The organism is Vibrio sp. THAF64, from assembly GCF_009363455.1.
Classification (GTDB): Bacteria; Pseudomonadota; Gammaproteobacteria; order Enterobacterales; family Vibrionaceae; genus Vibrio; species Vibrio coralliilyticus.
This window is the reverse complement of sequence record NZ_CP045356.1, coordinates 1,267,900-1,325,570: the sequence shown is the minus strand read 5'-3', so window position 1 is coordinate 1,325,570 and position 57,671 is coordinate 1,267,900. Positions and strand designations below refer to the sequence as shown.

Below are 57,671 nucleotides of genomic sequence, written 5' to 3'. Positions count from 1 at the left end.
TATGAGTCAGCGAGAAAGGATAGAATCATGAAAAAAGTACTAATACCTGTCACTAATCACGCCACACTAGGCAGCACAGAACAAGCAAATGGCACATACGCGCCAGAACTCACTCACGTGCTTAAAGAGTTAATCAACGCTGGTATTGAATACGATATTGCTTCGATCAAAGGTGGTAAAGCACCGTTATACGGGACAGATATCGAGGGAGATTACGTCAATGCGGAGATCTTGGCAGATGATGATTTCCTAAATCGTATCAACAACACGATTCCGGTATCTCAGCTAAACAGTGACGATTACGATGCCATTTTCTATCCGGGTGGTTTTGGCTTGCTGTCTGATCTTGCCGTCAATAAAGACTTTGCCACGATCGCCGCTAAACATTATGAAAATGGTGGTGTTGTAGCATCGGTATGTCATGGCCCTGCGGCGCTGCTTCCAATTACACTAAGCAATGGCGAGAAGCTATTGGCTTCTAAGTCGGTAACAGGCTTCACCCGAGAAGAAGAAATCGACTTCGGCACTATTAACGATATTCCATTCTTACTGGAAGAGTCACTGGCACGAAGTGCAGCACGCTTTAGCAAGGTTCAACCTTGGCAAGAGCTTGTCATTGTCGACGAACGTGTCATTACAGGCCAAAACCCAACCAGTGCACACGGTGTAGGCCAAAAGTTGGTGGAAATTCTAGCTTAATAGATTTGGCATCAAGGCATAAATTCCACAGCCTGCCTTGGTGCCAGCTCTTCTATGCATTTCTCTCGTCGTAAGCTTTGCGTGCACGTTCAATATCCTGCCTATGGTCATCAGCCCACGAGACTAATTGATAAAGAGGCTTAACTAGCTCTCGTCCCATCTCCGTCAGGCAGTATTCTACTTTTACCGGTACTTCGGGGTAGACCGTTCTATTCACATAGCCCTCTCGCTCTAAATCTCTCAATGTTTGAGTCAGCATCCGTTGAGATATGCCTTCAATCCTTGATTTTAAAGAGTTGAACCGATCTTCCCCATCCACCAACGCAAACAAAATCAAGAGCGACCACTTGTCACCGATTTGCGAAACCACATTGCGCACCGCGCAATCTTCATTGTTATGAAAAACACGTCTTTCAGCTTTAGCTTGTTCAGCCATTTTTTACCCCTTATCCAACCCTAAGCGCCGCATAGGTTACCAAAATGTGCCTAGCGAACGCGAAAGTGCCTTCTTGTTATGTAGGTTACTATTAATTACTATAATGATCAATATATACCTAAACAACAATAAGTACCTTGGAGAGAGCTATGCTAAAACTAATCACATCCACTATTCTTTTGCTATTAACTACAACGAGTTATGCGCAATCATCAGACAACTTAACGATTGACCTACAAAAGTTACAGAAACCAAATTGGACTGAGCAGGAGCTGGCCAACGCCGAATTGATTACCGATTTTGTGCAGAACTTAATGAATGACCATAACTTTGATTATGTTCTGGAACACTACAACGACAGTGCCTATACACAACACAATCGTAACTTGCCTGACAAAGTGACAGGTTTGGTTGGCTTCCTGAAAGAGTTCGTGGAGGATTACCCTGATTACACCTACGACGTAAAACATATCTATGTGGATGGTGACTACGTGATTTTCCATTCACATGCCACTTTGGATAAAGAAGACCGAGGGAACGACGAGAAAGGCATGAATATCATCGATACGTGGCGAATAGAAGATGGCAGAATCGTTGAACACTGGGATTCAATCCAAGCGCTCGACTTCTCGATGAGACTTTATTCTCTGCTTAGTGGTGGTGATATCCAGAATGCCAATGGAGTGTATTAAGCCCAAAATCGGTCAAAGGGGCGACTCTCGCCCCAACTCCACATCAACGTCAAAATTAACGCTACTATTACAAAAATTAGTGAGCACATTCGCTTAAATTTTAGCGCTATTGATACAGCAGTTAGTGACTATTTCCCCCAACTCAAACCCATCTCAATTTTTTGACTTTGCTCCACAACATTCAGATAAAAATAGCGATATCGGCCTTTTTTAAACGCCAGTTTTAAAAAACATGATCAACTTAACCTATTGTTTTTATTTAATTTATATGAACATTAAAACAAATACACCCATTTGCGTCATTGACAACAATCATTAAGCTTCACATCATGAAAATGATTACTATTTTCATTTTAATGAGACTGTAGGACGACAAACTCATGTCAATGCTCTCTAACATTTTCCATGCTAAATCATTCACCCCTTTGCCTAGTTTCAAAGAAATCCGCTCTCCGATAGGCATGTCGCAACGCCGCTTCATTCATCAACAGAGGGAACAAATTCAACAAATATTGGAAGGACGAGACCCGCGGTTACTGGTGATTGTCGGTCCATGCTCAATTCACGACCCAAATGCTGCGCTGGAGTACGCCAATAAGCTGGCCGCCATTCAACGAGAATTTGCTCCGACACTCAAAATAGTCATGCGAACCTACTTCGAAAAACCTCGAACCCGAGTAGGCTGGAAGGGGTTCGTTGTTGACCCAGATCTTGATGGACAACACAACATCGCGCAAGGTATCAAACTTACCCGTGAACTACTGGCATCCATTCTAGATCTCCAGCTTCCAACTGCGACTGAATTTCTCGACCCCAATTTTGCCCCTTATTTTGCCGATATGATTTGTTGGGGAGCGATTGGCGCAAGAACAACAGAATCCCAGCCTCATCGCCAGTTGGTATCGGGGCTGCGTTGCCCCGTAGGCTTTAAGAACAGCACCGACGGTAACATTGATATTGCAGTCGATGCGATTCACGCTTCTCGTATGCCACATTCTTTCATTCAGTGCGGTGATGATGGCACTCACGTCGTCGTACACTCTGAAGGCAACCAACATGGTCACTTGATTCTACGTGGAGGCCACTCACCTAACTACGCGCAATCACACATTCAAGCCGCGGCTTCCACGTTAAAACGTAACGACCTCGCAGCTAAGTTGGTGGTCGATTTTAGCCATGGCAACAGCCAAAAAGTTGCCCAAAACCAGCTCAAGGTCGCTGATGATATTGCTGAACAACTTCGAGCAGGCGATGACTATATCGCAGGAGTGATGTGCGAAAGTTTCCTGCAAAGCGGACAGCAATCGGTGCACCAAAGACCATTCAATTACGGTCAGTCAATCACTGACGAGTGTCTGAATTGGCAAGATACCGTTCACTTACTGCGTGTTTTACACCATGCGTGTCTTGACAGAATGAAGCTCCGCCAACCCGCCACAGCGTAATGCTCATCTGGGGTTAAACGACAAAACACGATCGATGAAGAGGGAAAGACTACTCAATTTCGGTGCAAAGAGGAAAGAAATGGCTTCCGATCCGAGTAGACAGAAACCGAGTGGCTCAACAGAATGGAGCTCTCGTTTATAAAACCAATAATACGAGCCAAAGAATAAAATAATAATATGAGACAACGCGTGGAAAATGAACACTTTATCGTGTGGCCCGCTTCTCAATACTCCAATGAAACATGTGTGCATTAGCTGACTAAGCCGTATTGAAGGGTACCAACTATGAACTGCGTTGACTCAAAATTTCAATCTAATTGCTCAGGTGCAGCCACACCGCGCGCAAACAGTGAAGCTTCACGCTCACCGATAAAACCAACCTGTCACTCATTCGGCGGATGTTTAGGATGTCAAATCCATACCTTATCGGGGTATGGAGGTTGCACAGCCTATGAAGCCCAACCCGTGGAACCAACCTGCTGCCTGCGCATATTAACTGTTGTGCGCGGTGAACGATTATTTTGGCACAATGGCCAGGATCAACCGCTTGAACTGGAACCGGGCAAGAGTGTTCTGATCTTATCCACCAACAAATTCAATGATGTATTTATAAGTGCAGAAGAAACCTTTGTTGAGATCGCCGATATCCGATTTGAGTGCCACTACTTAGGCAAGATTCATCACCAGATTCAAGAAGTGCTCAAGAATCGTATCCTTGAACCTTTAGCTGAAAATCGACCTTGGATCTTTGATACAAGCTTTGATATTCAACGCTTTCTCAGTCAACTCGATGTGAATGACACAAGCCATTCTTCAGATGCAACGACACACTTGTACACCGTGTCCCAAGCCTACCAGTGTTTGTCGAAGCTTCTGAATCAATTGGACATGATTCAACCGAACAAAAAGCCTGAAGAATGCGCGTGTTTATCCAGCCGGACTCTAAACAAAATCCGTAAAGCACACACTTTGATCGAGCATGAGCCAGGGAAAAACTGGAGTATCGCAGAACTGTGCAAAGAAGTGGGTACCAATGAAACGAGTTTCAAGCGAGGTTTTAAGTTACTTTTCAATACAACGTTCTCCAAGCGGCTGCAACAAACACGAATGGATATCGCGGCAACAGAACTCGAATTCACTGATCAACCGATCATAGATATTGTTTACAAAGTTGGCTATTCAAGCCCTTCTCATTTTACCAAACTGTTTAAACAACATTTTGGACAAAACCCTCTTCAATATCGTAAGTGCCGTCAGCGAGCCTGATATTACCGTTCTGTCTTTCCCTCTGGTAGCAAGTTGAGACCAGCCCCCGGTGCGCGCTGGGGGACTTTTTCCTAGAGCCTTTGGACTAATGCAAGAATAGACATAACGCCCACCCAATGATAATGTTTCTCATTATCAAAAAATAATTATTAATAAAACTATGGCTTACTACCGTCTTCCTTTCCACTTAGATCTCATGGAGGAGTCTATCCAAACCAATGGCAACATTGTGTTTAAGCACCCTAGCTGTGAGTTTTCTCTAAGGTGTAATCAGCTTAATGATGACATTGTACTGAGTGAGTTTCACGGCAACTTTTGCTCCCCAACTCAGCTAGATACACCAGATAAAACGGAATACGATTCCGTCACCATCATGCTCAATCTGGGCAATGCGGTTTACTATCATATAGACAGTTTGGCCACACCTCGTATCCTCCCCAGCCAAGCATTAGCCTTATGTTACTCCGATGCGAGAACAGGCATGTGCCGCTATCAACCTCAGGAGACACGACTCTTTGCAATACAGATGCCGAGAAAAGTCTTGATGGAATATCTGGATGTCATGCAAATCGGCAACCACATTCAAGATAAGCTTCGAAACAGGGAGCCATTTCTGCTAATGAAGCCCGCAACAGAGGTCTTCAGACGGTTTGCTGCTCGCCTATCTTTACCTTCTGCGCCAAATGACACATTGCACCACCATTTGTCCTACTCCTTCATGACGGATGCGACCCGATACCTGATTGCAGATGATGGAGTCCGACGTACGCGTATAGACAGCTGCAATGGTCTGGAAAAAGCCATTGATATTCTCGATAAAGAATACATGGTGCCAACAACTATCACACAGTTAGCTCACCGGATTGGCACTAACGAAACATCACTCAAGCAGTGGTTCCGTAAAGAGCTAAACACCACAGTACATCAATACATCGTTCAGCAACGCATGGCTAAAGCCGCCGAGTTATTAAGTATGAGTACTTTATCCATCTCACATGTTGCGCAAGAAGTGGGTTATGCCAATCATGGTCATTTTGCCGCAGCATTTAAAAAAGAGTTTGGCTGTGCGCCCTCAGCTTACCCTTCATCGCCAAAGTCCCCTCTCTACCGTGTCACCACACCATGTAAGTAACTCTTAACACAATACGGCAGACTGTTTGAATTCCAAAAATCCATTAAAAAGAGCTAAAAAAAATATCATTAAATACAAAAACTTAAATCAATAAGATCGAGAGAGGTAGCGTTCATCTGAAATCAATCTCGTTTGAATTTTACTTATTAATCATCGAAAACGCCCATTCGCGCGTTTTTTTCCCCTGATTGAGTTAGCGCCTCGGCGATGAGATTTGCACCATAGACGATAAAATCATAAATAGAAGGATTCCGTAAGATGTACAGGCACAGTTTTTCACTTTCTCCCCTCTCACTTGCAGTCTTGGCGGCAACGCTAAGTCCTGCTGTCGCCGCTCATGACCATACTCAGGAAGTTATGATCATCGAAGCCACTAAGCAGGACATTCCGTTAGAACGCGTCGACAACTCCGTACTAATCAAAACTGGTGAAGAGCTTGAAAAAGCGGGAATCCACGAAGTTAAAGATTTAGAGAAAGCATTTCCAGGCCTGATGATTCAGACACGAGGCAACCGTACGTATGCTAATACCACCATACGAGGCGTTAGCTCACCAGACTACTATTCACCAACAGTCAGTATCTACGTTGATGGTGTACTTCAAGACAGTGCATTCCTCACTCAACAGTTAATGAACGTAGAACAAGTTGAGCTACTCAGAGGCCCTCAAGGCACGCTCTACGGGGGCAATGCTCAAGGTGGTATCATCAATATCATTACGAAAAAGGCGACAGATGAGACTGTAGCTTCAGCAGGTGTGTCATATAGTAACCTAAGCAGGCAGATCGATGGCTCTGCGGCTGTCGCGATTAGCGAGACAACCTATGCTGATTTTGCCATTCGCTCATTAAAAGACGAAGGCAACATTCGTCATATTCCAAGCAACACTGATGATGCGAATGAAACCGAAGACTTTAGTGGTACTGCCCGATTCCATTACCTACCTGAACAATCGCCACTCTCCCTCACTTTTTCAGTATCTTCTGCGCACTTAGACAGCCATGAAGAGTGGTATTTGACTCAAGAGGAATATAATAACAAAGCCACCAGCCAAAACATTCCTGAACTTAAACGAGTCGTCAACAGCTACGCCTTAAACGTGGGTTACGATCTGGGGACAACCCAGTTAACCAGTATCACGGCGTACCAGAACCGCAACGTTGACCGCGAGTATATCGGTGGTAAGTGGGTTGAAGATCAAAACACGTTCAGCCAGGAGGTGCGCGCTAATACCCAATTCAGCGATGACCTTTCAACATTAGTTGGTGGCTACTACGAAAATCGACGCTTTGATGTTAATACTGGCGCTCAGAATGACATCAAGACCGATACCTATGCTCTATTTGGTCAAGCCAATTATGCTCTGACTGACAGCGTCGACCTCACTGGTGGGTTACGTGCATCAAGATTCTCTTCCGAGTCCGACTTTGGCGGTAACTCCGCCTGGATGATTGACAGTTACCAATCGGACAAGTCGGAAAATGTGGTCTCACCAAAAGCGGCAGTTGGCTGGCAAGTTGACGAAGATTCAAGAATATTTGCCTCATTAACCAGTGGTTACAGACCAGGCGGCTTTAGCCCAGTTCCACGAAGTTCAGGCGATAAAAATGGTTATGATGCAGAGAAGTCTCTAAATGGTGAATTAGGTTGGCGAACTATCTTACTCGATCACACCCTACACTTGAGTGGCGCTCTTTACTGGATCGACACTAATGATATTCAATTGTATACGGGCAACCCTGGCAGTCAGGTTCTCAGAAATATGGGAGATGCTCAAAGTAAAGGTATTGAACTCGATCTTGCTTACTACCCTACAGATGATCTGACTCTGACACTTGGTGCCACCTTCGGTCAGTCGACATTCGAATCTGGCAATGATGATATTGAAGGTAAAACTCTACCGTACGCACCAGATACAACCGCTGTGGCTGGGATCGAATACTACTTGCCTCAAACATGGGTGGACGGCGACATTTCGATCATGACCAACGCGCGTTACACGTCAAAAATCTACTTTGATGAAAACAACACTGTGGCACAAGACGGCTATACTCTGGTCGACTTAGCCATTCAGTATGCCATGAATGAAAACCTCTCTTTCCGCTTGTTCAGTAACAACTTGACCGACAAAGAGTACGTCACTTACGCCTATACCCAAAACAACACGCGCTACAGCAACTACGGCACAGTGCGAGAAGTTGGCGTGAACATGAAACTGGAGTGGTAAGGCCATGAGCACTTCTCAAACGACGCTGGGCCTCAAACCACTGTTAGCGGTTCTTGCTGGCGTATACACCATACAAAGCCTCGTTGGGATGTTTACACTGCAGGGTCTGCCTGCAGTGTTGCGCTCCGAGGGTATTTCAACTTCCCAAATCGGCTTGTTTTATTTAGCAATGCTCCCATGGGCGTTAAAATTCCTTTGGGCACCCTATGTTGAAGCAAGGCGAAAGCGCAATGGGCTGTTGAGTCATGGGCGACTCATCGGGCTTGCTCAGTTAGGAGTCGTGATCGTCCTCGCAGGGATGGCTTTAACTTCAGCGATACAACTCCCTGTCCTGTTATTCGCCGGCGTGTTTGCTCTGGCATTACTCTCCACGGTTGCGGATATAAGCACGGATGGTTTAGCTGTCGATCGATTGCCCCAAGAGAGCCGCCATTTAGGCAACTCAATGCAAGTCGGGGGGGCTTATATTGGTGCGTTGTTTGGTGGTGGACTTTTCATCTATATGATGGGCGCATACCAATGGCAAACTGCACTATATGTCTTGATGGCACTCATTCTCGTGATGTCGCTACCAACAAGTGCACTGTTTCGTAAAGACGTTTCTTCACCAGAACTTCACACTGAAGAGCGCCCTTCATTACGCCGAGCCTGGGACAGTTCCAGCGTTCGCTTTGGGTTACTGATGGTGGTGTTATGCCAGATAGGGACGCGAGGCGTACAGTCAATGATGATGCCTTACCTGTTTGATCAGGGACTGCAATTGACCGATCTGGGAGTGCTGGCCGCTGGTGGAGGAGCCGTCACTGGGCTGATTGGTGTGTTAGTCAGCGCCATCTTAATGAAACGCTTTTATGCCCGTACCATGCTATTGGCTTGCTTAGGTTTGGAAGCTTTAGTTTTTGTCGGCTTCTTCCTCGACACGATAGACCTAATCGCAGGTACTTTAGGTTTGCAGATCCTATACGTACTTAGCTCAGCAGTAGCCGCCGCTAAGTTTGTTGCCCTTTACACTCTCATGATGGAATGGGCATACGGCAAGCAAGCAGGTGTCGACTTTACACTTTTCCAGTCGACCGATATGGCGGTTGCCATTCTGATGGCGCTTGTGAGCGGCAGTGTCATCGCTCACTTGGGTTATACCGTGCACTATAGTATCGCGATTGTTGCAACTGTGATTGCTTTTGGGCTCGGCCTTCTTCGTATCTCTATACCAAGGTCATCTCCTCAACCCCAAACGACATAGTTCCATAGCCCATCTCAGATGGGCAAATTCCCCCTCTCAAATCAGCCACACGATGTCGTGTGGCTTAGGGAGGCTTTACCTAAATTTGATAAAAGTAAGATGCCAACATGTCCAATAACACTGATTTAATGACCCAGTTTGAACAGGCGCTCTGCGATACTTATGCACTCTCTCATTCCGCCCTCAATGACGAAGAAAATATGTTCGCATTGGGCGTAGATTCCATGTTTTTAATGCGTATGGTCAGTCAGTTTAGGCGAGCGGGCTGTAAAATTAGCCTCAAACAGCTCTACGCAAATCCTACACTGGGGGATATACGAGAGCTGCTTCGTTCACACTCAGGCAATAACATTGACCTGCACACGCAACCCGAAGTATCGCTTCCAACATTCCCCCGTATGCTCGATGGTCAACCCTTCCCGATGACACCGGTACAGCACGCCTATTATGTCGGTCGAGACCCCAACCAGCCTCTGGGAGGTAATGGCTGCCATCTTTATCAAGAGTTTAATGGACGCCTGCTTGACCCAGATCTTTTAGAGCACGCTCTAAACACCTTAGTAAAACGCCATCCGATGCTAAGCGTCGCATTTCAAAATGATGGCATGCAGCGCTGGCAAGCTCCAACAAGCTTATTGAAAGTTATTCGTCACGACTTGACGGATGCACCGGTTGAAAAAGTCGACAGCGTATTACTCGACTTGAGAGAGAAGCTTAGCCACCGTCCATTAGACGTACAAAATGGTCAGACGATTGAATTCCACTGTTCTTTATTGCCTCAAGATCAGTTCCGAGTGCATGTCAGCATCGATCTATTGGTCATGGACGCCGCGAGCTTTAGCTTGTTTTTCAACGAATTGTCGCAGCTACTACAGGGCATGTCGTTACCACCTCGCTCAGAGCACTATGATTTTTGCAGCTACCTGGCACAGGAGAAAGCTGAACTTACGACTTCACAACAAGCCGCCAAAGAATTCTGGTTCGAACAAATGGACTCGTTACCTACGGCACCAAAATTTCCTTTAGCTAATGAGCCTAACCAAATTGATAAGCCCCAGTTTCACCGACGTCGCCATACTCTAAATCAAGAGCAATGGGCGGTGTTTCAGGAACACGCTTCGGCACATCAAGTCACACCAACCATGGTACTGGCAACAGCTTATGCAGCAGTTCTCTCCCGATGGAGCGGTCAAACCGATCTCCTGCTTAATTTGACCTTATTTGATTGCCATCCATTCAACGAAGATGTCCAACACTTACTCGCAGACTTCACCAACATTCTCCTGCTGGATATGCACCTTGAAGACAAGAGCGTTATCGAGCTGACTCAGGCACATCAACAACGTTTCGCTGAAGTTTACGAGCACAGGCATCACTCTGGCGTCGAAGTTCTTCGAGAGCTTAAAAAGAATGGAACCCATCCGCACGGCGCACCTATCGTCTTTACCAGTAACCTGAACAACTCCCTGTTCGGTGACGATGACTCATCTCCTTTGGGCAAACCCGGTTGGGGCATCTCACAAACACCTCAGGTCTGGCTCGATTTTGTCGCCTTTAAGCACAAAGACTGCATCATGTTGCAATGGGATAGCGTGGACGCACTGTTTCCTTCAGGTTTTATGGATAGTCTGTTTGCGGCCTTCATAAAGTGTGTCGAACATTTGATTGCCAAAAACGCGAACTGGTCAGAGCCTTTCCCAGATCTCTTACCAGAGCAACAAAAACATCAAAGGCGGGCTCGTACTCCTCTAGCGACCCAACTGCCTGACGGACTTCTTCACCAACGCATTTTTGATGTCGCTTTCCGTCACCCAGATGCGATAGCAGTAGTGCACAATGGGGAAACGATTGGCTTTGAAGCACTGACCTTTCGTGCTAAATGCCTCGCCAACATATTAATCAAAGCAGGCTTGGAAAAAGATGAACGTGTCGCGATCAGTATGGAGAAAGGTCCCGGGCAAATCATTGCTGCACTTGCAGTTCTCCACGCTGGCGGTATCTATGTGCCTATTTCCCCTGACCAGCCTTTAAGTCGCCGACAAACAATACTAGACAGCGCAAACATCCGATTTGTATTGCGCTGTCAGAGTTCGTTCTCCCGCTATGACTGGACAGATGCCCATCATATAGAGTGGCAAACTGCTATTGATTCCCCTTTGTTATCTCCCCCTCATGAATGCACGCCTGATGACACCGCGTACATCATCTATACATCAGGGTCTACGGGAACACCTAAAGGTGTCGTGATCTCTCATGAATCGGCTCTGAACACTTGTATCGATATTAACCAACGACACCAAATCACCGCAAAAGATCGCGTATTGGCTTTATCTGCTCTGCACTTTGATCTGTCTGTATATGACATATTCGGTGTGCTTTCAGCGGGGGGAGCATTAGTCATTCCACTTGAGACACAACGCCGGGACCCTATGGCCTGGGAGGCTCTGGTTGATGAACACAATGTCACGCTCTGGAACACGGTGCCCGCTCTGTTTGACATGTTTTTGACTTACTGTGAAGGCATGAAGCTCAAAACTCCATCCCACATCAGAACCGTGATGCTCTCGGGGGATTGGATCGATTTATCCCTGCCGGCGCGCTACCGCAAGTTTCGCCCACAGGGAACGTTCAGTGCTATGGGCGGAGCAACAGAAGCAGCCATATGGTCAAACGAATATTTGGTCGATCAGGTTGATCCAAAGTGGCGCTCCATTCCTTATGGCTACCCATTAAGCAATCAAACTTATCGTGTTGTTGATACTGCAGGTCGTGATTGTCCTGACTGGGTCATGGGTGAACTGTGGATAGGTGGGGCAGGTGTCGCGCAAGGCTATTGGAATGACCCTGAACGCACCAAAGCACAGTTTATAGACACTCAGGATTCAGCAAGCGGCGAACGTCAGCGATGGTATCGAACCGGAGACATGGGATGCTACTGGCCTGACGGCACGCTTGAGTTTTTAGGACGCTTAGATACTCAAGTCAAGGTCGGTGGTTACAGGATAGAATTGGGCGATATTGACGCTGCGCTCAACCGCGTAGAAGGTGTTCGCCATGGCGTATGTTTAGCACTTAGTGCATCTGGCGGGAAAGATCGTCAATTAGAAGCGTTTGTTGTCGCCGAAGGCAAAGCACTTTGCGGTGTTTCAGACCCAGATCCCCGTCTTCCCGACAACTATCGCGATCTATTCCCTGCAAATGCCACTCCTGTTAACCAACTTGCAGCAAGTGAAGTTGCTCATTTCCTACAATATCATCTTTGCGCCAGTATCCCTGCAAGCGAAGCATCACGCTCAATCGAGTCTTGGTGTCATGCCTATGGAGTAACGGAAGTCTACCAGCCACTGTTCATGCAATGGTGGGCTTTACTATGTCAGCAAGGATTAGCGACCCAATCAGAAACCCATTACCAGTTGCACCCTCCAATCGGTGAGTGTCCAAACTGGTTTGAAACACCTTCAGAATTTACGCTCAATAGTGAATTGCTGAAAGCCATCATGACGGGACACAAACCCGCGCCTGCCCTGTTAGACAGCGTACTCTCTCCTGAAGCACTAATGACACAAAGTCCTGCGTTTCAGGCGCAAATCCGAGCGTTTGCTCAAAGCCTATCTGAGCTGTCATCTCAACTTGGCCGCCCTGTCGTTCTCGCAGAGTATGAGGCAAGAAGCGGACGAGTTGCGAGTGCACTATTGGATTTGTGCGGTCCTGATACCCTGCACTACCATGCAATGGATACTTCTTTGTCCTTAGTGCAATCAGCCCAATCAAGATTAGCGCACTTCTCTCACGCCAGCGTTCACCATTGGGATGACAAAGGCAGCCATGAATTGTTCGGCAAGTCCGACGTAGCTCTGATCAACAACGTTCTCCACCGACTAACGGAGCCACAAAAGGGGCTAGCCAACGCTCAAAAACTGTTGACGCCACAAGGCTTGATGCTGGTGCTTGAAACCTCCACTCTGGGAGAAGGTGCCCTTATCAGCGCCCTAGTCATGGAGCCAGCACTATCAACACTGCCTACTCAGACCGAACTGCTCACTTGGTTTGAAGGCACTTCTCTGCGTCTGGAGCATACGTTAGACCAATGGCCTTTGATGGGCTATGTCCTTCGCAATCACACCCGAGTGCTTGCTCCTGAAGATGGCATTCTAAAAGCAAAACTGGCTGAGCTTTTGCCTCCTTACATGCTCCCCAAACGTGTCCATTTCCTAACATCTCTTCCATTGAGCCCAAATGGGAAAGTTGATCGCAAACGCTTAGCACAAAACAGTAGCCCAACGGAAGAAGCGTCACCACTTGAATCACCGCTACAAACAGAGAGCGAACACGCTTTAGCCCAAGTCTGGCAGTCGCTCTTCCCCGAACAATCTTTTGACCGCCACAGCGACTTTTTCTTACTCGGTGGCGATAGCCTGATGGCAACCCGCTGCATTGGCGCGTTACAAAAACTTGGATACGTTGGCGATCTCACCGATCTGTTTACGTACACAACGTTAGAAAGCTTTGCAGCCAGATTAACTCAGGCTGAGGCTCCGGAAGAGTCAGCCAGACTCATACCAAATCCAGAAGATCGCTACAGACCGTTCCCAATGAACGAAGTCCAAGAAGCCTATTGGATTGGCAGACAAACCGGCTTTGCTTTAGGTAATACAAGCGCGCAGTTCTTCGTCGAGTTTCGTGTCTCCACGTTTGATGCACCAAGGTTTAATCAGGCGATGAACCAATTGATAGATCGCCACGATGCCCTGAGAACAGTTGTACGCAATCATCAACAGCAAGTCCTGATTCATGTTCCGGCTTTCTCGGTCCGATGCCATACCTTCGCAGATATCGACAGTCATGAAGCTGACCTGATTCGTACTGAATTGTCCCACCGAGTGAATGACCCTGCCTTGTGGCCACTGTTCACAGTAGAAGCCATTGTGTCACCAGAGCAATCCGATGCTCGAGTGTGCATAGGATTGGACAACATGATGTTGGACGGGTTGAGCATGCAGATTTTCTTCTCAGAGCTTGAAGCTTTGTATCTGAACCCAAGCATTAAGCTTCCGGCGCTCGAACTGACATTCCGAGATGTTCTTCAGTGGCAGAGAGATCACCGCTCACCTCAATCTGAAGAGCACGCTAAATCCTATTGGCAACAGCAACTTATGAATCTCCCTCCGGCACCCGCGCTTCCTTTGCGAGCCGATCCTGTGACATTAAGTCGCCCGAGATTCATACGTACAGCTGGGACTTTATCCTCAGATGAATGGCAAGCTCTCAAGACACAAGCAAGCCAACATCAGGTCACGCCGTCTGTCATTTTAATGGGGGCATACGCTGCAACCTTAGCAGCATGGGGACGCCAATCATCGTTAACCCTCAACCTGACTTTATTTGATCGCCCTGATGTACACCCACAGATTGAGAAGGTGCTAGGTGATTTCACTACATTGCTCCTATTGGCCTGGCACAAAGATTCTAGCTGGCTGAGTAGTCTCAAACGCCTACAGCAACAACTGGCTCAAGACTTAAAACACAGTAATGTGTCCGCCGTTTGGGTCATGCGAGAACTCGCTCGTCAACAGCAATTATCCAGTGCAAGCATGCCCGTCGTTTTCACCAGTGCGCTGGGCACCTCCGATGGCGACTTTATGTCGGATAAGGGCTGGCTAAAACCTGCTTGGGGCATCTCTCAGACGCCTCAAGTCTGGCTTGACCATCAAGTGTATGAATCCAAAGGGAAGCTGTGTCTGAACTGGGATGCGGTTGAAGCGCTATTGCCTAAACCATTGCTGGAGCAGATGTTTACTCAGTATGTGGCATTGTTAAAAACACTGGCCAGCCAGCCTCAGAGCTGGTCCCAATCCTTAGAAACTCTGCTGCCTGAACATTCACAACCGGTCACCTCGCCGATCCCACACGCGACAGGTCAACCTATCGCCTCCCAACCAGAGAGCAACCGAGGCAAACCAGAAAATGTGCAACGGATTCAGGCGGCCTTTCGTCAAATTGTCTCGGTACCGATTGGTGAACATGACAACTTTTTCGATGCAGGAGCAAGCTCATTGCAGTTAGTCCAACTGCACGGGTTACTCACCCAGCAAGGCGACACACTGTCGGTTACCGACCTGTTTACCTATCCATCACCAGCCTTACTTGCTGGCGCGTATCAGGCACCAACAGAGTGTACTGAACCTAATTCTGACCGCACTCAGCGTCAGCAGAGACAGACTAAACGCAAACTCACACGCCGACAACGCGTTAATTAAAGACTAGATCGAGATGAGCTCTATTGAGAGCTCATCTCGAAATTAGAGGATAACCATGGACAACAATCACTTATATGACAATTGTGACCCGATTGCGGTCATCGGAATGGCGTGTCGGTTCCCCAAAGCTCCAAACATAGACGCTTTTTGGCACAACCTGACTAATGGTCTTTCTGGTCAATCTTTCTTCAGTGCTCAAGAGTTACAAGCAGCGGGGGTCGATGCCAACGTTTGTCAGAGAGAGCACTTTGTTCCAAGCGGAGCCGTTATTGATAAACCCGAGTACTTCGATGCCGCTCTTTTCGGCTATTCGCCTGCTGAGGCAACCTCTATCGATCCACAGCAACGCCTTTTCTTACAAAATGTATGGCACGCGCTAGAACACGCAGGTTATGCCCCAACGCAAGCGCCATCAAGAACGGGCGTCTTCGGCGCAGTAAGAACCAGTACCTACCCTTCCTTTGAAGCATTCGATGTCACTCAGGTTGGGCAAGTAAAAGGGCTACAGGCGTTATTAGGCAATGACAAAGATTATCTCGCGACCCGAGTCGCACATAAATTCAACTTCACGGGCCCGGCTTTTACTGTTCAAACCGCCTGCTCCAGCTCATTGGTTGCAGCGCACCTTGCTTGTGAAAGTCTAAGGTCTGGTGAGTGCGATATGGCTATCGCGGGTGGCGTAGCTGTATCGTTCCCACAAATTTCAGGTTATGAATATCAGCCTGGCATGATTTTCTCGCCTGATGGCTTATGCCGCCCCTTTGATCAACAGGCCAACGGTACTTTTGGTGGACATGGCGTTGGCAGTGTCGTATTGAAGCGACTAGATGATGCCATTGAAGCCGGTGATAACATCCTCGCAGTTCTGCGTGGCAGTGCCATCAACAATGATGGCCAGGATAAAGTTGGCTTCACCGCCCCATCAGTGAATGGCCAATCTCAGGTTCTGGCAGATGCACTTCACCTCGCAGACGTCCAACCCGATGAAGTGGAGATGATTGAGACTCACGGAACCGGTACCAAACTCGGCGACCCTATCGAAGTCACCGCCATTAAAAATGCGTACTCACGCAGTTCTGGCGCGCCAGTATGCCACTTGGGTTCAGTCAAAAGTGGACTTGGACATTTAGATACCGCAGCGGGTATTGCCTCACTGATTAAAACAGTATTGTCGGTATCACGAAAAAAGATCCCAATGTCATTGAATATTGCCCAACCCAATCCTGAACTTCGCTTAGATGGTTCCGGCTTTGACTTGGCAACACAAACACTGGACTGGCGGAATTCCATCCGTACCGCCGCTGTCTCTTCATTTGGCATCGGAGGCACTAACTGTCATATGCTGGTGCAATCTTCGCCAGAGCAAAACAATACTTTTCAGCCACTCACAGCAGAGAACACAGATATTCCCCTGCTCCTATCTGCCAATTCTCCTAAGTCTCTTCGTGAAATCGCTCGTCGTTACTCCGAGCACTTGGAGCAACACCCTAATTCTGCCGACGTTGCTTACTCAACCTTGCGCTCTCGTTCATTAGATTTGCCGCATCGATTGGCCATCATTAATACCACTCAAGCAGAATCGGCACTCCGTGCATTTGCTGAATCCGGCGAAGCGTCCCATCAGGTGCGAACAGGCCATGTCCAGTCGCGCACTAAGCTGGCATGGACATTTACAGGGCAAGGCAGTCAGTTTGCAGGGATGGGTGAAACTTGGTACCAAACCAGTGAGGCTTTCCGACACAGTATCGATCTCAGCCAGTCCTACACAAAAGGCAAGCTTGAAGCACCTCTGACTGAGATCATGTTTGGCTCAGGCACACACCTGCTTTCTCGCACCGATGGCGCTCAGGTAGCAATTGTCGCCTTTGAGCTGGCGTTAGCGGCTCACTGGCAGTCGAGGGGAATCACTCCAGACGTTGTTTTAGGCCACTCTGTCGGTGAGATCTCAGCGTGCGTCATTGCGGGATATTTGAGCCACCAACAGGCAATTGAGCTGGTCATCGAACGCGGCCAGCGAATGCATCAATGTACTCAAAATCAAGACGGCGCCATGCTCGCGGCTTTCGCGCCATTTGGACAGCTGAACACCATCCCATCTCTGGCGGAACTGGATCGAGCGGCCCATAACGGTGCTGCACATTGGGTCTATTCGGGAGATATTGAGAAGGTTGAACAGGCGAGTAAAGAACTCGACGCTGCCGACATTCCATATCGTCAATTAGAGGTCCCTTGCGCTGCACATTCAAGGCATCTCGATTCGATGTTGTCGTCCTACGCCAACTTCACTGAACACCTGACTCCGACTCAAGGAAAAATTTCGCTGATTTCAGGCGTAACAGGCCAAGTTATCCGCTCAATGAGCGAACTTAACGCCGACTATTGGACACGTCATGTTCGAGAATCGGTTCAGTTTCAACCAGCCATCGAGCAGGCGCTTGCATTAGATTGTCATGCTTTTATGGAAATCGGCCCTAAGCCTCACCTTACGTCCATTGGCCGTCGTGAAACCTGGACTTCAGCGTCGTTCTGGCTCCACGCTGACGATAAGAATGTTTTGAGCGAACTCTTTACACTCGGCGTAGATGCCCCTTGGAAGGACGTCTTCGACAATGTCGGAAGACTATGTGAATTGCCTCTATATGTCTTTGACGAACAAAGATACTGGGTCGATTCTCACAAAGACAACAAACAGCAGCCATTAATCAGTCCAGAAACCGTCACGACATACCCTCTGGAACCGTTAACACTGCGCTGCGCAATCATAAAAGACTTCCTGAAAACCTGCACCAAACGCGACTCCTTCAGCCTTATCGAAATTATTCGAGGCGGAAGAATACTTCCTCGCCATCGACATCATATCAAGGCGCTATTAGATCTCTTGGTGACACAAGGGTACTACCACAAACAAGACAAGCAGTGGGTGCCGTCTGAATCCATACTGCCAAGTGCCAACGTTATTGCTCAACACTGGTTGTCCGACACAGGTAATCAGGACTTGGTCAGTGTCCAGCATTCCTGTACACACCTGTTAGCTTTAGGGCAAGCCCTACCAGAATTAATGCGCCAGCTCGACCATGCAGAAAGTCTGCGCAAGCAATTGGCACCATTGCTGGATGACGACAGTTCAGCGCCAGTCAGCCCATGCCATGATGCAGAGGTAACTTGGCAAAACACGCACTCAAGCCTCATCTATCAAGACTGGTCAACAGTGGCTGAACACTCTGATTTACGTGCGGCCATTCACCACCAATGTTCACAGTTCCTGCCAAGCGGTTTCAAAGATAGCGATCTATCGGTGTCGTCTAAATATGGGCTCAAAGATGTGTCGAGAGTCGCCATCAACCGACTAAGCAAAATGTGGGGACAAGATGTTTATGACTTGCGAGCACAAGCCCCTAAAGGGCACTGGGAATGGCTTGCCCGATTTGAGCCTCAGGCAAGCAAAAAAGATGACCCAGCGGAGCTGCTCCCTTCACCACACAATCGTTATCACTGGCAAGCTAGTCCTGTTGAAGCAAACCAACAGCTCAATCCGATCACCGCTGAACAAGTGGCATCGGCATTCAATCTACGAGGAACAATCCATAAGACGGCAACAGATCAGGGCATACTTGCCTTACCTTCGACGTCATTATCAGAAGCGGTCACACAGCTTGCTCAACTCTTAGGCAATAGCCCTGATAACTTGTGGATACTGACTTGTGGTGCAATGAAAGTCGCTACTAACGACATCACAGAGCCTAATGCAACTGCCTTGTTGTCTCTGATACGCGTTGCGCGTGCAGAATATCCCAACAAACGCTTTTTCGTTCTGGATACACCAGATAGTTGCGCGGAAGAAGTTGCACAAGCACTAGCTCATGCACCATTTTCTTCGGCTGGCGATCTTGCCTATCGAGATAATCAATATTGGGCCTATCAACTTGAGCATGCACCAACCAATGGCGACTCAATTCCGGCGTCTTGGTTCAATGCCGATGGCAGTCATCTCGTGACGGGTGCGATGGGGGGAATTGGCCGCTTAGTAATTCGTTGGCTGGCCTCTTCCGGAGTCAAGCATGTCATAGCGATTGGCCGCAACCAGCACTCAGACTGGTCAGAATTTTGTGCCCAAATGGCTAACTTCGGCTGTCACATCGAAACACATTTGGTCGATTTAACCGTGAGTGGAGAGCTGGCTAACCTTCTCAACCAGCTGACTGATAGGCGGGTTGTGGCAGGCGCCATTCATGCCGCTGGTAATCCTCATCATGGTCTGATCGACCAGTGGGATTCACTGACGGCAGAACAGGTAATCCGAGTAAAAACCGAGACCTTCGAAACACTTTATCATTGGTTAGAGGCTCGACAGGCGGGTTACCTGATCGGCTTTTCTTCAGTCGCCACTCTCGGCGCTCCGGCACAAGGGCTGTACGCTGTCGCCAATGCATTTCTTGACGGTTTTGCTCAGTCTCATCATGCCGATGGACACTGTCGTGTCATGAGTCTGGCTTGGGGGGCATGGGATCACATCGGCATGACCCGCGACGCTGCACTGGTCGCCAAGCTTAGCCAGGAAGGAATGCATACGCTGTCTCCAGCCGAGGGCCTTTGGCACCTAAGTCAAAGCTTATTAATGGGGAGCGAGCATGCCTTTGCCATGAATATAAGCTCAAATTCCGCTCAATTTGCCAAATATTTTACGATGGATTCACAAGGGACAACCGTTTCTGCTTGTGCAGCTTTAGCCGTTGAGACGGTAGCGACAAACTCGTGGCTTCAGGATCGGGTGCGATACCAATTAGGCTTGGCTGAAAATTACCTGCTGGAACCTCAACAGGACCTTATGCAGCTAGGTATGGACTCGTTACAATTCCTGGAGCTCAATGCTGCGATACAGAAGCAATTTAACGTTAAGCTAACGGCTGAAGAGGCGTATCAGGCAATGACTATCCAGGGGCTGGAAGCATTAATTGATACCAAAAGTCATGACGCAGTGCCTCAGCAGTCCCTGCCTTTTGTAATCGAACCGGATCAGCAGCATCTGCCGTTCCCACTGACTCCCATCCAGCATGCCTACTGGGTAGGCCGCGAGTCTTGGGTCCCTTATGGGGGGATCGCATGTAACGTCGTTTTTGAGTGGGATCTATCACACTCTCAGTTTGATATTCAGCGGCTAGAAACGGCGTGGAATGCGCTGATACAGCGCCACGATATGTTGAGAATGTCCGTCTTACCCACTGGTGAACAAGTCATCTTAAAAGACGTTCCCAATTACACATTCTCCACTCAGAACCTATCTCGTTTAGATGACAACGCCAAAACACAGGCATTAGCAGAAACTCGTCAGACAATGAGCCAGCAAGTCCGTCCTGCAACTCAGTGGCCTTTGTTTGATGTGCGTATCAGCAACCTTACTGAACACCAATATCGACTTCATATGAATCTTGATTTGCTTCAGTTTGATGTCCAGAGTTTCAAAATCATGATGGATGATCTAAATCGCGCTTACCACGGCGAAGATCTGCCTCCACTTTCCCTTTCTTTCCGGGACTATGTGGTTCATGAACAGGCGTTAAAAAGCCAGCCCGACTGGCAGACTTCCTGGAATTACTGGATGGAGCTGATTCCATCAATACCTAAAGCGCCTCAGCTACCACTAGGTAATGTGGCTGATTCGTACAAGCCCGAATTTGTGACTCGAAAAGGCAGCTTACCAAAAGCCCAGTGGTCGAATCTGAAATCACACTGGCAACAAGCCGGTATCACACCGTCTGCAGGCTTACTGACGTTATTCTCTCACATATTAGCCAAGTGGTCAGAATCCCTTGCTTTTACGCTGAATATGACCTTCTTCAACAGACAGCCGTTTCATCAGGATGTACAAGACTTAATTGGTGATTTCACATCTGTTCTATTGATGGATTTTGATTGGTCTCAAGATCTGAACCTGAAAGATCAATTTTCTCGCACTCAGGAAACGCTTTGGACCCGTCTGAGTCACAGCCAAGTCAATGGCGTTGAAGTGATGCGAGAGCTAGCAAAATACCGCAAAGCCGAAAAGCACATGACGGAGCAGGAAGCATCGCTCCCTATGACACCCGTCGTGTTTACTAGCATGTTGGGTATGTCGATGGACGGAATGGACATCGAAAAAGCAATGACACACTTGCTCGGCGATCCAGTTTATGTACTCAGCCAAACACCGCAAGTCTGGCTGGATCACCAAATCATGGAGGTTGATGGCGAACTAAAGTATCACTGGTACTGCATGGATGGCGTGATCGCATCAGATGTTCTGGATGAAATGTTCACGCTGTACGGTCAGTGGCTGTGTCAAATGGCAGAGGCGCCAACTGAATTCGAACGTACAAATCTAGTATCGAAATCAAAACCAGCATCGAAATCAGAACCAACATCATACGCAGCGACACTTCCTGAGATTAGCTCAGCGGTCGAAAATGAAGTGACCAGTGCTTGGTCATACTTAGAACATAAGGCACTCACCGGACTGTGGGCGACCCTGCATCAACATCAGTTGTTTAACAAGCGGAACCAACTGTTCAGCTACTCTGAGATCTTACAAACACTGCGCGCCGCACCAAAGCATCATAAGTTAGTTCAACTATGGCTGGATCAATTAGTAAGGGAAGGCTTACTCCATGTATACAATGGCCTCTATCAATGGCAAGGGGATGAGCCCGTTGTGCCAGAGTGTGAATTACCACAGAGCGACTGGTGTCAGCGTTTATCTCAATATCTCGACGAGTCCCTTCAAGCACACCACGAGTTATTGAGTGACCAAAAATCCGCACTGGAGATCTTATTCAAAGATAACCAGATCACTGATGCGCTATACAGAACTAATCCTTCTCTAAGGATACTCAACCAAAGCGCTGCCAATCTCATTTCGGCTCTGGGAGAGGAAAAAGGAGCGCCACTAAAAATCCTAGAAGTGGGGGCAGGTACAGCAGCAACGTCTACTGCTGTTCTTAGCAATGCAGCCCGATACATTGAGCACTATCGCTTCACTGACGTATCGCATGCTTTTTTGAACGAGGCGAGGCAGTCTTTAGCACAATACAACCAAGTTGATTTTGGATGGTTAGACATCAACCTCGATATCGAACCAGAAATGCAGGTAACAGGCGGTTACGACGTCATCATTGCAGTCAACGTTCTTCATGATGCAACGGACCTACCTGATACGCTTGAACGACTTAAAGGCATACTTGCGACCAATGGACATATACTGCTGATCGAAGCCACCGATCAATTCAGCCCGATGCAGCTCGCCACTGTTGGGTTTATCGAAGGGATCAACGCCTTTACCGATTTCCGTCAACATACAGGCAGCGCTATGCTCAACGCCAGTGACTGGCAGCGAGTACTTGGCGAGCAAGGTTTCATCACCGAATGTCGTTTCCCGGACTCTGAGCAATCAGTGTTGCGCCAACATTTGCTCTTAGCACGAACGACACAGAGTAAATCACCAGCGGAAAAACCTTCTGCTTACCCGTCCTACGATGAAAACGAAACACAAAAGGTGGTCGTAGAACCTCAGGCTACGCCAATACAAGATGTGCTCATGTCACGCATCGCTCAAATATGGACATTGTTACTCGGGCAGGAAGTGACTCCGCAGACAGACTTCTTCCAGTGCGGTGGCGACAGTTTAATGGCCACTAAGATGATTGTGGAAATCAACAAACAGGAGATCGCTCACGCTAGCTTGCAGCAGATATTTGAACAACCAACGCTCGAACAATTCGTTCAGGCGCTGGACAGCACGTTCGCTCCGCAAGCGAGCAATGAGCCACCCGAGCCTAACCCTGAAGAACAGAAGGTTCAGCAAATCTGGCAGGCACTCCTTAGCCAGGACATCACTTCGGAGACAGACTTTTTCCAGTGTGGTGGCGACAGTCTGATGGCGACCAAACTGGTCGTTCAACTGCAACAGGCGGGATTTGCAGCGGTGACGCTGCAGCATATCTTTGAGCAGCCAGTCTTCGCTCAATTCTGTGAGCATTTATTCAAGCCGGATGCTGAAGCAACGGTCAATGCACCGAAAGCTAATCGGGACTACCCATTGACTCCGTTGCAGAACGCGTATTGGCTGGGGGAGAGCAGCCTATTCTCTTTAGGTCAGGGAATTGCGCACTTTTACGCTGAGTTAGAAATTAAAGATCTGAACCGCTCAAAACTTGTCGACGCATGGAATACACTGATAAATCACCATGACCAGTTGCGTGGAGAAATCCATGAAGGGCATTACTGCATTCTTCAAGAAGTGCCCCATTATGAGCCTCACTATGTTGATCTGACACAGAGCGCTGAGTCGGACAAAGCACAATATTTAACCGAAGCACGATCTCGCATTGCCGCGCAAGGGGTAGCGACGGATTGCTGGCCTTTGTTCGACCTCAGCATTGTGAAAACAGATCAAGACACTCACCTGCTTCACCTTGTGGTTGATTTGGTCGTGGCAGACGGGAGAAGCCTCAACCTGCTATTCCAGCAGTGGCAACACTTATACGACAACCCATCAGTGGCTCTCGACAAACCCTTAATGACCATCGCTCAGTATCTGGAAAACAAAGCAGAACAAAGTACCAATGGTTCGAAACAAGCCGCTCGCCAATACTGGAACGATCGCTTGCCGACTATGCCGGATGCTCCTGCACTTCCCTTAGCGGATTCAAGAGGTGACAGTTTGGATCAACGCGTGCTGACGCACCGTGTATCTGCACAAAACTGGAACCTGCTTCAGCGTCAGGCGTTTGGTCACAATGTGTTACCTTCTATGGCAATGCTAACAACGTTCTGCCTCGTGTTGCGTCGTTGGAGTGATACAAACCACTTTTCGTTAAATGTCTTGCACAGCAATAGACCCGCTAACGAACCTGATTTAGCCAATTTGGTGGGGAATCTATCGACGACATCCATGCTGGAAGTAGACATCAGTGAGGAACCAGCCTTACTTGCTCTTATCCAGCAAGTTCAACAGCAAATGTCAGACGATCTTGCCCATGCCGAGTTTGACGGTCAGGACGTCTTAACCGAAAAGAACAGGCTCAATCGTAACTTCAGCGCTGGTATGCCAGTGGTCTTTAACGATACCGTATCGGTAGGCCAGCAGAGCTCTATGACTATGGGAACGCTTCGCGATTTCGGAGCGCAAACGCCGCATGTTTACTTAGATGCGATGTTAATTTCCTCACCTTGCGGCGGCATAGACATCAAATGGACCGTACAACACGATCACCTCAAGTCAGGCGTCTTCGAGGCTATGTTCCATGCCTATATCAAGGCTGTAGAATCGCTGACGAGCAGCAACTGGCATGATGTACTGACTCTGAGCTTATCCGACAATCAATGGGGGCATCAGCCAAACACTCAACCTAACCTCATCGAAGAGCCAAGCGGTTCAAGACCTCAGACCTTACTGGAAATGATCAAGCAGGGCACCGAGGCATATCCGGAAAGAATCGCAATTCAACAAGGTGAACTCTTCCTAACGTATCAAGACGTTTGGAATGCAGCGAGTGTACTCGCGGCAGACATTGCGGCCAAAGACGATGATGCACCTTTGGTCGCCATTGTGATGAACAAAAGTTGGGAACAAGTAGTTGCAGTGATAGGAATCTTGATGGCTGGTAAAGCTTACCTGCCTATAGACGCCGACTATCCTCAAGCAAGAATCCATGCATTGCTTAATCAGGGACAAGTCACAACCGTTGTTGCTCAACAGGCGTTAACAGACGCTCTGGAACCTTATCGTGTCCTCACCCCATCAATCAGCCACACGGAAAACAACACATTCAAACCTAAGGCGCTCAAACCATCTGATCTAGCCTATGTAATCTTTACGTCCGGCTCTACCGGGCAGCCCAAAGGCGTGATGATGGATCATCAAGCGGTGATCAATACGCTTGTGGACGTAGAAAATCGTCTCACTCTCAATAGTGACGACAAAGTACTGGCAATCTCCGCGCTCAATTTTGATCTGTCGGTGTTTGATCTGTTCTCAACCCTTCACTGCGGGGCTTGCCTTGTGATACCTGAGGTATCACCAGCCAAAGATCCTGATGCCCTAATTCAACTAGCCGAAAGCGCACAGGTCACAATCTGGAATAGTGTTCCGGCGTTTGCTCAGCTATTAGCCGATGGGCTGGCAGCGCAATCTTCAGTGCTTCCATCATTGCGTCATATTATGATGAGTGGTGACTGGATTCCTGTGTCCCTGCCTGAACAGCTGAATACCCTTGCACCCAACGCTAAGCTACTCAGTCTGGGCGGTGCGACAGAAGCAGCCATTTGGTCAATTGCCTATCCCATCGAAGGGAGTCACTCGGATCGCACTAGTATCCCTTATGGGCAGGCGCTAACTAATCAAGCCTTTTTCGTCCTAGACAGAGAACTCAAGCCCTGCCCTAACTGGGTTTCTGGTGAACTTTATATCGGTGGTGCTGGCTTATCACTTGGCTATTGGCAAGACGAAGCGAAAACGCAGGCCGCGTTCATCATCCATCCAGAATCCGGCGAAAGATTGTATAAAACCGGCGATCTGGGGCGCTACCAAGACGATGGCAACATCGAATTCTTAGGCCGGAACGATCATCAGGTCAAAATAAACGGTTACCGGATTGAACTTGGTGAGGTGGAACATACGTTGCGCCAGTGCCCGAATGGAGGGTTGAAAGATCGCCTGCAAAACGTAATCGTTCAGCCTGTCGCGATTGAAGGTGTAGGTGCGAGATTAGTTGCATATATCGTCAGTACACAGCACAAGTCTCAAGACGCGGCACATTTACTCGACTACACGAGAAATAATCTGCCCACTTATATGTGCCCGGTGCAAATAGTCTCGCTTGACGCTATTCCCCTGACATCTAATGGAAAAGTAGATCGTAAAGCTCTGCCGACTCCGGACGTTGAGATCAACGCGAATTCGCGCCCTCCAATGACGGAGACAGAAGAACAGATTGCAAAGATATGGCGTGACTGTCTGCAGCAACCTTCCATTCCAGCCAATCAAAGCTTCTTCGATCTGGGAGGAAATTCCCTAGCTGCTGTGCGGGTCATAAGTCGAATCAACACACAGTTAGCAAGCCAGCTTACCGCTGGGCACTTGCAGTCTCATGACACCATCGAGCGATTGGCGTCGCTGATCGATCATCAGACAACGGATGAGTGCTCTAAGCCTGTGTTACTCAACCCTGCCAATGAGGCACACCCAGCTCTGTTTATCGTACATCCGATTGGTGGACACCTACTCAGTTACCAGCCTCTAGCCCAGCGATTAGAGCACGTTTCGTTATACGGATTGGCTTACCCAAACACGGGATCCGAGCACGATGAGTTGGGCGTGAAACAACTCGCACAGCACTATCTAAACCAAATCCAAAAGATTCAACCACATGGACCCTATCGTCTGGCGGGCTGGTCATTTGGTGGCATCGTCGCTTATGAGATGGCGCATCAGTTGATAGAGAAAAAGCTGGAGGTTGAAGAGTGCATCTTAATCGACAGTTACAAGCCAACCCCTCGAAAAGAGGTGATGTCTGATGAAGAAGTACGTCGTCATTTTTATGCTGATGTTATAGGCCGTTTCCCGCAGCTTACACAGGCCGAGGCGCCAGATCTATCAACCGACGACACACTCTGTGCACATCTTTCTTCAGCGTTTGGCCATATCACAGCAATTGAGGATGTAACGACAGATAGCGTGCAGCGATTACTTGATGTTTATCGCCGAAATCTGTCCGCCATGTTGTCGTATGTCGTGCCTGAACTCACCTCTGTGAACACAACCCTGATTGCCGCAGGGCAGAATAACCATCTCGATTTCATGAGTTATCAAGATCCTGACATTGCGCGCTGCCCTCATCATGGCTGGAAAGATGTGTGTGACCTTACCGTTCATGAGCTGAATGGCGATCACTATACCTTGCTGCAAGAGCCTAACGTGAGTGAGTTGGCCAATACGCTTGCTTCTTTACTTCGCCGAACTCTCAAGCGCAATCAGAGTTCGCAATCTTCCACTACGGAAACCCTAGAAAATGAATAAAACAAAAAAAGTCATCATTGTTGGCGCCAAATTTGGAGAGCTTTACCTCAATGCATTTATTGATCCCCCCGAACATCTGCAACTGGCAGGTCTGCTTTCAACGGGCAGCCCACGTTCACAGAGCCTTGCTAAAGCGTTCGGCGTGCCTTTATATCAGAACGTTTCTGATTTGCCACAAGACATCGATATTGCCTGCGTAGTCGTTCGAGCCTCCGTTATCGGAGGCAGCGGTAACCTGATCGTAGAAGAACTGCTAGAACGTGGCATCAATGTCATTCAGGAACACCCAGTGTCAATTCAGGAGATGACGCGCCATCAACGTCAGGCTGCACAGCATCAGGCACACTATTGTGTCAATTCTTTCTATGCCGCCTCGGCGGCAGGACAAGCTTGGTTAGCCAGTGCCAATCATCTCAGACAAAGTACAGGCAAAAGCCCGAGCTACGGTAACATCACCACCAGCAGGCAGCTTTTGTACTCAACACTGGATTGGCTACTGCAAAGTTTTGGAGCTCAAGCAGAGGCGTTAACACCTGAATTACTGAGCAAACAACCTCAGTTTGATGTAATTAATTTGCGTTCAAAATCCGGTCACTATTTATTGCAGTTGCAAAACTATCTGGATCCCCGCGACCCTGACATGCATAGCCTGGCTATGCATCGAATGATGCTTGGCTGGGAGAATGGTTACCTTTCACTGGCAGACAGCTACGGCCCAGTCACCTGGACACCTGTACTCCATGCCAACAACCACCAAAACGATCATCTCAGCCTGTATCAGCGTGCAGGCACACCTGAAGGTGATTACCTTCAGGCTCCAGCGACCCAGATGCTCTACCAACAGAGTGCTTCACGACTCGATACATTCGAAACACTGGGGCCAAAGGGCGTAGAAAAAACGCTGAGCCTGTTCGCTCGTCAAATTGACGGGGAACCCGATATCACTTCGTTGACTTTCACTCATCAACAAAATGTCGCTCGCCTATGGGAAGAGATCTTAACCTTATGTGGACCTGTTAGAGAGTGCTACTTAAAGCCAGCCGATACCATTCACTTCGCATCGGGAGGTGAAGCATGACCACACCAGCCTTCAAAACCTTATGTCAGCGAGGAACGATTGTTGATGAATTATGGGTGCTCTGCCCCTTTGCTGGCGGCAGTCACAGCGCATTTAACAGTTGGGCCTCCTTGAAAGAAAACGACTTGCCCAATAATACGCAGGTCCTTCTGGCCACCTACCCTGGCCGCGATCAACGGATGAAAGAACGCGCCCTCTCTAGCATCGGTGCGATCGCCTGTGATGTGTTTGATGCACTAATGGCACGTATGGCTTCGACACCACAAAGCCAAACGCCACGTTTGCGTATTTGTGGACACAGTATGGGCGCACAGGTTGCCTTTGAAGTGTGCAAACATTTCGAAGACCATTACGGCTCATCGACACCAGTATCACAGCTGGTTTTATCAGGTTGTCATGCCCCTCATCTCGAAAGCAGGCGCAAACTGAGCCACCTTAACGACCAAGACTTTGTCGAACAGTTGATAGAAATTGGCAGCGGCAGTCCTGTGCTTAAACAACACCCTGAACTGCTGGCACTCTTTTTACCTATGCTCAGGGCAGATTTCTCAGCCACAGAAAACTATCTAACGACTCAGGGGAACGCACCTAAATTAGCGTACACCCCCTGCACTTTGTTGTTCGGTGAGCAAGATCCTGAGGCATGGTCTAGCGAAGTGACCGCTTGGCAAGACTGGCACACATACCCGGAAATGACTTCCGTATCGGGTCTTCCCGGTGATCATTTTTACATTACAGCTCAACCAACACAGTTTATTCAGAGCGTGATTACGCATGCTCATGATGCCCCTCACGCATCTCATTACGAATTTGGAGAACATCATTATGGCTAAGCCTGCTATTACTCAATATCACAACCACATCATTCCACATCAATGTAACCCTCTAGCCATAGCGACTGAGCTCAGTATCGCTGAGTTTTGCCATGATTATGTGGTGTATGAACACGACAAAGAATGGTCAATCGGTATCAATAAACTGATACAACTGACCGTCGATACACAAGGCAGGGTCACTGACTTTTCTGGTCACGTTCATCAGCCAGAACAAGACATGATTTGTGACACCATTCATCAGGCTACCCAAGCCTTACCTTGGAAAGATTGGCGTGTATTTGGCCGAGTCGATTTCGAGTTCAGCCACTTTGCCCATCATCTGGCTCAGAAAGAGGCAAATCGCACTCTGCTTGAGCTATTTGTTGCTCAACATGATATTCGGATTTCGAATGATCAACTCGCTGTACGCACAACCGATAACTCAATATTACCTGAGATTCATGAAGCGATAGCACGAGCATCCACGCCTCTATCCCTACCCAAGCCAATGGCACCACTCACTCAAGCTGACATTCTCAACCATCAGCAAATTCAGCACGACTATCAAACCATGGTCGCTTCAGCAGTCAGAGAAATCGTCGCGGACGACTATAAAAAAGTCATCTTGTCGCGCTCAGCCACCCTGCCAGCAGCGATTGATATTCGTCGCAGCTTTGTCTCTGGACGTCGTAACAACACGCCAGCCCGATCTTTCATGCTGAAACTAGGTGAGCTTGAAGCCTTTGGGTTTTCACCTGAAACCGTATTGGAGGTCGATAATCTTGGTCATTTAAGCACTCAGCCTTTAGCAGGTACTCGATTCCTGCCGACCAATCCCGCGGAAGCACAGAGACTGAAACGAGAGCTGACGACGGATCCAAAAGAAATTGCAGAACACGCCACATCGGTTAAATTGGCCGTTGAGGAACTTGAACAGGTTTGCGATCGAAGCACAGTTAATGTCGCTGAGTTTATGGACGTATCTGAACGCGGCACGGTTCAGCATCTTGCTTCACGTGTGACTGGGCAACTGGCACAAGGAAAATCAGCATGGCATGCATTTAAAGTCCTGTTTCCGGCGATCACAGCATCGGGAATCCCAAAACGAGAAGCCATTGATGCCATCGCACGCTTTGAACCTAATGCGCGTGGCTTGTACAGCGGCAGTGTCTTAATTGCCGATCAGGATGGGTTCTTTGACGCCGCGTTGGTGCTACGTGCAGCTTACAAACGTCACTCCGTATCTATGCTACAGGCCGGAGCTGGAGTCATCAGCCTATCCACCCCAGATAGAGAGTGGGAAGAAACGTGCGAAAAAATGGCTTGTGTCCTCGACCACCTGATTTTTGAGGCACCAGAGGAAGACCAGCCTTCTCCGACAGCTCAGCGTAATGAAGAGGTGAAAGCATGACACTTCTCAAGGAAATGGAGCCTGTTATCCCTCATCGCTATGAAAAAAAGCAAGAGTACGAACAAGCTGGCCTCTGGGAACAAGTACCGCTATGGCAATTATTGTGGTCTCACTGCGCAGATACACGCAACCAAGTCGCCGTCAGAGATGACAGTCGGTCTCTGACTTACGAGGAGTTAATCAGTGAGGCAGACCAAATCGCTCAAGGGTTAATATCTCAGGGCTGGGCAGTGGGTGATCGTATCGTGATGCAGCTGACCAACTCCTGTGAGTTCGCCGTCACGCTCTTCGGATTCCTGCGTGCGGGGCTCATTCCGGTCATGGCATTACCCGCACATGGCCTAGCTGAAATAGAGCACTTCATGCGTGTCTCAAATGCTCAGGGTTATGTTGGAGAAGGTCAGATTGGCGAGCAAATCATGGCGAATCTCAACAAACAGACGGCTCTCAAACTCTACTTAGTGAATCAATTCTCACCAACTTGTGCTTTGCCTCGCTCAGCCGCTACCAACTTCGTCCCTGCGAAAATTGATCCAGCAGAAACCGCTTTATTTTTGGTCTCCGGAGGCACAACCGGACTGCCTAAGTTGATTCCCAGAACTCATAACGACTACCTCTACAATATTCGCTGTTGTTGCAGCGCGAGTGAAGTGACAGAAAAAGAAATCTACTTAGCCGTTTTGCCTGCTGCTCATAATTTTACCCTAGGTTGCCCTGGGTTTTTAGGCACCTTGTCAGCAGGCGGTGAAGTTATTTTTACCCAGTTGGCTAGCCCTGATCACTGCTTTGAACTTATCCAACAGTACGGTGTGACAGCAACAGCTCTTGTTCCCGCTCTGGCACAACTATGGACCGAGGCGACCCAATGGGAAGAAGCTGATTTGACCAGTCTCAGGCGTATCCAGGTGGGAGGTTCTAAGCTTGCGTATAGCGACGCGATAGCAATGCAAAAAGTCTTTCCGGGAGTCTTGCAGCAAGTCTTTGGTATGGCGGAAGGCCTGATTGCCTGCACCCGTCTCAGCGACACACCCGAGGTTGTTGCCTCAATGCAAGGTAAGCCTGTCAGCCAGTGGGACGAGGTACGTGTTGTTGACGCTGACGGCAAGGACGTTGAACTGGGAGAGGAGGGCGAACTGTTAACCCGAGGCCCTTACACACTCCGTGGCTACTATCGTGCTCCTGAACACAATGCCCGCTCATTTACGGAAGATGGTTTCTATTGCAGCGGGGATAAAGTACGCATGAATGACCAGCAATACCTCTCTGTCACAGGCCGCATCAAAGATATCGTTAATCGAGCAGGTGAGTGCATTGCTGCTGACGAAATCGAAGAGCAATTGCTGGCTCACCCTAAAATCGCTCAGGTTGCGGTTGTTGCAGTCCCTGATCCGCATCTAGGTGAGCGAATAGGAGTGGCAGCGGTAGGACGCGATGCGTCTTTGACACTGCAAGATTTGAGACAATTCCTACTTCAACAGAATCTAGCGACATTCAAGATGCCCGATGAATTGTTGTTGGTTTCGACACTGCCAAAAACAGCAGTAGGAAAAATTGATAAAAAAGCTATCCTGGGTCCATCAGGCACTCCTTGGCATCTAGGCTAATTCCATAAAAAAGCCTCGCTTTACAGCGAGGCTTATGCTTTGAATTCCGGTGCGGCTAGGCGATTTGACCGGCTTGCCACAATTGTTGATAACCCCCTTTTTCAGCCATCAACGTGTCATGCGCTCCGTAATCGGTAATTTCACCATTATCTAAATAGTAAATCGTATCCGCGTCTTGAACGGTTTCTAACCGGTGAGCGACTGTAATAACGGTCTTTCCTTCAGATAACCGAGCAATCGACTCTAACACCTCGTTTTGCGTAGTCTCGTCGAGAGCCGAGGTAATCTCGTCCAATAAGAGAATCGGCGCATCATGCAGCAGCGCACGAGCAATTGAGACCCTCTGACGTTCTCCACCAGACAATTGGTTACCGTTTTCACCAATATGTGTATCAAGACCTTCAGGTAAACCCGCAACAAAGGCAGCCAGACCCGCAGCCTCAATAGCTTGTTGCAACTCCTCATTACTCGCTTCTGGTTTAGCAAGTAACAGGTTGTCACGCAAACTGCCACCGAGCAGTTGAACATCTTGCGTGACATATGAAATCAGCTTATACCAGTGATGTGTTCCGATCTCATCAATACTGCGTCCGCCAATATTCACCGTTCCCGAAGAGGGGATATGGAAAGCGGCTATGGCATCCAGAAGACTGGATTTCCCCGCACCACTTGGGCCAACAAAAGCGACACGATGTCCTTCAGGGATAGTGACATTTACGCCACTCAGTATCCTTTGCTCATCAATGGAAAGGTGCATGTTATCAATCACGATGTCATGATGAATCGGCGCAACCCCTTTCGCTGTTTGTTGTGGCAATTGAGCGAGCGCCAGTAGGCGGTCGGCAGCATTAAGCATGTATCGTAATAAAGCAGCGTATACTGTCATACGGGTTAAAGGGCGAATACAAATCACACTGGCCACAATCACGACTAAACATTCCGGCCATGTCAGCTGACTAGATTGTAGGAACATACTTGCGAGGCCAAGATTCAAAACCAGCGCAAGCTCCGTAATCAATGTGGCGATAAGAACACCCATTCCCCCAGCCCACTCCAGACCAAGACCCGCGGCTCGTTGTTGCTCTATCTTTTCACACAGTGGTTCCGCCAGACGCTCACTTTGAGCAAATCCACGAAGCATTGGCAGACAATCGACATATTCCAGAAGTCGACTGGAGACTTCAGTATTCATGCTGTGCTGGTGCTTTGCCCGTTGACTGAATGTCCTTTCTGCGAGAGCTAACGCACCCAGCGCCAGAACAAACGTTCCCAAAGTCACAGCACCCAATACAGGATGAATGAAGCTAATCACCAGTAGCATCGCGAATGGCGCGACCCACGCCGAAATGAAATCCGCTAACAGATGACTGAATATATCTTCAAACTGCTTCAAATCTGCAGTCAGAAGTTTCATTTTTTCACCTAAACGTTTCCCTTTTAGTGCTGCAAGCGGTTGTCTTCGAATATCAGTCAACAACTGGCTTCTCAGCCCATGGGTGATTTCATAGGCGCCGAGAAACGTCTGCTTGGCACTCTGACCAACCCACCATTGGCCCGCCACCACCATCAGTGATATGACTCCTATCGTCATCCAAGAAACCAACTCGGGGACCAAAAGCCAAGCAAATAATGCCCCAAACACCAACAGAGGTAATGCCTCAACCACAAGCTTTCCGGCAAGTCCAATCCAGAACTGCCGCGCACTGATACCACTATGACGTATCAAGATCTGAATATTAGTCATGACGACTCTCCTGCACTTCCCCTGCCTCCACTCGTAAACGGCGATTAACCTGCTGAACACGAGTCGCACGGTGACTGATAATTAACTGAATCTGTTCAGGGTGAAATTGACGAAGTCCTTCCAGAACCGTTTGTTCTGAGATTTGATCAAGATGCGCTGTCGCTTCATCTAAAATTAAAACGGGGGTTTTGGCTAACGCAGCCCTAACGATCGCTAATCGCTGCATTTCTCCACCACTGAATAAACGCTGGGCTTCTCCAATAGGTGAATCTAGGCCTTGCGGCAATTTCAGAACTAGTTCTTTCAGTCTCATGAGCAACAGCAGTGACCACAGCTCATCATCACTTAACGCCTCTCTAACCAGTGAAAGATTGTCACGTAATGAACCGGAGAAGAACACCACCTGTTGATCGACGGAAGCAACATAACGGCTGCGTGTTACATCATCCCAATCCTTCATTGATACGCCATTCACATGCCACTCACCGCCGTCCGCTGTCAGAGCCCCACTCAAGGTCATCAGCCAGGAACTCTTGCCTACTCCAGACTCCCCTTCGATCGTCACCCGTTCACCAGGATAAAACTCAACATTGACTTCGTTTAATAGCGGGTTGTCGGCGCGAGAAAGAGTCAACTGAGCGCAGGATAGGCTCTCAAGCGGTGCATCGTAACTTGGTACGACAGTCTGAGTAGTATGAAAGAAAGGTAACAGGCGATCGACAGCAACAAAAGATTGTTGGATCTGAGAAAAGACCTGAGTTAGATCCAGCCAAGGTTTTAAAATACCCGCACTGATACATACCACCATAACCAATTCTGCATGCGACAACTGTCCCATTTGCACAAATGCTATCGCCGCAGGTACAACCAACATGAGTGATGCCTGAGCCAGAGTGACAAAAGTCACCCACGCCCCAACCATCATGCGAGTATAGCCAGTCACAATTTTATTGTGTGAGCGAATTGTGCGGCTAAGTGCCAAATAAGAATCTGCATCTACTGAGAACAGTTTCATTACGCCAATACTACGCAAAAACTCCATCTGCGCTTGATGCATATTGGCAACGATCTGCATGTATTTTTCTTGGCGATGACGGAATCCACTCATCAACATGATCTGAACGCCCAGTGCCACAGGCAGTGGTAACAGGGCGATAAGCGCCAGACGCCAGTCTATGTAACCCATCAGAATGGTGAGCAATATTGGCATCAAAAGACCGTTAATCACGTCAGTGCCATGATGGGCAATGAGAGGCTCAAGACTTTGGCAGTCATCTGACAAACGCTTTTCGATATCTCCTCGTTTCTGACTTCGGAGTTGTTCGATCTTCATGGATGCTAAAGCACGAACAATGTGCTGACGTGTCTTTTGAATAATCTGATACGCTGCTAAATGCGCCAGCCAAACCGCAAAAGCGTACAACCCGTAACGCCACAGCAATGCAATAACGAATACAAGCAGATATAGAATTGGAGATTCTCCAGAAGCCATGGCTTCGAGAGAAAGAAACAAACATACCCAAGGCACGACTTCTACCAGACTGCACATGACGGCGCTGCCCAATGAAAAGGCGATTTGACGACGCTCACTCTGCAGCATGACTTTGAGTGCTTCGCCACGACTCATGTCCTTTGACAGTAACATACATACTCCCGACAAATGGAGAGTATTGTCCGGCAGTTTGTCTTGAGCCACTAACGTAATAAGGCGTTAAAATAACGACTTCCGTCCTTATTGCTGTACTACTCGACAAGAAAGAAATGACGAAGCATTACTTGTCTCAGAACTCTCACACTAAGGCGTATCTCTTTATTCACTGTTGGGGAAAGACCATCTGGCATCTGGAGAATTGGTAGGGTTCAAAATTCAACAGAGCAATCAACCGGTATTAAGTTGGCCGTTCCGCTAGCTCAATAGGTGTGCAGTCATTGCCTATGGTTGGTACATGAAAAACAATCTATAGCTCCGCCTTCCGACAACACAGACACCCCGATAATTCATGGACGTTACTTCACAAAAGTGTGACACCAAATTAGAGTTTTCATTCTGATAACTAAAGTTATTGAAATTTATGCAGACAAACTATCTATAAGATTTGTTGCTTATCATAAAAGCTATCTTTTATTGGGCATCAACAAACATTATTAAGCAGATTTGCATAGAGACGTTCAGAATGAAGAAAATAATCCTAATCGCGGTTTGTATCATGTTTGGCATTGCGGTGGCCGCCAGCATGATCTCAACCTACCTCATATCCAGCCAGAAAATCGATGAGATCATACTCCATAAATCACAAGTCCAAGCCGAATTCCTCGCTGGCAATGCAGGCTACATTCTTGAAAACTCACAACAACCTCTTAAAGACCTGCAAGCGTTAGTCAGCAAGCTGAAACAACGCTCTGATGTTAGCTATGCGATTGTTATCGATAGCAATGTCACCGCCGTTGCTCACAGTGACAAACAGAAGCTCAATAAAACTTATGAAGACAGCTACACCGTAGATGGAGCAACGAGAGGCGTGCAGCAATACTCGAAATGGTATGCAGATGTACAACAAGTATGGGTGTACGACATTATGGCGCCAATCTATGTTGACGGTAAGCTATACGGCACCTTTGACATTGGTATTCCTATTACCGAAGTCAGTCAGGCAACCAATGGTATTGTGGCGTATCAGTTGACATCTATGGTGGTGATCTTTGTGATTTGTGTGGCGCTGCTCTTCCTTCTGCTGGGCAAGTTGATGCAACCTCTTTCGGTACTGAAAAATGCTCTGCATGATATCTCTCAAGGGAACGGTGACTTGACGGTTCGCCTCCCTATTAAAGGAAATGACGAAGTCGCTCAGATTTCTTCTGCATTCAACGTCTTTGTCAGCAAAGTCCATGAGATCATTTCTCAAGTGGTCAGCACTGGCGCGGAACTTAACAACTCGGCGATCGCTCTTCGTCAACAATCTCAACAAGCACTGACAAGAGGACAAGAGCAAAACGAACAAACCATGCTGGTTGTGACATCAATGAACGAGATGATCGCGACGGTCAATGAAATCGCATCCAATGCCGCTGGCGCCGCAAATGCTGCGAGCACAGCAACAAATGAAGCCCAAGAGGGCCACAAAACCATCGAGAGCACGACCACTGCGATTACCAACTTAGAAACCGAGATGAACAGCACGTCGAATATCATCGTCAGCTTGGCCGAGAATACTCAGTCGATTGGTTCTATTCTCGATGTGATTAGAGGGATTTCTGAGCAAACCAACTTATTGGCTTTGAACGCTGCTATCGAAGCAGCTCGTGCCGGTGAAGCTGGTCGAGGGTTTGCTGTTGTTGCTGATGAAGTACGTAATCTAGCAACCAAAACCGCTCAGTCGACCGATGAGATTGATGCGATGATTAATCAACTGCAAACCGAAGCTCAAAGTGCAGTGAGCTCAATGAACAATAGTAAAACCTTGATTGTTCAGGGTACGTCACAAACTCAATTGGCACGACAATCACTGGAAGAAATCACAACCCAAGTGATGACCATTTTGGATATCAATACGCAAGTAGCAACCGCCACAGAGCAGCAATCTACCGTGGCCAATGAGATCAACATGAACATGGACACAGTGAGCAACTCAGTGAAACATGGCCTTAGTGCCAGCGAACAGCTTGAGCAATCCAGTCAGCAACTCGCAGAGCTTTCACAAGTGCTCGACAGCCATGTGGGTTCATTCAAAATCTAATCCGCCCTATACCGTCGACTCGATACGATCGAAAAAGCCAGTAACCACAGTTACTGGCTTTTTTATTTGCATGCCATCAAGCGGCTTAGCCGAAGTCCAACGTCATCAGTAACCTTGGTTGATCAGACACATTCGAAGGCGAGCGATGTACTAAGCCTGTCTCTTCATTGCCTTCCCATCGTCCACCCTTTAGCAGCGCGACATCGCCGCAAACAAGCTGCTGAATATCCGACTCCTGACGATATAAACCAGAGACTGAATCCGGCTGTCCGTTGGCGCCACGTCCTAGTTTTGTGCGATCGAGTACGTGGTTGGGTAACCATTGAGTCGCAACACCATGGTATGTGGTCACTAAACGACAAGGCACTTGGTCAACATGAAAACGTGGGCACATAGCGCCGCTTAGTGTCGCTAAGCGCAGGCCTGCCTGCTCTATGTCGAACAGATAGCAAAACATATCAACCAGCTCAGCCATGTTTTCTAATAGCTTTTTAGGCGCGGTGCCATCTGTCGCGTAATCTAGCGCTTCATAAGCCGATTCTGGCGATAGAGTCAGAGATTTGCTGAGATTCGGATTTGCAGCAACAAATTGGCTTACATCATCAACAAATGCCTGATCAAAGTGACGTCGCCAAATCGCAATGTTGACCTCGTCCTGATAGATGTCTCCCAACACAGTCGGTTGCTCCCCTAAACTGAAACTGGGCACCTCAATTGACGTATCTTGGGTACTGATGACCATCGGTTCAGCGACAACTGCATTCATTGCATGACCTCCTATGCGGCAAACGTATCGTATTCCTTTTACAACCTTGCCTGTTATCGATTGATAGCAGCAAGGATAACCATTGAAATGTTATAACATAACAAATAGAAAAACAAAAACAGCTTGCGGCCCAAGATTTACCGAGATGAATGTATAAGCTTTAAACAAAGGTGGCAGGCGCCGAGTGCAACTCATTGAGTTTGAAAGGCATTAGCATGAAAACCAATCGCTGGTCTTCAAGAAGAGAGATAGGTAAGCCCGCCAGATAAGATGCTCAACCTTCTCTCCAGAGAACGTTGAGCGAGTAAGCGCTGTAATAAATGAAACGCGAAGCGGGCTATAAGCGACTTAATTCGACTAGCGGAACGCCATGGCACCCTTGCCTACGCCTTCATAAGCGATGATCTGCAAGGATTGATTAGACTCTAGGCTTGGCTTTACTTGATCAGCGATGTAGCCAGCTAACAGTTCTACTGTAGTATCAGTTGGCAGAATTTCGGTTTCACTCTTCGCAATAGCTAACTCAAATTCGCCCTGTGGCGCAGTATAGCGGAACCCATAATGGCTCTCGTCTGAGATAAGTTGGGCATTTGAGCTCAAATTTAGCCTCGTTACAGATACCTGATCTTCAACAGAACCTAAATAGATATCTTCCCAACGTTTTGCGAACGCCGCTTCTTTCTCACTATCACGCTGACCATCCACCAATATTTCAACCGGAGAGCGGTGACCATGCGCAATGCGCTGGCAGTTACCATCGTGCTTTTTAAGGCCATGAGTGTAGTGATAAAACGCGCCGGTAATATTTTCGTGGCGAAGTGTGATTTCTAGTCCCGTCACGTTGCTTGGCAGGTTATCACGGAGGATGTGATAAACGTGCTCAGTCAGACTTTCGATAGTGATCTCTTCTGCATCAATTAAGCAGTACGCTTCATTCGGGCATTGAAGGTGGATGCTTTTGTTGTCACGCATGACATCCAGTGTGGCATAACCGGGCTTGCTTGTGTTGTGAACGACAGCAGCGCTTTTCATCGGCACCAGCAGACGGTGATCAACATGCAGATCGACGAGGTGTTTAATCTGCTTCTTTACCTTGCCAAAGTCTAACACCATGCTCATTTCATTGAGCTCACCCGACAAGGTCGCATCTAAAATCCAACTATCTCCCACGATGCCTCTGTGTTCACAAATGAATGAAGAATCGATAACGGTAAGATCTCTTACAAATAGGTTCAAGTTGAACTCCTTACTACTTTAATGAGATACGGGAGGCTGATTAACATTTCAGCAGGCACTTCGTCTCATTATTTGTGGTTGAATGAATTGGAGTGGCAGGATGTTACAACGGCTTTGCGAAGTCCACCTTTTTTGAATCTCTTTCACAAGAAAAGTGCAATCTCTATGCAATAGTCGCTAAAAGTCATGTAATTCTCTAGGCAGCCACACCTTAAGCGGGGTTAGACTCTACATTTTAGGCTATCAGAGGAAAACCCGCTTTATTCCTTCGCTGCACCTATTTCAGCCTCTAATGCTGTTCATGCCAGTCAAAAACAAACAAGCCTGAACGCTTATCCGCTCAGGCTTGTTTGGTGTATCTATGTTCTTCGGCTTGAATCTACCGATGCGATATCTACTTGTTGGTATGGAATATCTGCTCGGTTTCAAGAGAAGTCATTGCTCGGATTTGACGCCATAGGTAATAGAAAATACCGAACATCATCAACATGCTTGGAATCGCAATGGCTGGGTAGCTGTACAAAGTGAGCTTGCCCAGCTGTTCGTTAAATTCAGGCGTGCCAGCAGGGCTGGTGACAATCCAAGTTGCGAGGAAATAGTTCATCGCAGAAGAAAACGCAAAGGTACTGGCGAATAGATAGTTTGATGACATCAGGCATCGCTCAAATTCTTGAGATTTACCGTTTTCTTCAAGGCGTTTGGTGATCAAAGAAAGGTTTAACACCGTGTCGTTCAAGAGCATCTTCTGCATTAGCGGGTAACGAGTGAAAGTAGAACCCAATACCGCTAAGCCGATCAGGCCAGGGATCAATGCTTCTTTTAGAGCTAACCAACGCGTGTCAAGCTCCAACAGACCGATGCCGCCCGTCAGTAACACACTGACAAAACCAAGCGCGGAAATGAAGTTGAACTTCTTATTACGGATAAGATCCATACCGCCGTAACCAATAGGGAAAAGCAAAGCGACCACAAGCGCCATTGCCGTGCCTAGGTGCTCTTCACCACTAAACTTCATCAATATGAATGAAGGGATGAATACGTTAAAAAGGATCTCAAATAATGGATTCGACTTTTTCGCCGTCGTGTTGCTCATAATTTCCTACTAACTCTATTATGTCGGCTGCTATTTACTTTGGGGGAAGTGTTCATTGCTTAGCGCGAGATGTAAAGCGCTAAAATGTCGAGTTGTGTAACGACTTATTAAATACATAAGCAACCAATACATTGACTCAAATGATACGTAACCCCACTCACGTCAACTCTATCACAACGCTAAGCACAGGACTTCTCTTCATTTCGCAGCGTCAGCACTTCATAACCCGTACTGGTTACCAGAACTGTATGTTCAGATTGGGCAGACAACTTTTTATCACGGGTCACCACCGTCCAGCCATCTTTCTTTGTTTTTACTCTCGCTGTTCCCTGATTGATCATAGGTTCAATGGTGAAAACCATGCCCTCTTTTAGAGTCAGCCCGTGATTGGGGATTCCGTAGTGAAGTACTTGAGGCTCTTCATGCATTTCGCGACCAATGCCATGCCCACAATATTCCCTAACAATGCTGTAGCCATGAGATTCAGCATAACTTTGAATCGCATGACCGATATCCCCCAGAGTGGCTCCGGGCTTCACTTGTTTGATTCCCTGCCACATGGCGGTGCAAGTCACTTCAACAAGCTTTCTCGCTAACGGAGTGGCATCAGGCATCACGTACATCTTGCTTGAATCTGCAATAAAGCCGTTCTTTTCCAGTGTGATGTCCAGATTGATAATGTCTTTAGGTTTCAAAAACTGGGAAGCTTTCGGGACTCCATGACAAACCACTTCATTGATCGAAGAGTTCAACACGTATTGATAGTCATACTGCCCTTTGCTGGCAGGGCGGGCTTTCAACTCATTAACAATAAAGTCTTCCACCTTATTGTTAATGTCCATCGTCGATACGCCGGGTTGCACGTAGCTATCGAGCATATGGAACACCTCAGCAAGCAGGCGACCAGATTCACGCATTAACTCTGCTTCTGCCGCCGTTTTGATAATGACGCTGTTATTCAACCGTTTCCCCTTCCGCTGATGCCACATTGGCTGCTGAGACTTCTGCCGACTTCATCAGGTCAGAAATAATTTGATTAAACGACAGCTGAGGATGTAGCTCTGCCAACATACCCATTTTGATCCAAAACTCTGCCTGAGAGTTAATCGAACGGGACATCACGGAGCTGGCTTTTCTGATCTCTTCATGCAGCTCATCTGAAATTTTGACAATACCCAATATTATACGCCTTATATACGAAGTGTATATTTATTGTATATATAGCGCTTAATCCGTCAAGCCAATTTCTGATCAGGTGAACAGAGGATTTGGAGCCTTGAATAGCAAACCAAAATACTCCTACTTGGGATTAATGGTCTAACCAGATATTGATAGCGAATCACTCACTCCTTACTGGGTTTGATAATGCGCTATTGTTCATATTGTGTAGGAGTATTCGCACATAATGACTGGTTGACAAATGAGCAACAGCTGTGGTGCTCTAGGCAAGCAGACGCATCTAAAAAATACCGATTAAAGTAAAGTTCTAGACGGGGTATTGAAGAATATGATTACCGATTACGCAAAATATCTAAGCTCTGAGCTTCCAAATTACTGGGGCGAGATTAAAACTTCTTGGAAATCGCCAGAAAGTGGCAAATATATCTATCTAGAACTCACAAGTGGTCACCCTTTTCTTAAACACGTTGAAGACTTTGTTAACGAAAATATCTCTGCAAGAAAAGTTGTTTCGCCGACTGCTGAAAACGCTCGTATGCACTATGCCTATGAGATGAAAAACAACCCTCAAAATAGCGAAATGATCGTTTCGAGAATGACGCGGAGAATGAAAGAAGGTAAGGGCGATGTTAAACCTCCAGAGTCAGCAAATATCTCGATTCGTTCTTTGAAAATCATCTATAACAAAGAGTTGCTAGCGACATATAAAGCGTTTCTCAATACCAATTACTCACTTGGCGAAAACTCAGCTAATAAAATTGGTGCCACCAAATTCCAGTCTAAGTTTCAAAATGACACAGAATATACGGACTTCTGTGCACCGGTGCTTAATCGAAGAAATGGCGAGTTGATGCTCTTTCACGGCACCTCACCTTATATCGGTGATTTAATTGCAGGTGGAGGGTTCAGACCAGACCTAGGGAAGAAAAATGCGAAAACAGGTTGCTATGGGATGCTTGGTCAAGGTGCATATTTCTCAGACAATTTCTCGAAGATTATGACCTATTCGACCTGTCCACAGTGTGGTGACTATCGCTGTTTTTGCAGAGATAATACAGGCCGAAAATTCAGTAAAACAGCACTAATCTCCAGAGTTTGCCTTGGACACTCTAAACTGTTTCCTCACCTTATCCATAAAGCGATTCCATTCACATCTGCCAGGAATGATTTTAGAAAAGTGAGTTCAGATCACGCCAAAGAGCTGGGTTATGATTCGGTCATTTCCAGAGGTACCAACAACAACTTCTGGAATATATCCAGTGGCAACAATGAATTTATGATCACTGGTGCCAGCCAAGCTTATCCGGAGATTATCTTTGATTATGTAATTGGTGAAGATAACGTGTCTGACAACAATTACTTTATCAACCTCATTTCAGGTGCATTGGCGAAATACGATGGCGCAACTAAATTTCGACAAAGCAGCCAATCCAAACACGCTGTCAGAACACTGAAAAACTTAGTAACACGCAGAGAGTCCGATAAACTGGTAACTGCGGTAAATTACTATATGTCGGTCTCAATCAAAAATAGCGTATTAGCCAGTCAGTATGGCAATCCCCTCAAGCCAGGCTCACGCCTGCACAAAATGCTCCAGACTGCTATGGTAGAAAGTGGGGCCTATCAGGATTATTAAGCAATACTCTCAGACTGTGTGGCCTGACTACCTCAGGCCACAATCTGACTGACTCCTGTTCTGCATTTCTGCTTGAGATCGTCACAATTTCCTGTACTTTACCTGATATTCGCTTGAGTATTTTCCAAGCCCTTCGCTTTCTGCATTTTTAGGTAAACACAACATGTCGCTTTCAGATATCAAATTCGTCGCTGCCGATATGGACGGCACTCTGCTGGATGAAAACAGCCAGCTAAACCCTGAATTCTTCGAACTATACGAGCAGCTTGAACAGAAACAGATCATTTTTGCAGCGGCATCGGGGCGTCAGTATTACAGCCTGATGGAGACTTTCTCTCCAGTTAAAGATCGTATGATGTTTGTCGCTGAAAACGGCACGCTGGTCATGCACCAAGGCAAAGAGCTTTACAGCTGCACAATTGATGGCAGTGCCATTGAAGCCATCATTCAGCAAGCACGAACAATTAGTGGAACACACATTGTGCTTTGCGGTAAAAACTCAGCTTACATCGAAACGCAAGACCCTCGAGCGTTGGAAGAGTTTGCCAAGTATTACCACCGCTGCGAGTATGTTGAAGATCTACTCAGCGTTGAAGAAGAGTTCATTAAAATCGCCATTTGCCACTTCGATGGAACTGAAGAACTCGTGTTCCCTGCCATGAACGAGCACTTTGGTGACAATCATCAAGTGGTTGTGAGTGCTAAGATCTGGCTGGATGTGATGAATGCAGAGGCTTCAAAAGGCGCAGCCATTAAACATCTCCAACAAACGCTTGGCTTTAGTCATGAACAAACCATGAGCTTTGGCGACTACCTAAATGACTTAGAAATGCTCAAAGAGAGCTACCACTCCTACGCCATGGAGAATGCTCACGACACCATTAAGCAGACCGCTCGATTCCGCGCACCAAGTAATCGAGAGAATGGCGTCCTTAAAGTCATTAAGGACAAGCTGCTTTAAAGCGCATCAATTTAAAGCCCGTCACCGTCGTTTTCGGGCTTTTTCTCATCTTCGATTATCACTGCGGCTTTCTCTTTCTCCGACAGTTCTGCGAGTTGCTGCGTGATTTCTTCTTGCCTCTTGGAACAGCGTTCAACTGCCTCTGCGGTCACTTTAAGGGCTTTAGCCATCTGAGACACATTGTGTGTTGCACTGAATACCGTACTCTGAAGTGGTCTTAGCAATAGCCAGTACACTGCACCGATGGCAGCGATCAAGATGACACCGACTAAAGCGACGATCAACACGATCTTAAACTGCAAATCGTCGAAAAATCGCTGACTCTTTTCACTGACAACTTGTTGCGAGTGCTGAATAGCGGCAGGGAAGCTAGCAACGGAGTCTCTGGAGATGGAGACCAGTTGATTGAGGTTGGAAATAGTCTCACTCAACGTCTGCTTTTGTTGTTCGGTCAGATTATCACTGTGCGCAATACCATCGAGAGCACCCGCAATGCTATCCAACGATGCACGAGTTTGATCGATGGAATTCTCTATCCCGTCCAACTCCAGCGTCACATTAACGTCAATAAATGCACTGTCACTCTCAGGTGGTGGCTGTCCAAAAGCGCTCAGAGAGATTAAAGCAAGCCCCAGCATCATCCAGATTTTCATCGATTACTTCTCATTAAATTCATATTTCTTCTCCATAATTTAGCTTTGATTTCAGCGCGTTACTGAGACACATAACAAAAACGAGAGTTAACTCCTGAAACGAGCAGTAAAAATCAGCGCGATGCCCCCTAAAATCAGCAATGACGACATGACTGCATTTAGAGTGATCGTTTCACCAAGTAGTAAACTACCCGCAATAAACGCAATCACAGGTACCGCCAACTGAGAAACAGAAGCTTGAAGAACGGAGAGTTGCCTTAGAACCTGATACCAAAGAATGTAACCGAACCCTGATGCGAACACCCCAGACAGTAGCGCCCACATGGCTCCCTGCGCAGTGACAGACTCCAATGAGAGTAATGCGGGGCTGAGCATCAGAGCCATCAGGCTCGCCACCAAAAAACCATGAGTTATCGACTGAGCAGCATTGGCAGTATTACGGCCCAGCAATGTGAACCCAGCCCAACAAATACCTGAGATCAACATTAAAGCAGCGGAACCGAAATTGGGTGTCTCGGCAGACGGCAACATAAGCACAACAAACCCCGTCAGAGAAATACCAATGCCAATGCTCTCACCTATTTTAAGGCGGTTACCTGTCATCAAATGGAAAGCAATCAGTGCCATCTGAACCATTCCGAATAGAATCAACGCTCCCGTCCCTGTAGTGAGCTGGGTATACGCGAATGAAAAGCTTACCGCATAACCAAACAGTGCTCCCCCAGCCCACCAACTGGCTCTGTCGCTGACAAATTGGTAGTTCATCTGGCCTCTGAAAGCTAAGATAAGCCATAGCGTCACCGCCCCAGACACCAAACGAATCCAAGTAAATGAGCCAGGATCAATAGCGTGATTTGCGAGAGCAAACCGACAGAAAAATGAGTTAGCGGCAAACGCAGTGAGCGCAGCGACAAGAAGAATAGATTTATGCATAAATTTCCCTTTCAACCATAGGATTGTATGGCGAAAGCTGAGGTTCAGGATAGCTCGGTTGTTTCTGGTTAATACTCGAAAGCTATATCGATAGACAATTAAAAAGCCGCGATGATTATCGCGGCTTAGACTCATGGATGAGTTTAGTGAGACTGTTCACTGCTTAGTTGTGCAGAATGAATCTCTTGATACGCTTTCGCTTCATCCCGCCCCATATATTTACCTAATGTTCTGACTGGTACCGAAGTCAGGTCGACGACAATCAAGCCATCCAGCGCAAAGTTAAAGGCAGGGTCAACATTAAAGCAAACCAGTTTACCGTTCATTCCGAGGTATTGTCTCAGTAACACAGGTAACCCCATACCTTGCTCAAGGCGACTCAGCACTTTAGAGAGCAACGGTAAATCAGCCAATGAACTCAGCATGTCCGGACGCCAGAATTCCTGACCACTTTTCTCTAGTGGTGTTGTTGGCGATACAAGCTTTGCTTTCTCTTCATCGTAATAATGGACAGACATTACCGATGCAATCAGCTGTCTCGCGACCGGGCTGTAATCATTGCTGATACTGACCGGACCAAATAAATGTGTGTATTTCGGATGGCGCTCAACAAACTTGGCGATGCCTTTCCATAACAGGAGTAAGGAGTGCATATTGCGTTGGTATTGTTTCGACACCACGGAACGCCCAAGCTCAATCGACTGCCCCAAAGTATCAACAAACGCTTCGTCATAGTTGAACAGGCTGGTGGAATATAGCTGCTCTATCCCACCTTTAGCGATCAGTTCATCTACAAGACCTAAGCGATAAGCACCCACTAAATCTTGGTTCGCTCGGTTCCAGACAAACAACTGATGGTAGTGCGGGTCAAATCTGTCGATATCGCACGATAAACCGCTGCCTTCACCGACTTCACGGAAGCTCTCTTCACGCACACGGCCAATCTCCTGCATCATGTGCGGAATCACATCCGTTGGAGCGCAGTAAACATCAAAGTCACCTTGTTCGAGGAGCTTGTATTGTTCAATCTGCGACAACTCATTCTCCAATGTGGCAACACCTACAGGAGCAATGATTGGCTCGGCATCATCCGTCTGTAGTGCAGACATCTGTGGCTTTCCCATACTGCCCATTAAATACGTGTTCAGGCGGAAGTACTGGGTAATATCTTCTTCATCCTCAAAACCTTTGATTTCTGAGAATGGGATAGCATTGCCGATTGATACGGATATCGTCTGCCCTGATTTGTTGAGCAGTTCACGTCCAAGTAGCGCCGTTCTCAGCAAAGGGTGGATTCGTCCCGCTTGATAGAAGAGCTTGCTGTTCATACCATTGATAAAAACCGGCACCGTTGTCGCTTCGGCATGCTTCACAAACTTAGCGACGGACTTACTCCACGCTTTATCGGTGATTTTATTTTCATTCGCCTGCCAAGCAGAGACTTCGCCCGCAGGGAAGATAATCAACACCCCACCCTCTTTGAGGTGCTGATTGGCTTCTTTGATCGCTTTTCTGTTGGTCTGTCTGGCTTGTTCTCCACCAAATACGTTCACTCCAATGAACAGGTCATCCAGTTCAGGAATGCGTTTTAGCAGTTCATTCGCCAGCACTTTTACGTCCTTTCGCGCCTTAGAAATCAGAGACGCGAGAATTATCCCTTCAATGCCACCAAACGGATGGTTAGCAACAATCAGCACCGAACCTTCGGCGGGGATATTTTCCAGACTGCCATGGTCAACTTCATACTGGGTGCCAATTCGGTTGAGCGCTTCTTGCATAAACTCAAAGCTGTCTTCCGGCAAGATATCTTGCTTGTAGAGTGCGTCGAGCGTTGATAAACCCGTTGCCCACTCCACCATTGACTCACCAATACCAAACGGCGTTTTTCGCGGCAATCTGAAAGGACTATCCAACATATTAAGCTCCTTTTGCTAGCAAGTTATGCGTAAACGTTCCTTCCGTTTTCACATCACGGATGAACAGGAATACACCGCACGACCAAACAATACATGCCATACCGAATAGCAAACCACCATCGTCACCAACAATCTCACCCATAGCGTTGAACTCGGGCATAACAATGCCTAGTGGAGTGAATAGGTGGAAGAAAATCGCACCTGTCATGATACCTGCACTCATTGCCGCACCAACACCGTGTAAGCGAGTAAACAGCAGGATTGAGGCAATCAGCTCGGAAAAGCCAATTAAGTAACCACCGTAAACACCAAACCATTCAATCCCTGACCATTCCCCTAGCGTGCCAAAGATATGATCCGTCTCATAAGAGCCTGAGAACTTGAAGAACAACGATTGAATAAAAACAAAGGCAATAAACGCTGAAGGAATATGCTTAATCGGAGAAAATTTCATAGAGGGAAATCCTTGTTAGTTAACTAAAGTTGGCCAATTGATATCAGCTTGCTTGATGTGACCAGCACGGTCGTCATCCCACCAGCTTTTCACTTCTGCGTCATAGTTCAGGTAAAGCTTACCGTCGACGATCGCCCATTGTTTTGGATCCGCTGACGCAAAATCGTTTTTAGCTGAAATCGCCCACGCGCAGTAACCGCCATATTGAGGAGCGTAAGCTTCAGGGTCTGCTTTAAATTTGTCTAAATTTTCCTGAGAAGAGAAATACCAGTCAGCGCCCTCATATTCGACTTGCCACTTGCTGTCTCCTTTAACAGGTTTACCTTCGGTAAAATAGGCAACCGTGTCATAACCGCTCACTGCTTTGCTGCTGAATATTCCGGTGTAAATTTTATCTGCTGACCAAGATGGGAAACTGACTAACATGATTAAAAGGGCAAATAACTTCTTCATTTGAAGACTCCTTGTTCTACAACGTCGGCCTTCAAACAACTTTGTGTCGTTCGAAAATCAACATTGCGATGATTGTCGATTGATTGGTAATTCATCTCTTGTTTAGTAGAAGACACGACAACTGAGGTAAAACTTACAGTGCGAGCGTCATTTCTTTCCATAAGAGGAGAAAGGTGCGGATAGCTGTCATCAAACGTCTGATGAAAGCGTTTACCTATCTCTTCATCTGGCGTCGTCAACACTAATTCGTTAAACAAACTTAGGCGATATTGTCTCGCGTCTTCGTAGTGCAAAGCCGCCGAGACTATCGGCGCAAACGCATGTGAACGCGTAAGCTGCTCCCCATCCCAAGTCCATAACACGGTTTCATTCGCTGTTCTGCGTGTATCGAAAGAAACCACAGTGAAAGGTGCAAAGTGTGTGAGTTCCATTTCCAACAATCGAGCATCGACAGTCTGACTGGAACAACTGCTAGCAAGACGTTTAATGATCATACCCCGACTGGTTAGCGGACCTTTTGGTGTCTTCCCTTGGTAGAAGTTAAGCAAACACACAGTAACACCGTGCTCGTTGGCGGAAATCCAACTGCCTCCACCCACAGGGTCAATCGGCATCACACAGTGCACACCATCAATGACCAGACTTTGTGGCTCAAGCGCTGGCAGGCGAGAACGCTGCTCGTCGCGATTGAAATAAACTTCGTAGTGGTTATTGCCATGGTAAACCCAAGATAATGTACACATAGATTACTGCGCCCTTTGGTAAGTTGCCGTCGTTGGTGCGACGCCAAAATGGCTATCTGATGCCACGCCTCTTAACGATGCCACGACTTTCGCCATCGCAAAGTGATGAGTAGCGTGGAGCGCGGCGAAGGTAATTTCGCGGACAAAGGTCGAAGTGACTTCTTCAACATGCGTTTGAGAGAGCATCACTTCTGTTTCAACCTGAACAGGTTGATTCAGTTCATTGGCTGGTAAACCAAACAGCCATTCAATCAGCTCAGCTATCTCCTGCTTAGCGACATTAATATCTCGCTCGACGTTATGACCGCGGCGGCGAACGTTGTAATCAATTTTGTCACGGTCCAAACGAATAGCATGAAACAGGTCGAGCCAATGACGGTAGTGCTCACCAATCGAGCTGCTCACATGAGGTTGGGCGATAAAAGTATAATCTTCCGGTTGCAACGTTTCTAAAAACTCGTAGCCCTGATTGAGCGTCTCAATGCAGCCGACAACGGCCTGAGAAGTCTGAGATTTAGCAAGCATGGCTGAAAGCGTCGAAGTATTCTTCATAAACATTTTTCCTGCGCAGAGCTATTAATCGGTCATGGGATAAAGCTGAGTCAGCAATTTTTCTTCTCGCCACGCCCGTAGTAGCGCACCCAGAGAAGGCGTCTGATGGCCTTGCTGTTTGTGTTTAGAGCCAATTTGATAAAGCAAACGGTACTGCTTAAGCAGCGTACTGAAGATATGCGACAGTGATGTGTCGCTGTCCCAGATATGCGCGGCTTCACTACTCGCGCCATTGATTTCGAGAATGTCGAACGCTTCACCACGCATTAATGCATTGATATCTTTAAATTTCACATCCAGACGACCGTAGTTAAAGCCTTCAAAATCACCGAGAACTTCGTCCAGCTTTTGTTCGAGAGCCTCCGTGATGAATTGATTGCCATCGCGGAAGATACAACCACGCGAATGGCTGCCCGCAAATGCCAACTGAAACTCGTCCCCTTCCGGAATAACCACATCGAGATGTTCGCTATGACGAGGCAAATACAAATGCTGAAGTTTGCCTGCACGTGGACAGTGTTCAATCAACTGTTTGAGTGAAGAGCGTCCATCACCCGTCACACGTGGGGAGTATTTAAGAGTGATGGAAATAACCTTGCCTCGCTCCTCTCCCGGTTGTCTGACATAAAATATGCCCGCTTCAGCACTGTAGTCCGAGCGAACTTGCAACAGAAAGCGTCCTTGAGAAGGGAACTGAGCGATATAGTCTTTGAGTTGTTGGTCGCCATTCACCAACTTGACCCCAACCCCTCGGCAACCCAAATCAGGCTTTGCCACAAGAGGGTAAGTAATTCCTTGCTGTTTGAGTTGTTCTTTTGCTTGTGTAAACAATTGCGCTTCGTTGGTGTCAGATTTCTCCAACGTAATGAAAGGCAAAATCCACTGGCGCGTAATATCTCCAGCCGCGCTGAAAATGTCGTGTTTGGATTCTCCAACCATACCGCTAAGTTTGATCGCAGGGTTAGCAATCAGCGGCAGTGCCCAATCTCTGTGATACAGGCTTAATGCTGCACTTTGGATAACCACAGGCGCATAAACGAACCAAGCTGGTAAAAATTCAAATGGCGAGATGACTCTTTTCGGTTCATGGAGAACTGGCATTCCCGCATTGACCTTTCCTTGTGGAATCATTTCGACATTAGCGAGCTGTGTCATAAGAGCCTCTTAAGAATGTTTTTGTAATAATTTTATTGAGCATCCACATTAAGCATAGACCTGCCGGAATCAGCACCCAGCTTACGTGACTCTCTTTCAGCCAGGCCACACTGCCTAACTGGTAGAAGGAACCAAAAATCAAAGCAGTCCAAAGCCCTGTTGCACCAATCACCGCGACAAAAAATCGCATCATAGGCACATCAAGAAAACCACTTAGCGTGAAGCCCACCGTGCGTAGGCCAGGAATGAAACGAACAATAAACAGGGTGATAAACGCGCTCTGGTGAAGTTTCTTCTTCACTTGACGGACACGTTGATATTGGAAAATTCGATATCGTAGGAAGCGTACACGTTGTGCACTTTTCCCCATCAGATAGAGGCCAAGATCTCCTGTAGCAATCCCAACGAAGATAGCCGCTAGCGCCATACTCATTGGCATTAGCTCTTGTACTGCGAGCGTTGCCGCGGTCACGATGGCTAAGTCTTCCAGTAAATAAGAAAGCAGGATGATGCCAACAAACAGCATTGCGACTGATGTATGCCCAGCGTACAACCATGCCTGTATCTGATTTGCTAACTCCATCTCTAACCTCAGCAATACTTCTTCAAATGTTCAGCGCTACTCGCATAGGCCGGCTAACTATCCATGGCGTTTATTGCTACGCCATGGTTAACAAGATAGGGAAATCAATAAGAAAATTTCACATACATACAATTTAGTTGAAAAAAATCCGCTAAGGGGAAGAAACCACTGAGTTTTTTCGCGATACAGATCAAGACTCGATGGCACAATTCGCGAGTAAGCTGTCATTATCTGCCAGTGCGTGGCACGATCAGATTGCTTAATATTTCCTCAACGACATGATGCAACCTAGCAGAATGGCAGTCACAGTGAGGAAAAAGAGATGATCGAAACAGCATTAATCACAGGTGCTTCTGGCGGTATAGGCCTAGAGCTAGCGCGTATACACGCTGAAAAAGGTCGAGATATGATTTTAGTCGCGCGCTCTGAAGACAAACTTAACGAGCTTAAACAAGAGCTCGAAGCGAAACATCAGACGCAAGTGTATGTCATTGCTGAAGATCTGTCCGATCCTCTTTCCGCTGATCGTATTGCCGAGAAAGTTAAAGACTTAGGGCTTGAGATCGACATCCTCATCAACAACGCTGGCTTTGGTGGCCATGGTCTGTTCCATGAGCGAGAATTGAGTGCCGATCAAGCGATGATGCAAGTGAACATGATTACACTCACAAACCTTACTCATCATTTTTTACAAGATATGGTCGCACGCAAGCGCGGAAAAATTCTCAATGTTTCTTCCACCGCTTCCTTCATGCCGGGCCCGCTGCAAGCAGTCTATTACGCAACTAAAGCCTATGTTACTTCATTTACTCAAGCGATAGCCGAAGAAGTCTCTGAATACAATGTGACTGCCACTGCTTTATGCCCTGGTGCGGTTGATACCGGCTTTGTTAAAGCAGGAGATTTAGATGGGCTCGATGTGTGGAAGAATGCCAAATCCCCGCGTTCTGTCGCTGAATGTGGCTATAAGGCAATGGAAAAAGGTGAGTTGGTCGCTTTTAATGAAACAGGGTTGAAGCTTATGCTTAACTGGGTGGTTCCCCTACTACCACGTAAAACTGTGCTAAAAATGTCACGTCAATTTATGGAAAAAAACTGACACCATGAAAAGAGCCAACAAATTTATCATTGCGCCCAACTGGAAGTTACTGCTCAGTGATATGCAAATTGACCCTGCTGATGTTCTCAAATTCGCAGAGTTACCCGCCGACCTGTTTAACCGTGAGCACGCCAGTTTGGCGCCTCACGAATATTTCCAGCTTTGTCACGGAATGGAGCAAGCCGCCGGGGAGCGTGAAGTTCCATTGTTACTCGCGGAAAACTTTTCAGTGGAGTCATTTGATGCTCCTGTCTTTGCCGCGATATGTAGCCCGAATATGAATGTGGCACTCAGGCGTCTGAGCCAGTACAAGCCACTGATAGGGCCGATGGTTTTGACCGTCAATCAGGCAAAGAGCTTTACCGAATTGACCACCAGCTGTTACGGCCACCGTGGTCCACTGCCTCGTGCGTTAGGGCTGATGGAGTTAGTATTCTTTACGCAGCTCATACGCACAACCACCCGTGAGAACGTCAAACCCATTCGCTTGTCTCTGCCTGAACTGCCTGAGAAATTATCTCTGTACGAAGACTATTTCGGCTGTACGCTAAGCAAAGGAAAAAGCGTGAGTATTCGTTTTTCAGCGCAGGACGCCGCACGTCCCTTTCTGACTTCAAATTCAGCCATGTGGGAATTTTTTGAAACCAAACTCAACCAGAAATTAGCTGACTTAGATCAGTCCGCCTCAACCGCTGAGCGCGTGAAGGCGGTTCTCTTAGAAGCCTTGCCAAGTGGGGACAGTTCTATTGAAGGTGTTGCTGAAAAACTAGCGATGAGTAAGCGCACACTCCAGCGCAAGCTCAGCAGTGAAAAAGAGAGCTTCCAGGTATTGCTGCAAAATGTGCGTGCTGAGCTAGCCGACCATTACTTAGAAAAATCTCAGATGTCTCTAGGGGAAATCTCTTTTCTTCTCGGTTTTCAAGAGTCTAACTCCTTTATTCGTGCCTACAGTTCGTGGAAAGGTGTGTCACCGGGCTACTTTCGCGAGCAGTGTCATTAATTTGATAACGCGCTTTTCTCCAGCAGGAAGTCAATCAGGACTCGAACACGCTTAGCTTTTTGGGTGTTCTTATGAAAATAAACGTAGAGCCCAGAGTAAGGTGCCCAATACTCCTCAAGTACTGGTACTAGTTGTTTAGAGGCAAATAGATCTTCCACCATAGGATCGACAATTCTGCCAATACCTAAACCTTTTAGCGCGGCATCCAGCATTAACCCAGTATCATTAACAACTAGGGCATGAGGCATTTCCACCGTTAATCGTTCCCCCTGATTGCTAAGCTCTAAGGGTGCTAGCTGATTAGAAGAAATAAATCGATACTGGACGAGTTTATGTTGCTTGAGAGCTCCGGGTGTGTCAGGCATTCCGTACTGCTCAATGTACTCCGGAGAGGCAAACAAGGCTTCCCTCATCGCTGGCGTCAACTGCCTCGCGATCATGCCTTCTTCGACGCGATCACCAAAGCGAATACCCAGATCAAAACCTTCATTGAGAATATCAATTGCCGCATCAGAGATAGATATTTCCAACTGAATATTGGGGTAACGCTGGCAGAACTCCGCGTATATAGGCTGAAGTAGATATTGATAAACAAATCGTGGGGTTGTCAGCCTGACTTTGCCGGACGGCACTTTGCTAAGGTCACTGATACTCTCAAACGCCAAACTCAGATCTGACATCGAATCCGATGTACTCAGATGCAACAAGCGCCCTGCTTCCGTTAATTCAATACGTCGAGTTGTGCGAGTAAACAAAGGTAGCCCCAGTTGTTCCTCCAAGGCTTTCAATGCATTACTCACAGAAGGTGAAGCCATTTCAAGCTTCTGCGCCGCTTTTGTAATACTTCCTTCACGCACAATGGCATGAAAAACCGTTAACTGATTGAAGATAGTGCCATTCATCTCAAACCCTCCAATTATTAGCTCAAGACTAACAATTATTTAGATAAATACCATCTAATCATTACGAATCAATTCTCTTAGACTGATTTCCATACCAACAGCAATCACGTAATGAGTGAGGAAATCATGTTCAGAACCATCAAATATGTCGCTCTTCTGGCAAGTACTATCGCTTTTTCACATTCCGTGTTAGCGCAGTCAGGAGTCGAAAACATGTCAGCAATTCAAGACGCCAAAGCGATTAATAATGCCAAACTTTGGCCAAAGCCCGACAACCCAGTAGCAGCTGGCTCTGAAAACAGCGAAGCACTCAAAGTCGTGCAAGGTTTTTTCGCCGCTTACGCCAAAGGTGACCTTGAAGGAATAAAACAATATGTCTCTGAAGAGGTGGAATGGCACATTCCCGGTCGCCACTCCTCAGCAGGCACAAAACGCGGCATCACCGAATTTACCGAGTTCTTTGGCAAACTTGGGCAGGCAGGATTCAAAGCGGAAGTCATGATTCTTGCGGCAAATGATACCTATGTCATTGATGCTCACCGTGGGTTCAGTACAGCTGCCGACGAAAATATCGACCTGAACTGGATTCTTCTCTACCAAATTGAAGACGGTAAGATCAAACGCGTTCAAAATTTTTCAGGTGATTTATACACCTCTGACGCTTTCTTTAACGCATTTTTTGCTCAGTAACGGGAGAACCATCATGAGCCAAGTATTAGTCATTTCAGGTCATCCTGATCTTAACGCTTCTTATACCAACACCGTTATTTTGGAGCAGATCCAAAGCAATTTGAGTGATGTGGAAGTACGTCGCCTCGACAGTCTTTACCCAGACTATCGAATTGATGTAGCGGCTGAACAACAAGCGATGTTAGCAGCGGATATTATTGTGCTTCAGTTCCCATTCTATTGGTATGCGGTTCCCGCGTTAATGAAGAAGTGGATCGACGATGTCTTCAGTTTCAACTTCGCTTATGGGCCTGAGGGTGACAAGCTGAAAGGTAAAGATTTCATTTTATCCTTTACTGTAGGCGGTCCTGCTGAAAGCTATGATCCACTGGGCTACAACCATTTCACGGTTGAGCAGATGCTTCATCCTTTGCAGCAAACCGCTTATCTTGCTGGAATGAACTACCGTCAACCTATCTACACCCATCGCATGGTTTACATTCCAAACGTATATAACGAGTTGGAGGATGTTCAAGCGCGCGCAAAAAATCATGCAGAGCGTCTGTGTTCGCAAATTTCGGAACTACTGACTTCACCAACAACACGAATTAATAAATTCATCACCGAATGGTTTGCAAGATTTGACGTATTACCAGAGGACAGCGATTTCTTTACGCGCCATCTTGCACGAGACCTCACCCTTTCAATGCCTGAAGGACAATTCCTTGGTCATGAGGGATTTCGTGATTGGTATCGAATTGCATTTGAAACATTTAAACCCAACTGCCAACACTTGGTAGAGCAAATCGAAGTCATACCCAATGGCGATAAGTTTGACGTAAAACTACGAGTCCGCTTACTGGCAGACACTTATCCTGATTCCACCTTTGTCGGTCAGTCGGTGAACATTTTGGTCGACGAAACTTGGCAAGTAAGCTTCGACACACAAGGTGATGTTCTTATCCACAATTATCTTGTGGCACCTGTCGTGAGTTAATCACCAAGAAGTCCCTGCTTTCGAGCCGGGACTCTGGATATCTTTTCTGCCATAGATGTATCAAGCATCTGAAAATACTATTTAGTCAGCCAAATAAAGAGCATGCTCATGAAATCTATCATTCTAAATACTCAAATCGGAACACTGGCCGCCAATCTGTATCTTCCTCAAGAAATCAAACAGACACTACCCGTCGTTATTGTCACTGGTGCTTGGACAACAGTGAAAGAACAGATGCCCGCGGTTTACGCCGAAGCTCTAACTAAACAAGGTTTTGCCGCTATTACTTTTGACTTCAGAGGCTGGGGTCAGTCGCTGGATGAAGTTAAATATCTGGAAGAGCCTGCAAGAAAAATAGAGGACATACGAGCGGTTATTGATTCACTCGCTCAACGCGAAGATATCGATGGCTCAAACATTTTTGGACTGGGTATTTGCGCCTCCTCTGGCTACATGCTGGATGCAGTAGAATCAAACCCGCACATCCGAGCTGCGGCGGCTGTCGCTCCTTGGCTACACAACGCCGACTTAGCGAACGCTATCTATGGCGGCGAAGCCAGTGTTCAAAACCTCATTCAGTTAAGTGAAGACGCTGCACACGGTGAACAAGCTGTCTACATTGAAGCAGCAAGTACGACAAATCAGAATGCGTTAATGTACCAAGCGCCATACTACACAGAAGCCAATCGTGGACAAGTGGCTCAATACGACAATCTGTTCAATGTCGCTTCTTGGAAAGGCTGGCTAACTTATGATGCGGTTTCCGGTGCAGCAGATCAGGACAAACCTATTTTATTAGTTGCTTCTGAGGACATGGCTTTACCTGATGGCACGCATCAGTATCTGGCAAATGCCAAAGA

General features: G+C 47.3%; 39 protein-coding genes (1 of these 39 running past the window's edge). 21 read left to right on the top strand and 18 right to left on the bottom strand.

The genetic code is table 11. The features are described from left to right. Nucleotides 1-27 precede the first annotated feature (27 nt). A complete protein-coding gene (locus tag FIU99_RS22445; protein ID WP_006961709.1) occupies nucleotides 28-699 on the top strand; it encodes a type 1 glutamine amidotransferase domain-containing protein in 672 nt (223 codons plus the stop codon). A 52-nt stretch (nucleotides 700-751) separates the two neighbouring features. Here FIU99_RS22445 and FIU99_RS22440 read toward each other — a convergent pair whose 3' ends face one another. Then, a complete protein-coding gene (locus tag FIU99_RS22440; protein WP_006961710.1) occupies nucleotides 752-1,135 on the bottom strand; it encodes a helix-turn-helix domain-containing protein in 384 nt (127 codons plus the stop codon). A gap of 149 nt (nucleotides 1,136-1,284) precedes the next feature. Here FIU99_RS22440 and FIU99_RS22435 point away from each other — a divergent pair, with 149 nt between their 5' ends. The 12 genes from FIU99_RS22435 (at nucleotide 1,285) to FIU99_RS22380 (ending at nucleotide 32,353) form a co-directional block, all read left to right on the top strand. After that, nucleotides 1,285-1,827 (top strand): nuclear transport factor 2 family protein, encoded by a 543-nt coding sequence (locus FIU99_RS22435; RefSeq protein WP_006961711.1) that lies wholly within the window; start codon nucleotides 1,285-1,287, stop codon nucleotides 1,825-1,827. Between the two features lie 380 nt (nucleotides 1,828-2,207). Then, nucleotides 2,208-3,272 (top strand): 3-deoxy-7-phosphoheptulonate synthase, encoded by a 1,065-nt coding sequence (locus tag FIU99_RS22430; protein WP_006961712.1) that lies wholly within the window; start codon nucleotides 2,208-2,210, stop codon nucleotides 3,270-3,272. 285 nt (nucleotides 3,273-3,557) lie between these two features. Continuing rightward, complete coding sequence (locus FIU99_RS22425; RefSeq protein ID WP_006961713.1) at nucleotides 3,558-4,538, top strand: helix-turn-helix transcriptional regulator; 981 nt, start codon at nucleotides 3,558-3,560, stop codon at nucleotides 4,536-4,538. 160 nt (nucleotides 4,539-4,698) lie between these two features. Beyond that, a complete protein-coding gene (locus tag FIU99_RS22420; RefSeq protein WP_006961714.1) occupies nucleotides 4,699-5,670 on the top strand; it encodes a helix-turn-helix transcriptional regulator in 972 nt (323 codons plus the stop codon). A gap of 258 nt (nucleotides 5,671-5,928) precedes the next feature. Further along, the gene (locus FIU99_RS22415) at nucleotides 5,929-7,896 is read left to right on the top strand and encodes a TonB-dependent receptor (RefSeq protein ID WP_039952191.1); all 1,968 of its coding nucleotides are present in this window, start codon (nucleotides 5,929-5,931) and stop codon (nucleotides 7,894-7,896) included. 4 nt (nucleotides 7,897-7,900) lie between these two features. Then, the gene (locus tag FIU99_RS22410; protein WP_006961716.1) at nucleotides 7,901-9,139 is read left to right on the top strand and encodes an MFS transporter; all 1,239 of its coding nucleotides are present in this window, start codon (nucleotides 7,901-7,903) and stop codon (nucleotides 9,137-9,139) included. A 107-nt stretch (nucleotides 9,140-9,246) separates the two neighbouring features. Beyond that, nucleotides 9,247-15,396 (top strand): non-ribosomal peptide synthetase, encoded by a 6,150-nt coding sequence (locus FIU99_RS22405; RefSeq protein ID WP_006961717.1) that lies wholly within the window; start codon nucleotides 9,247-9,249, stop codon nucleotides 15,394-15,396. A 55-nt stretch (nucleotides 15,397-15,451) separates the two neighbouring features. Then, nucleotides 15,452-27,445 carry a hybrid non-ribosomal peptide synthetase/type I polyketide synthase gene (locus tag FIU99_RS22400; protein ID WP_006961718.1) on the top strand — a complete coding sequence of 3,998 codons (11,994 nt, stop codon included), beginning with the start codon at nucleotides 15,452-15,454 and terminating at the stop codon, nucleotides 27,443-27,445. Further along, nucleotides 27,438-28,523, top strand: coding sequence for a thiazolinyl imide reductase (locus FIU99_RS22395; RefSeq protein ID WP_006961719.1), 1,086 nt, complete (start codon nucleotides 27,438-27,440; stop codon nucleotides 28,521-28,523). Before FIU99_RS22400 ends, FIU99_RS22395 begins: the two co-directional genes overlap by 8 nt. Next, nucleotides 28,520-29,356 (top strand): thioesterase II family protein, encoded by an 837-nt coding sequence (locus FIU99_RS22390; protein WP_006961720.1) that lies wholly within the window; start codon nucleotides 28,520-28,522, stop codon nucleotides 29,354-29,356. The genes FIU99_RS22395 and FIU99_RS22390 overlap by 4 nt, the downstream gene beginning before the upstream one ends. Beyond that, nucleotides 29,349-30,749 (top strand): salicylate synthase, encoded by a 1,401-nt coding sequence (locus FIU99_RS22385; RefSeq protein WP_006961721.1) that lies wholly within the window; start codon nucleotides 29,349-29,351, stop codon nucleotides 30,747-30,749. The genes FIU99_RS22390 and FIU99_RS22385 overlap by 8 nt, the downstream gene beginning before the upstream one ends. Then, the gene (locus tag FIU99_RS22380; RefSeq protein ID WP_006961737.1) at nucleotides 30,746-32,353 is read left to right on the top strand and encodes a (2,3-dihydroxybenzoyl)adenylate synthase; all 1,608 of its coding nucleotides are present in this window, start codon (nucleotides 30,746-30,748) and stop codon (nucleotides 32,351-32,353) included. The genes FIU99_RS22385 and FIU99_RS22380 overlap by 4 nt, the downstream gene beginning before the upstream one ends. 55 nt (nucleotides 32,354-32,408) lie before the next feature. Here FIU99_RS22380 and FIU99_RS22375 read toward each other — a convergent pair whose 3' ends face one another. Continuing rightward, the gene (locus FIU99_RS22375; protein WP_039952194.1) at nucleotides 32,409-34,097 is read right to left on the bottom strand and encodes an ABC transporter ATP-binding protein; all 1,689 of its coding nucleotides are present in this window, start codon (nucleotides 34,095-34,097) and stop codon (nucleotides 32,409-32,411) included. Beyond that, complete coding sequence (locus FIU99_RS22370; RefSeq protein ID WP_006961753.1) at nucleotides 34,090-35,742, bottom strand: ABC transporter ATP-binding protein; 1,653 nt, start codon at nucleotides 35,740-35,742, stop codon at nucleotides 34,090-34,092. Before FIU99_RS22370 ends, FIU99_RS22375 begins: the two co-directional genes overlap by 8 nt. 529 nt (nucleotides 35,743-36,271) lie before the next feature. Between FIU99_RS22370 and FIU99_RS22365 the strand changes: the two genes are divergently transcribed. Continuing rightward, nucleotides 36,272-37,831, top strand: coding sequence for a methyl-accepting chemotaxis protein (locus FIU99_RS22365; protein WP_006961754.1), 1,560 nt, complete (start codon nucleotides 36,272-36,274; stop codon nucleotides 37,829-37,831). 85 nt (nucleotides 37,832-37,916) lie between these two features. On the opposite strand, the gene FIU99_RS22360 is transcribed toward FIU99_RS22365, so the two are convergent. From FIU99_RS22360 to FIU99_RS22340, 5 genes are all read right to left on the bottom strand, one after another. Continuing rightward, nucleotides 37,917-38,597 (bottom strand): DUF1826 domain-containing protein, encoded by a 681-nt coding sequence (locus FIU99_RS22360; RefSeq protein WP_006961755.1) that lies wholly within the window; start codon nucleotides 38,595-38,597, stop codon nucleotides 37,917-37,919. 357 nt (nucleotides 38,598-38,954) lie between these two features. Further along, a complete protein-coding gene (locus tag FIU99_RS22355; RefSeq protein ID WP_152472555.1) occupies nucleotides 38,955-39,833 on the bottom strand; it encodes a 6-carboxytetrahydropterin synthase in 879 nt (292 codons plus the stop codon). 394 nt (nucleotides 39,834-40,227) lie between these two features. Further along, nucleotides 40,228-40,926, bottom strand: coding sequence for a VC0807 family protein (locus FIU99_RS22350; RefSeq protein ID WP_006961757.1), 699 nt, complete (start codon nucleotides 40,924-40,926; stop codon nucleotides 40,228-40,230). Between the two features lie 179 nt (nucleotides 40,927-41,105). After that, nucleotides 41,106-41,888, bottom strand: coding sequence for a type I methionyl aminopeptidase (gene map, locus FIU99_RS22345; RefSeq protein WP_172974080.1), 783 nt, complete (start codon nucleotides 41,886-41,888; stop codon nucleotides 41,106-41,108). Next, the gene (locus FIU99_RS22340) at nucleotides 41,881-42,105 is read right to left on the bottom strand and encodes a ParD-like family protein (protein ID WP_006961764.1); all 225 of its coding nucleotides are present in this window, start codon (nucleotides 42,103-42,105) and stop codon (nucleotides 41,881-41,883) included. The genes map and FIU99_RS22340 overlap by 8 nt, the downstream gene beginning before the upstream one ends. A 328-nt stretch (nucleotides 42,106-42,433) precedes the next feature. Here FIU99_RS22340 and FIU99_RS22335 point away from each other — a divergent pair, with 328 nt between their 5' ends. Both FIU99_RS22335 and FIU99_RS22330 read left to right on the top strand, forming a co-directional pair. After that, nucleotides 42,434-43,741: a hypothetical protein gene (locus FIU99_RS22335; protein ID WP_006961766.1), complete on the top strand. Its 1,308-nt coding sequence runs from the start codon at nucleotides 42,434-42,436 to the stop codon at nucleotides 43,739-43,741. 163 nt (nucleotides 43,742-43,904) lie between these two features. Continuing rightward, complete coding sequence (locus FIU99_RS22330; protein ID WP_006961768.1) at nucleotides 43,905-44,702, top strand: Cof-type HAD-IIB family hydrolase; 798 nt, start codon at nucleotides 43,905-43,907, stop codon at nucleotides 44,700-44,702. A gap of 11 nt (nucleotides 44,703-44,713) precedes the next feature. Here the strand turns inward: FIU99_RS22330 and FIU99_RS22325 are convergent, their stop codons facing one another. The 9 genes from FIU99_RS22325 to FIU99_RS22285 all read right to left on the bottom strand — a co-directional run bounded on the left by FIU99_RS22325 (nucleotide 44,714) and on the right by FIU99_RS22285 (nucleotide 52,144). After that, nucleotides 44,714-45,355 carry a hypothetical protein gene (locus FIU99_RS22325; protein WP_006961770.1) on the bottom strand — a complete coding sequence of 214 codons (642 nt, stop codon included), beginning with the start codon at nucleotides 45,353-45,355 and terminating at the stop codon, nucleotides 44,714-44,716. 87 nt (nucleotides 45,356-45,442) lie between these two features. After that, nucleotides 45,443-46,288 (bottom strand): DMT family transporter, encoded by an 846-nt coding sequence (locus FIU99_RS22320; protein WP_039952198.1) that lies wholly within the window; start codon nucleotides 46,286-46,288, stop codon nucleotides 45,443-45,445. 143 nt (nucleotides 46,289-46,431) lie between these two features. Then, nucleotides 46,432-48,204 carry a lysophospholipid acyltransferase family protein gene (locus FIU99_RS22315; protein WP_006961773.1) on the bottom strand — a complete coding sequence of 591 codons (1,773 nt, stop codon included), beginning with the start codon at nucleotides 48,202-48,204 and terminating at the stop codon, nucleotides 46,432-46,434. 1 nt (nucleotide 48,205) lies between these two features. After that, complete coding sequence (locus FIU99_RS22310; protein ID WP_006961775.1) at nucleotides 48,206-48,658, bottom strand: hypothetical protein; 453 nt, start codon at nucleotides 48,656-48,658, stop codon at nucleotides 48,206-48,208. A 15-nt stretch (nucleotides 48,659-48,673) separates the two neighbouring features. Continuing rightward, entirely contained in the window at nucleotides 48,674-49,111 is a 438-nt protein-coding gene (locus FIU99_RS22305; RefSeq protein WP_006961785.1) for a YHS domain-containing (seleno)protein, read from the bottom strand. After that, complete coding sequence (locus tag FIU99_RS22300; protein ID WP_006961786.1) at nucleotides 49,108-49,854, bottom strand: NRDE family protein; 747 nt, start codon at nucleotides 49,852-49,854, stop codon at nucleotides 49,108-49,110. Before FIU99_RS22300 ends, FIU99_RS22305 begins: the two co-directional genes overlap by 4 nt. A gap of 3 nt (nucleotides 49,855-49,857) precedes the next feature. After that, nucleotides 49,858-50,379 (bottom strand): hypothetical protein, encoded by a 522-nt coding sequence (locus FIU99_RS22295; protein ID WP_172974088.1) that lies wholly within the window; start codon nucleotides 50,377-50,379, stop codon nucleotides 49,858-49,860. Between the two features lie 51 nt (nucleotides 50,380-50,430). Then, entirely contained in the window at nucleotides 50,431-51,561 is a 1,131-nt protein-coding gene (locus FIU99_RS22290; RefSeq protein WP_006961788.1) for a hypothetical protein, read from the bottom strand. After that, complete coding sequence (locus FIU99_RS22285) at nucleotides 51,545-52,144, bottom strand: DedA family protein (protein WP_006961789.1); 600 nt, start codon at nucleotides 52,142-52,144, stop codon at nucleotides 51,545-51,547. Before FIU99_RS22285 ends, FIU99_RS22290 begins: the two co-directional genes overlap by 17 nt. A gap of 322 nt (nucleotides 52,145-52,466) precedes the next feature. On the opposite strand from FIU99_RS22285, the gene FIU99_RS22280 reads away from it, so the two are divergent. Beyond that, the gene (locus tag FIU99_RS22280; protein WP_006961790.1) at nucleotides 52,467-53,243 is read left to right on the top strand and encodes an SDR family oxidoreductase; all 777 of its coding nucleotides are present in this window, start codon (nucleotides 52,467-52,469) and stop codon (nucleotides 53,241-53,243) included. Between the two features lie 4 nt (nucleotides 53,244-53,247). Then, a complete protein-coding gene (locus FIU99_RS22275) occupies nucleotides 53,248-54,243 on the top strand; it encodes an AraC family transcriptional regulator (protein ID WP_006961791.1) in 996 nt (331 codons plus the stop codon). On the opposite strand, the gene FIU99_RS22270 is transcribed toward FIU99_RS22275, so the two are convergent. Continuing rightward, a complete protein-coding gene (locus tag FIU99_RS22270; RefSeq protein WP_006961792.1) occupies nucleotides 54,240-55,145 on the bottom strand; it encodes a LysR family transcriptional regulator in 906 nt (301 codons plus the stop codon). The two genes, FIU99_RS22275 and FIU99_RS22270, sit on opposite strands and share 4 nt — an antisense overlap. 111 nt (nucleotides 55,146-55,256) lie before the next feature. On the opposite strand from FIU99_RS22270, the gene FIU99_RS22265 reads away from it, so the two are divergent. From FIU99_RS22265 to FIU99_RS22255, 3 genes are all read left to right on the top strand, one after another. Beyond that, nucleotides 55,257-55,835: a nuclear transport factor 2 family protein gene (locus tag FIU99_RS22265; RefSeq protein WP_039952201.1), complete on the top strand. Its 579-nt coding sequence runs from the start codon at nucleotides 55,257-55,259 to the stop codon at nucleotides 55,833-55,835. A gap of 13 nt (nucleotides 55,836-55,848) precedes the next feature. After that, nucleotides 55,849-56,811: an NAD(P)H-dependent oxidoreductase gene (locus FIU99_RS22260; RefSeq protein WP_006961794.1), complete on the top strand. Its 963-nt coding sequence runs from the start codon at nucleotides 55,849-55,851 to the stop codon at nucleotides 56,809-56,811. Between the two features lie 108 nt (nucleotides 56,812-56,919). Next, nucleotides 56,920-57,671, top strand: the 5' portion of a protein-coding gene (locus FIU99_RS22255; RefSeq protein WP_006961795.1) for an alpha/beta hydrolase. Its footprint extends 118 nt past the window's final position; the window shows 752 of its 870 coding nt (coding positions 1-752); its start codon is at nucleotides 56,920-56,922; its stop codon lies off the right edge, out of view.

Excerpts from the sequence above, each read along its gene's own strand:
- FIU99_RS22375 (WP_039952194.1), bottom strand. The coding sequence starts at position 34,097 with ATGACTAATATTCAGATCTTGATACGTCATAGTGGTATCAGTGCGCGG.
- FIU99_RS22270 (WP_006961792.1), bottom strand. The coding sequence starts at position 55,145 with ATGAATGGCACTATCTTCAATCAGTTAACGGTTTTTCATGCCATTGTG.
- FIU99_RS22390 (WP_006961720.1), top strand. The coding sequence starts at position 28,520 with ATGACCACACCAGCCTTCAAAACCTTATGTCAGCGAGGAACGATTGTT.
- FIU99_RS22350 (WP_006961757.1), bottom strand. The coding sequence starts at position 40,926 with ATGAGCAACACGACGGCGAAAAAGTCGAATCCATTATTTGAGATCCTT.
- FIU99_RS22360 (WP_006961755.1), bottom strand. The coding sequence starts at position 38,597 with ATGAATGCAGTTGTCGCTGAACCGATGGTCATCAGTACCCAAGATACG.
- FIU99_RS22440 (WP_006961710.1), bottom strand. The coding sequence starts at position 1,135 with ATGGCTGAACAAGCTAAAGCTGAAAGACGTGTTTTTCATAACAATGAA.
- FIU99_RS22325 (WP_006961770.1), bottom strand. The coding sequence starts at position 45,355 with ATGAAAATCTGGATGATGCTGGGGCTTGCTTTAATCTCTCTGAGCGCT.
- FIU99_RS22315 (WP_006961773.1), bottom strand. The coding sequence starts at position 48,204 with ATGTTGGATAGTCCTTTCAGATTGCCGCGAAAAACGCCGTTTGGTATT.
- FIU99_RS22435 (WP_006961711.1), top strand. The coding sequence starts at position 1,285 with ATGCTAAAACTAATCACATCCACTATTCTTTTGCTATTAACTACAACG.
- FIU99_RS22385 (WP_006961721.1), top strand. The coding sequence starts at position 29,349 with ATGGCTAAGCCTGCTATTACTCAATATCACAACCACATCATTCCACAT.
- FIU99_RS22310 (WP_006961775.1), bottom strand. The coding sequence starts at position 48,658 with ATGAAATTTTCTCCGATTAAGCATATTCCTTCAGCGTTTATTGCCTTT.
- FIU99_RS22420 (WP_006961714.1), top strand. The coding sequence starts at position 4,699 with ATGGCTTACTACCGTCTTCCTTTCCACTTAGATCTCATGGAGGAGTCT.
- FIU99_RS22365 (WP_006961754.1), top strand. The coding sequence starts at position 36,272 with ATGAAGAAAATAATCCTAATCGCGGTTTGTATCATGTTTGGCATTGCG.
- FIU99_RS22285 (WP_006961789.1), bottom strand. The coding sequence starts at position 52,144 with ATGGAGTTAGCAAATCAGATACAGGCATGGTTGTACGCTGGGCATACA.
- FIU99_RS22400 (WP_006961718.1), top strand. The coding sequence starts at position 15,452 with ATGGACAACAATCACTTATATGACAATTGTGACCCGATTGCGGTCATC.
- FIU99_RS22445 (WP_006961709.1), top strand. The coding sequence starts at position 28 with ATGAAAAAAGTACTAATACCTGTCACTAATCACGCCACACTAGGCAGC.
- FIU99_RS22415 (WP_039952191.1), top strand. The coding sequence starts at position 5,929 with ATGTACAGGCACAGTTTTTCACTTTCTCCCCTCTCACTTGCAGTCTTG.
- FIU99_RS22430 (WP_006961712.1), top strand. The coding sequence starts at position 2,208 with ATGTCAATGCTCTCTAACATTTTCCATGCTAAATCATTCACCCCTTTG.
- FIU99_RS22280 (WP_006961790.1), top strand. The coding sequence starts at position 52,467 with ATGATCGAAACAGCATTAATCACAGGTGCTTCTGGCGGTATAGGCCTA.
- FIU99_RS22370 (WP_006961753.1), bottom strand. The coding sequence starts at position 35,742 with ATGTTACTGTCAAAGGACATGAGTCGTGGCGAAGCACTCAAAGTCATG.
- FIU99_RS22300 (WP_006961786.1), bottom strand. The coding sequence starts at position 49,854 with ATGTGTACATTATCTTGGGTTTACCATGGCAATAACCACTACGAAGTT.
- FIU99_RS22295 (WP_172974088.1), bottom strand. The coding sequence starts at position 50,379 with ATGCTTGCTAAATCTCAGACTTCTCAGGCCGTTGTCGGCTGCATTGAG.
- FIU99_RS22410 (WP_006961716.1), top strand. The coding sequence starts at position 7,901 with ATGAGCACTTCTCAAACGACGCTGGGCCTCAAACCACTGTTAGCGGTT.
- FIU99_RS22395 (WP_006961719.1), top strand. The coding sequence starts at position 27,438 with ATGAATAAAACAAAAAAAGTCATCATTGTTGGCGCCAAATTTGGAGAG.
- FIU99_RS22265 (WP_039952201.1), top strand. The coding sequence starts at position 55,257 with ATGAGTGAGGAAATCATGTTCAGAACCATCAAATATGTCGCTCTTCTG.
- FIU99_RS22320 (WP_039952198.1), bottom strand. The coding sequence starts at position 46,288 with ATGCATAAATCTATTCTTCTTGTCGCTGCGCTCACTGCGTTTGCCGCT.
- FIU99_RS22425 (WP_006961713.1), top strand. The coding sequence starts at position 3,558 with ATGAACTGCGTTGACTCAAAATTTCAATCTAATTGCTCAGGTGCAGCC.
- FIU99_RS22380 (WP_006961737.1), top strand. The coding sequence starts at position 30,746 with ATGACACTTCTCAAGGAAATGGAGCCTGTTATCCCTCATCGCTATGAA.
- FIU99_RS22330 (WP_006961768.1), top strand. The coding sequence starts at position 43,905 with ATGTCGCTTTCAGATATCAAATTCGTCGCTGCCGATATGGACGGCACT.
- FIU99_RS22290 (WP_006961788.1), bottom strand. The coding sequence starts at position 51,561 with ATGACACAGCTCGCTAATGTCGAAATGATTCCACAAGGAAAGGTCAAT.
- FIU99_RS22335 (WP_006961766.1), top strand. The coding sequence starts at position 42,434 with ATGATTACCGATTACGCAAAATATCTAAGCTCTGAGCTTCCAAATTAC.
- FIU99_RS22260 (WP_006961794.1), top strand. The coding sequence starts at position 55,849 with ATGAGCCAAGTATTAGTCATTTCAGGTCATCCTGATCTTAACGCTTCT.
- FIU99_RS22275 (WP_006961791.1), top strand. The coding sequence starts at position 53,248 with ATGAAAAGAGCCAACAAATTTATCATTGCGCCCAACTGGAAGTTACTG.
- FIU99_RS22305 (WP_006961785.1), bottom strand. The coding sequence starts at position 49,111 with ATGAAGAAGTTATTTGCCCTTTTAATCATGTTAGTCAGTTTCCCATCT.
- FIU99_RS22405 (WP_006961717.1), top strand. The coding sequence starts at position 9,247 with ATGTCCAATAACACTGATTTAATGACCCAGTTTGAACAGGCGCTCTGC.